Origin of the sequence: Micromonospora reichwaldensis, from assembly GCF_031845925.1 — a bacterium.
Classification (GTDB): domain Bacteria; phylum Actinomycetota; class Actinomycetes; order Mycobacteriales; family Micromonosporaceae; genus Micromonospora; species Micromonospora reichwaldensis.
This window is the reverse complement of record NZ_JAVRFL010000010.1, coordinates 1-57671: the sequence shown is the minus strand read 5'-3', so window position 1 is coordinate 57671 and position 57671 is coordinate 1. Positions and strand designations below refer to the sequence as shown.

Sequence of the window (57671 nt, the reverse complement as noted above, 5' to 3'; positions counted from 1 at the left end):
GACGTCCGGACGGTCCCCGGGGCGGCCTGCCCGGCGACGTCGACGGGCGGTACGGCGGCCGGGGCGGCCTCGTCCTCCGCCCGCGTGGCGGCGGACCAGACGTCCCGTTCCGGTGCCGGCTGAGAATCATGCCCGCTACGGGTGGCCTCGCGCCACACGTGGTCGTCCCCACCTGCCGGACCCGGGGTGGCCGCCGGCCCGGCGGGGGCGTCGGCGGAGGGCTCGGGCGGGGTGAACGCGCGCAGCAGGCTGGCCACACCGGCGGCCAGGTCGCCCGCGCCGGTGGCGAGGCGCTCGGCGAACTCGGGACTCGGATCGCGCAGGGCGGCGATGCCCCGGCAGACCGGGCAGACGCAGCATTCGGCCGCGCCGGTGGCGAAACCGCCCGCGGGCGGCCCAGCCGACGCACCCGGGCTGTCGCTGTGACCGAGGACACTCGACACGATCCCACCGAGCGGACCCCACTGGCCGCCCTTCGAGCCGGCCGCGGCCAGCCGGGCGGCGGCCAGCGCCGTGGCGACCAGACGTTCGGCCTCTTCCCGGGCCGAACCCGGATCCGTTGCACCCATGGTCGGCTCCCCTACCCTGCCGCCGGACGCGTCACTGCGCCGCACCGGATGCTTCTACCCGGCGCTTGAGCTGCTTCAACGCGGTATCCATGATCATTTTTTCGGCCTTGCGGCGGAACATGCCGAGCATCCCGACGGAGAGCTCGACCTCCAGGGTGTAGGTCACCGTCGTGCTGCCGTCCTCGTTGCCGTCCAGGTCGTACGAGCCGCGCTGGAACTTCTGCATCTTCGAGGGCGCCACCAGGTGCCACTCGATCCGGGAGAGGTCCTCGGCGTACTCGTAGGCCAGCACGTACTCGTCGGCCATCACGCCGGCGTCGATGGTGAACCGGACCTGGCTGGCGTAGCCGTCCTCGTACTCCTCGATCACCTCGACCCGCCGCATCGCCTCGGTCCACTCCGGGTAGCTCGGGAAGTCGCAGATGACCGCCGCCACCCGCTCCGGTGACGCGCCGACGACGATCGACTGGGTGGAGGTGTCCGCCATGCAGGGAGGCTACCCGGCACCGGCGGCGCCCACGCCGCGCCGCCCCCGGCACGCCGGATCGAGGCGTCCGGCGGCGACCCGCGGGCAGCCTGGGCGACCTGCCTTTACGCCCCGGCCGCCGGGGCGGGTAGGTTTCGACGGAGCCGACCCGTGGTGGCGGCCCGCCCGGCCAGTGTGAGCACGAGGGAGTGCAGGTGCGCGAGTTCTCCGTCCCGCCGATCGTCACCGTCGGCGACGCGGCCAACCTCACCGACCCGGTCTGGGACAACGCCGAGGTCGCCCCGGACGCGGTCCAGTTCGTCCGCCCCACCGGCGCGGGAGGCGCCTGGGTCGACGTCACCTGCCGGCAGTTCCGCGACGAGGTCGTCGCGACGGCCCGGGGCCTGGTCGCCGCCGGCGTCCAGCCCGGCGACCGCGTCGGCCTGATGAGCCGCACCCGCTACGAGTGGACCCTGCTGGACTACGCGATCTGGGCGGCCGGCGCGGTCACCGTGCCGATCTACGAGACCTCCAGCGCCGACCAGACCGCCTGGATCCTGTCCGACTCCGGCGCGGTGGCCTGCGTGGTCGAGAGCAGCGCGCACGCCACCCTGGTCGCCGGCGTCCAGGACCGGCTGCCCGAGCTGCGTCACGTCTGGCAGATCGACCTCGACGCCGTGGCCGAACTGGTCCGGGCCGGCGAGGCGGTCGACCCGACGGAGATCGACCGGCGGCGGGCCGCCGTCCGCGCCGACGACCTCGCCACCGTCATCTACACCAGCGGCACCACCGGCCGCCCCAAGGGCTGCGTGCTGACCCACCGCAACATGTACGCCGACATCGCCAACGCCGTGCCGGTACTGCCCAACCTGTTCCGGCCGGGCGCCTCGACCCTGCTCTTCCTCCCGCTGGCGCACGCCTTCGCCCGGCTCATCCAGATCGGCGTGGTGCAGGCGCGGGCCACGATGCGGCACTGCGCGGACACCAAGAACCTGGTCGGCGAGTTGCAGGAGTTCCGCCCCACCTTCGTGCTCTCGGTGCCCCGGGTGTTCGAGAAGGTCTACAACGGCGCCAAGCAGAAGGCCGAGGCCGACGGCAAGGGCAGGATCTTCGCCCGCGCGGAGCAGGTCGCCATCGCGTACAGCGAGGCGCTGGAGACCCCCGGCGGCCCCGGCCTGGCGCTGCGCGTGCAGCACGCGCTCTTCGACAAGCTGGTCTACCGCAAGCTGCGGGCGGCGCTCGGCGGCCGGTGCCGCGACGCCATCTCCGGCGGCGCCCCGCTCGGCGCGCGGCTCGGCCACTTCTTCCGCGGCATCGGCGTGAACGTGTGCGAGGGCTACGGCCTGACCGAGACCTCCCCCGCCGCCGCCGCGAACCTGCCCGACGCCACCCGGATCGGCTCGGTCGGCCGACCGCTGCCGGGGGTCACCATCCGGATCGACGACGACGGCGAGATCCTGATCGCCGGCGATCTGATCTTCAAGGGCTACTGGCGCAACGAGGCGGCCACCGCCGAGGCGCTCAGCGCGGACGGCTGGTTCCGCACCGGCGACCTGGGCCAGCTCGACGACGACGGCTTCCTGAGCATCACCGGCCGGAAGAAGGAGATCATCGTGACGGCCGGCGGCAAGAACGTCGCCCCGGCCGTGCTGGAGGACCAGGTCCGGGCCCACCCCCTGATCAGCCAGTGCGTGGTGGTCGGCGACCGGGCGCCGTTCATCGCCGCGCTGGTCACGATCGACGAGGAGGCGCTGCCGCGCTGGCTCGCCTCGGCCGGCCTGCCCGAGGACACCCCCGTCGAGAAGCTGCGCGACCACGACGGGCTGCGCGCCGAGATCCAGGGCGCCGTCGACGCCGCGAACCAGGCGGTCTCCAAGGCCGAGGCGATCAAGGTGTTCCGGATCCTGCCGCGCGACTTCACCGAGGCGACGGGCGAGCTGACCCCGTCGCTGAAGGTCAAGCGCCAGGTGGTGCACAAGTCGTACGCGGCGGAGATCGCCGACATCTACCGGGCCTGACTACGATCCGTCACGTGCCCGCCTCGACGTCCCCCCGGCCCCAGCCGCATCCCCTCGCCGCCGCCGCGCGCGTGGTCATGCTGGCGCTCGTCGCCGTCCTGACCCTGTACGCCACGCACGACCCCGGCCAGCTCTGGTGGATCGCGCTGCTGGCGGTCGCCGGGCTGCCCGCCCTGCTCGCGCCCGAACACCGGCCCGTCGGCCCGCTCAGCCGGGTGGCCGAGGTGCTGGTGCTGGGGCTGGCCGCGAGCCAGGTCGCCGCCGTGGCCACCGTCGGCGGGGACGTCGGCGGGCTGGGCGCCTCGGCGGTGCTGCCCTATCTGGCGGTCCCCGTGACCGTCACCGCGCTGCGCCGCCGGTTCCGCGAGGGCGTCGCTCTGCTGGCCGTCGCGGCGGCCACCCTGCTGGTGGCGGGCGCCCTCACCGAGACCGACGGCCAGCGGCAGATCGGCGAACTCGGCTACCTGGTGATCTGCGCCCAGTGGCTGATCCTGGCCGGGCTCGGCCTCGCCGCCGCCAGCGGCCTGCACCGGGTCATGCAGGTCCGCAACGAGGGCAAGCCGCAGCCGTACGCCGAGGCGACCCGGCTGCTCACCCAGCTGCGTACCGTCGCCCGGCAGCTGCCCGGGGCCACCCTGGACCCGGGCGGCATCTCCGAGCACCTGCTGGAGGAGCTGCGCACCGTGGCCCGGGCGGACCGGGCGGCGGTCCTGTCGGCCAGCGGCGGCGGCCGGCTGGTGGTGCTCGCCCAGGTGGGCGTGGAACGGGTCGACTGGGAGACGACGCTGGACGCGGACTCGGCCATCGCCGACGCGTGGGCCAGCCAGCAGCCGCACACCGCCGCCCGCTCGCAGGCCCGGTCGCACCGCGGCGGCGACGTGTCCGCCCTGATCGTGCCGCTGGTGGCCGGGGTGCGCACCGTCGGGCTGGTGGTGCTGGAGGCGGACGCGGCGCAGGCGTACCCACCCGGCGTGGTGTCCCGGGTGACCGGGCTGACCCGCCCGGCCGCGCTGCGGCTGGAGGCGGCGCTGCTCTTCGACGAGGTCCGCTCGCTGGCCACCAACGAGGAACGGCAGCGGCTGGCCCGGGAGATCCACGACGGGGTGGCGCAGGAACTGGTGATGGTCGGCTACGGCATCGACAACGCCCTGGCGTACGTCGACGAGGACCCGCAGGAGACCGCCGAGGCGCTGCGCACGCTGCGCGGCGAGGTGACCCGGGTGATCACCGAGCTGCGGCTGAGCCTCTTCGAGCTGCGCAGCGAGGTGGACCGGCACGGCGGCCTGGCCGCCGCGATCGCCGAGTACGCCCGCACGGTCGGCGCCTCCGGCGGGCTGCGCGTGCACCTGTCCCTGGACGAGTCCACCGCGCGGCTGCCCGCCGCCACCGAGGCCGAGTTGCTGCGCATCGCCCAGGAGGCGGTCACCAACGCGCGCAAGCACGCGGGCGCGTCGAATCTCTGGGTCACCTGCGAGGTCGACCCCCCGTACGCGCAAATCGAAGTGTCGGATGACGGTCAGGGGATCGCTGACCAGCGGTCCGACGGGCACTACGGTCTTGCGATCATGGCCGAGAGGGCGGAACGTATCCGGGGCCGGTTGGAGATCAGGCCGCGGCAACCGAGCGGCACGACCGTGGCGGTGGTGCTCGGCTCCTCGCCCCGGCGCGATAACGTGCGCGGTAGCGCAGCGGCAGTAGAAGGGGAGTAACCCGAGGATGACCACAAGTCCGACACCGGCCACCCGTACCAAGGTCCTCCTTGTCGACGATCACGACCTGATCCGCAAGGGCCTGCGGCACGCGTTCGAGCGCGACCGGCAGTTCGAGGTCGTCGGGGAGGCCGCCACGGCGGCGGAAGGGGTGCGCCAGGCGGGTGCGCTGCAGCCGGACGTGGTGATCATGGACCTGCGGCTGCCCGACGGCAGCGGCCTGGAGGCCACCCGGGCGCTGCGCAAGTCGAGCGCCTCGATGGGCATCGTCGTGCTCACCATGTACGCCGGCGACGACCAGCTCTTCGGTGCCCTGGAGGCAGGCGCCAGCGCCTTCGTGCCCAAAACCGCGCCGGCGGACGAGGTGGTCGCCGCCGCCCGGCACGCCGCCTCCTCCCCCAGCGCCTTCACGGCCGCCGACCTGGCCGAGGCGATGAAGCGCCGGCTGGCCCCGTCCGGGCCGCAGCTCTCCCCGCGCGAGGGGCAGGTGCTGCGGCTGCTCGCCGACGGGATGAGCGTGGCGGGCATCGCCAAGCAGCTCTTCGTCAGCGAGTCCACCGCCAAGACCCACATCTCGAAGCTCTACGAGAAGCTGGGCGCGGCGAACCGGGCCCAGGCGCTGATGACCGCGCTGCGGCTCGGTCTGCTCGAGGCGCCGGACGCCCCGAAGTTCTGACCCGCTCCCGCCGGGAGCCCGACGACGTACCACCGACGGGTCCGCGACCGCCCACGGGCGGCGCGGACCCGTCGTCGTCGCATCGCGCGGCGGCGTCGAAGGGTTCGCGGCGCGCTATGGTCTCCCGGGCGACAAGCCGGCAGAATACCGGCGCGGGCAACGGTGTCCCGCACGCCGACAAGAGGGGTGAACGCATGCAGCGGCCGGACTGGGCACCCGACGAGATCGACATCGAACGCCCCAGCGTGGCCCGCATGTACGACTACTACCTGGGCGGCTCGCATAACTTCGCGGTCGACCGGGCGGCGGCCCAGGCGATGGTGGCGGCGGTGCCGGAGGCGCCGCTGATGGCACAGGCGAACCGGGCGTTCCTCCGCCGGGCGGTGCAGTTCCTCCTCGACGCCGGCGTCCGGCAGTTCCTGGACGTCGGCTCGGGCATCCCGACCGTCGGCAACGTGCACGAGATCGCCCAGCGCGACGCCCCCGACGCCCGGGTGGTCTACGTCGACGTGGACCCGGTGGCGGTGGCCCACAGCCGGGAGATCCTGGAGGGCAACGACCGTGCCGTGGTGGTGCAGGAGGACCTGCGCCGTCCCGAGCGCATCGTCGCCCACCCCGACGTCCGCCGGCTGCTCGACTTCGACCAGCCGATCGCCGTGATGATCGTGGCGGTGCTGCACTTCGTGCCCGACGACGACCGGCCGGCCGAGCTGCTGCGGACGCTGCGCGAGGCGCTGGCGCCGGGCAGCTACCTGGTGCTCTCGCAGGCCAGCGCCGACGGCCGTGGCGACGACGAGCGGGCCGACGCCGAACGGGTCTACCGGCGGACCGACAATCCGCTGTGGATCCGCAGCCGCGGCGAACTCACCGCCCTCTTCGACGGCTTCGAGCTGGTCGACCCCGGCGTGGTCTGGGTGCCGCAGTGGCGCCCGGATTCCCCCGACAGCGCCGAGGACGCCGAGCGGGCGGCCTTCATCGGCGGCGTCGGGCGACTCGGTGGCTGAGCCGCCCGGGGCGACCACCGTCGCCCCGACCGGCACCACCGTGCGGCACCCGTCCCGCCCGGGGACCTTCGCCCGGGCGTGGGCCAAGGCCGTCTCCGGCACCAGTTACCTGCCGATGACCCAGGCCCAGCTGGAGGCGCTGCTGCAACGCCTCACCGAGGAACTCGCGGCGGCGCTGCTGGCCGAGCCGATCGACCTGCGGGTCGGCCACCGGGTGGGCACCGAACTGGTCGCCGCCCACATCGCCTCGGCCGAGGCGCTGGGTCGTACGGTCGAGGTCGTCCAACTCCGGCTGGCCCGCGACCTGGGCCTGGTCGAGGAGGAGGTCGAGGACCGGCTGGCCCGGCTGCTGGCCGCCGTGACCACCGGTTACGCCCGCGCCATGCGGGACCGGACGCTGGACGAGCAGGAGACGATCCGCCGGGCCGCGATGACCGCCCGGGCGGAGGCCGAGCGGGCGTTGCGCCGCAGCGAGGCGCGCTTCCGCCACCAGGCCACCCACGACCCGCTGACCGACCTGCCCAACCGCACGCTGTTGACGGAGCGCCTCAGCGCGGCCATCGACTCGCCCGCCGGGGGCTCGGCGCGCCTCGGCGTCTGCTTCCTCGACCTCGACCGCTTCAAGGTGGTCAACGACTCGCACGGGCACCAGGTGGGCGACGGGCTGCTGGTGGCCGTGGCGGACCGGCTCCGCCTGGCCCTCGACGGGCACCTGGTCGCCCGGCTCGGCGGGGACGAGTTCGTCGTCCTGGTCGAGGGCACCACCGGCACCGACGACGCCGTCGCCGTCGCCGAGGCCGCCCTCGCGGCGGTACGCGAGCCGGTGCTGGTGGACGGGCACGAGCTGTGCGTCTCGGCGAGCATCGGCATCGTCGAGCGGGAGGTCGCCGGCACCTCCCCCGGTGACCTGATGCGGGCGGCCGACAGCACGCTGCACTGGGCGAAGTCTGCCGGTGGTGCCCGCTGGGCGCTCTACGACGCCGACCGGGACCGCCAGGACCTGGCCCGGTACGCGCTCTCCGCGGCCATCCCCGCGGCGCTGGAGCGGGGCGAGTTCTACCTCGACTTCCAGCCGCTGACCTCGCTGCGCGACGGCCGGGTCCTCGGGATGGAGGCCCTGGTGCGCTGGCGGCACCCGGAGCTGGGCGTCCTGCGGCCCGACAGCTTCATCGGGCTGGCCGAGGAGACCGGGCTGATCGTCCCCCTGGGCGGGTGGGTGCTGGCCGAGGCGTGCCGCCAGGCCGAGAGCTGGGCCGTCGGCACCGGGCCCGCCCCGTTCGTCAGCGTCAACCTGGCCGTGCGGCAGGTGCGCCGTGCCGGCCTGGTCCAGGAGGTACGCGCGCTGCTGCGGCATACCGGGCTGTCGCCGGAGCGGCTCCAGTTGGAGATCACCGAGAGCACCATGATGAGCACCGCCGAGGAGCCGGTCCGGGCCCTGCGGGTGCTCGCCGACCTCGGCGTCCGGATCGCCATCGACGACTTCGGCACCGGCTACTGCAACCTGGCGTACCTGCGGGACCTGCCGGTGACCGAGCTGAAGGTGGCCGGGGAGTTCGTGGCCGGGCTGCGGGCGCCGGAGGCCCAAGCCGACGAGCGGATCCTCGCCTCGCTCGTCTCGCTGGCGCACGCGCTGGACCTGACCGTCACCGCCGAGGGCGTGGAGACCGCCGGGCAGGCGGAGCGGCTGCGGGCGATCGACTGCGACGCCGGCCAGGGCTGGCACTTCGGCCGCCCGGACTCCGCCGAGCGCGTCCTGGCCCGCCTGCGCTGAGACCGCAGCGCCGTCAGCCGGCGAGCAGGGCGGCCATCCGCTGCGCCTGCGCCTCCCAGCGCCACTCCCGCTCCACCCACGCGCGACCGGCCGCGCCGAACTGGCGGGCCAGGTCCCGGTCGGCGAGCAGCGTGGCCACCCGGTCGGCGAGCTGGGCGACGTCGCGGCCACGGACCACGAAACCGGTCTCGCCCTCGCGGACCGCGTCCGGCGCGCCGCCGGAGTCGCCGGCGACCACCGGCAGACCGGTCGCGGAGGCCTCCAGATAGACGATCCCGAGCCCCTCGACGTCCAGGCCCCGGTTGCGGGTGCGGCAGGGCATGGCGTAGACGTCGCCGGCGGCGTAGTGGGCCGGCAGCTCGGCCGACGGCACCGAGCCGGTGAAGACCACGTCCCGATCGACGCCCGTCTGGCGGGCCAGCTTCTCCAACGTGGCCCGGTAGGGACCGCCCCCGACCACGAGCAGCGCGGCGTCGGGCACCCGGCGGCGGATCTCGGGCATCGCCCGGATCAGCATGTCCTGCCCCTTGCGCGGCACCAGCCGGGACACGCAGACCACCACCGGGCGGTCGGCCAGCCCGAGCCGGAGCCGGACCGGTTCGCCGTCGACCGACGGGTGGTAGGCGTCCACGTCCACCCCGGGGGCGAGCCGGTGCAGCTCGGTCACCCCGTGCAGCGCCCGCTCCAGCCGCATCCGGGTGTACTCGCCCAGGTAGGTCGTCACGTCGACGCCGCGCCCGATGCGCCGCAACGCGGCCCGGGCGGCCGGCAACGCCGCCCAGCCGACCTCGTGCCCGTGGGTCAGCGCCACCGCCCGGCGGATGCCCGTCCGGCGGCGCAGGCCCGCGGCGAGCAGCCCGAGGGGGGCCGCCGCGCCGAACCACACCGTGTCGCAGTCGTACGCGCGCGCCAGGCGGGCGGCCCGGCGTGCCACGAGCGGCGTGGGCAGCAGCACCCGGGTGCGGTCCCGGACCACCTCGAACGGCTGGTCGGCGTCGAACTTCTCCGCGCCCCGCCACGTCGAGGCGTAGACGACCACCGACCCGGCGGGCTGGCGCACCGCGAGGTTGTGCACGAAGGACTGGATCCCGCCGGGGCGCGGCGGGAAGTCGTTGGTGATCAGCAGCGTACGGCTCATCGGCCGGCCTCCCTGGCGTGGGCGCGGGCGGCGGCCATCCGCTCGACCGTGGACGGGTGCGTGGCGGAGTAGAGGTACTCCCAGCGTGGCGGATCGGGGTCGGCGAGGTTGATGCCGGCGAGCCGCCGCTGCATCGCCTCGAAGGCGGCCGGGTCGCCGGTCAACGCGAGCGCGTGCGCGTCGGCGCGCGCCTCCACCCGCCGCGACATCAGCGCCTGCGCCGGCGCGGAGACCAGCCCGGCCACCGTCACCAGGGCCACCAGCAGGGGGAACGCGCGCGGCTGGGCGACCGAGTCGACGCCGGCCAGCCGCAGCAGCGGGCCGGCGGAGCCGAGCAGGTAGAGCGCGACCACCGCGGCGGCGGCGCCCAGCGCCCCGGTCAGCGTGCCGACCGCGACGTCCCGGTCCTTGGCGTGCCCCAGCTCGTGGGCCACCACGGCGGTCACCTCGGCCGGCGTCGCCTCGCGCAGCAGCGTGTCGTAGACCACCACCCGCCGGGTCGGCCCGAGCCCGGAGACGTACGCGTTGACCGCCCGGGTGCGGCGCGAGGCGTCGGCGACCAGCACGTCGCGCACCGGGACCCCGTCCCGGGCCGCCAGCTGCGTCAGCTGGGTGCGCAGCGGGCCCTGCTCCATCGGGGTGAACCTGTTGAAGACCGGCTCCACGAGCACCGGCAGCACGAAGGAGAGCAGCACCACCAGGGTCGCCGCGCCGGCCGCGCCGAACGCCCACCACCAGCGCGGCGACAGCCGGACGACGGTGTAGAAGCCGAGCAGCGCCACCGCTCCGATGACGGCGCTGACCGCGTACGACTTGAGCAGGTCGACGGTCCAGCCGCTCCAGCCGTTGGTGCTCAACCCGTAGCGGGTGAGCACACCCTGCCGCCAGGCGGCGAACGGGAGGGTCACCAGGTCGGCGACGAGCACCACGGCGAGCCCGCCGAGGACTGCCTGGGCGGCCCAGTGGTCGCCGAACGGGCGCCCGGCCAGCTCGACGAGCCGGCTGCCCAGCGGGGTCAGGCCGAGCAGCAGGGCCACCAGCAGGCCGGTCGCGATCGCGATCCAGCCGGCGGGGCGCAGCGCGGAGCGGAACTCCCGGCTGCGGGCCACCTGCTCGGCGGGGAGGTCGCCCAGCGCGGCGAGCTGGTCGGCCCGGGGGGCCGGCGGCCGGTGCCAGGGGATCAGCAGCGCCGCCGCGACGAGGAGGGCGAGGGTCAGCCCGGCGAGGGTGAGCAGCGCCCAGCCGCGCGGGGTCACCGCCGCCGTCCTGGCGCCGCGTCGTCGCGAGCAGTGCGCATCCGTACCCGCGTCATGCCGCCGCTCCCTCCGCCGTGACCGCCCATCCTATTGCCCGCCGCGCCGCCGCCCGCGCGGCCCGGCACCCGCGGTCCCGGCGGCCGATCCACCCCCCTGGCGTCATCATTTGCCATCATGGCGCCACCCGAAGCCAACATGGCTTGCCATGACGTCATCCTGATGCCATAGTGACGTCATGGATCTGACGTCGTATGTCGACAACCTCCGGCAGGAACTGGCCGGCGTCGCCGAACTCGGCGGCGACGAGGCCCGCGCACTCGCCGAGCGACTGGCGGGGCCGCTCGACTCGGCGCTCCGGCTGGCGCTCCTGGACGCGCTGACCGCGGCGGCGGCCGAGATCACCCGCGACCTGGCCCCCGGGTCGGTCGAGCTGCGCCTGCGCGGGCGGGAGCCGAGCTTCGTCGTGACGCCACCACCGGCCGGCCCGGAGTCGCCGGGCGAGGCCGCGGCCCCCGAGCCGGCCGTCCCGCCGGCGGCGGACGCCGAGGAGGGCGCCACCTCGCGGATCAGCTTCCGCCTCTCCGAACACCTCAAGAGCCGTATCGAGGAGGCGGCCGCCCGCGACGGCCTCTCGGTCAACGCCTGGCTGGTCCGGGCGGCCACGGCCGCCGTGGCGTCCAGCGGGGCGGGCCGGCAGCCGCAGCGACGCGCCCCGTTCACCGGGGAGCGCTACACCGGCTGGGCCCGCTGAGCCGCCCGCCGGTCCGCCACACGCCTCCGACCATCCGTCCCGGTCCGGGACGTCCACCCGCCAGAAGGGACTGCGCCGTGCCCACATTCGACACCCCGACCCCGATCTCGGCCACCGTCGACCTCGTCGTCGGTGACGTTCAGGTCACCGCCACCGACCGCACCGACACCCACGTCGAGGTCCGCCCGAGCAACGCCGCCACCGAAGCCGACGTACGGGCCGCCGAACAGACCCGGGTGGAGTACGCCGACGGCCGGCTCGTCGTCAGGTCGCCCCGGCAGCGCGGGTTCGGGCTGTTCGGCAAGCCCGGCTCGGTCGACGTGACGATCGGGTTGCCCACCCGCTCGCACCTGCACGGCGACGCCTCCGTGGCGGCGTTCCGCGGCAGCGGCCGGCTCGGCAGCTGCCGGGTCCGGATCGCGACCGGCGACATCCAGCTGGAGCAGACCGCCGACGTCGACCTCGACACCTCCGCCGGCGGCGTCCGCGTCGGGCAGGTGGCCGGTGCGGCCCGGATCAGCACCGGATCAGGGCGGATCCAGGTGCAGCAGGTCGACGGCGACGCCGTGGTCAGGAACTCCAACGGCGACAGCTGGCTCGGCACGGTCACCGGCGAGGTGCGGGTGAAGGCCGCCAACGGCGAGACCACCGTGGACCGCGCGCACGGCCCGGTCACCGTCACGGCCGCCAACGGCGACATCCGGATCGGCGAGGTCTCGGCGGGCACGGTGTCGGTCCGCACCGCGACCGGCGGGCTCGACATCGGCGTCCGCTCCGGCACCGCCGCCCTGCTCGACCTGCACACCCAGTTCGGCCGCGTGGACAACCAGCTGGAGGCGTACGAACCGCCCGCCGAGCCCGAGGGCGCCGTGCGGGTGACCGCCCGGACCTCCTTCGGCGACATCGTGATCCGCCGTTGCTGACCGCCCCCGTCCCCCCGCCCCGGCCCGACGGCCGGCCAGCCCTCGACCGGCCCGACGGCCGGCGTCAAGGAGAAGACATGCCACCCAGTTCGGCCCCGGCCGCCATCACGGTCACCGCCCTGCGGAAGTCCTTCGGCGATCACGTCGTGCTCGACGGGATCGACCTCACCGTCGCCGCAGGGACGATCTTCGCCCTGCTCGGCCCCAACGGCGCCGGCAAGACCACCACCGTGCAGATCCTGTCCACCCTGATCGGCGCCGACTCCGGCCAGGCGCGGGTCGCCGGCCACGACGTCGCCCGGGAGCCCGACGCGGTACGCGCCGCGATCGGCGTGACCGGCCAGTTCTCCGCCGTCGACGGGCTGCTCACCGGCGAGGAGAACCTGCGGCTCATGGCCGACCTGCACCACCTGCCCCGGGCCGATGGGCGGGAGCGCGCCCGGGGCCTGCTCAGGATGTTCGACCTGGTCGAGGCGGCCGGCAAGCCCGCCGGCAGCTACTCCGGCGGGATGCGCCGGCGACTCGACCTGGCGATGGGCCTGGTCGGCCGCCCACGCGTCGTCTTCCTCGACGAGCCCACCACCGGGCTCGACCCGCGCAGCCGGCAGGCCATGTGGCAGATCGTCCGGGACCTGGTGGCGGACGGCGTCACCATCCTCCTCACCACCCAGTACCTGGAGGAGGCGGACCAGCTCGCCGACCGGATCGCCGTGCTCGACCACGGTCGCCTGGTGGCCGAGGGCAGCCCGGCGGAACTCAAGCGGCTCGTCCCCGGCGGGCACGTCAGCCTGCGGTTCGCCGACCGGGCCGCGTTCGACACGGCCGTCCGGGTGCTGCCCGGGCAGTCCCGCGACGCCGCCGAGCTCACCCTGCACGTGCCCGGCGACGGCGGTGTCCGGTCGCTGCGGGACCTGCTCGACCTGTTGGACCGCGAGTCGATCGCCGTGGAGTCGCTGTCGGTGCACACGCCCGATCTCGACGACGTCTTCCTGGCCCTCACCGGCCAGCCCGAGAAGGTGGGGACCCCCCGATGAGCACTGTGACGTACGCCGTCCGCGACTCCGGCACGATGCTGCGCCGCAACCTGCGCCGCTGGGTGCGCTACCCGTCGATGACGGTGCTGCTCGTCGGCATGCCCATCATGCTGCTGCTGTTGTTCGTCTACGTCTTCGGCGGCACCCTCGGCGCCGGGCTGGGCGGTGGTTCGGGCGACCGGGGTGACTACGTCAACTACGTCACGCCGGGGATCCTGCTGATGACCGCCGGCCTGGCGGCCACCGGGACGGCGGTGTCGGTCGCGATGGACATGACCGAGGGCATCATCGCCCGGTTCCGGACCATGGCGATCGCCCGGGCGTCGGTGCTGACCGGGCACGTGCTGGCCAGCCTGGCGCAGAGCATGCTCGGCCTGGCGATGGTCACCGGGGTCGCCCTGCTGATCGGATTCCGGCCCACCACGGGCGCGCTGGCCTGGCTGGCGGCCGCCGGCGTGCTGGTCATGACGGCCTTCGCCTTCATCTGGCTCTCGGTCGCGCTGGGGCTGGTCTCCAAGAGCGTCGAGACGGCGAGCAACCTCCCCATGCCGCTGACCTACCTGCCCTTCATCGGCAGCGGGTTCGTGCCCACCGACTCGATGCCCGACGGGCTGCGGCAGTTCGCCGAGTATCAGCCCTTCACCCCCATCATCGAGACCCTGCGCGGCCTGTTGACCGGCGGGCCGGTGGGGACGAACGCCGCCCTCGCGGCGGCCTGGTGCGCCGCCATCGCGCTGGTCGGCTATCTCTGGTCGAAGAAGCTGTTCAACCGGGACCCGTCCCGCTGACCGTCGCCCCCGACGCCCGTTTCCCGAGCCACCGGCCGGGGGAACGGGCGTCGTCGGGGGCACCGGCCGCGGCCCGTCACGCGACACGGCGGCGTCGGGTGCGCCGTCCGGCCGGCCCGGGGGCGGGCAGGACCTCCACCTCGAACCCGGCCCGGGCGAACACCTCGATCGCCCGGGCCTCCGCGCCGTCCAGCCCGGCGGCCGGGGACGAGTCGTCGAGCAGGGCGGTCACCAGGCAGTCGGCGCAGCCGGTCTCCCGGATGGCGCACCCCGCGCAGTCGATGAGCATCTCGCCTCCTGATGCGCTGCGGTGACCGGGCGCGGCGTCACTGTCGCCGCCCGAGCACCGTCGGTCACCACGACGGTAGGCGGGGGGTACGACAGAAAAGGGACAACCGGTCGCGGACGGCCCGAAAGCGATCAAGCACCCCGATCAGGAACGGGCCAGGCGGCGCAGCAGCGAGTCGGCGCCGAGCGGGTACGCCCCGTGCCGGCGTACGCCGTCGGCGACCTCCCGGTCGGAGGAGACCACGACCACCGGCCGTCCCGGCGGCTCGGCGCGGACCAGGCGCCGGATCAGCTCGTCGGCGGTCTCCCCCTTGCGGGAGAAGAGCACCCGTACGCCGCGCGGCGCCGGCGGTAGCCCGTGCATCCGTTCGGCGCCGTCGAAGACCACCGTGACCTCGTCGCCGGTCTGCGCGGCGATCCCGCCCAGGCCGGTGATCAGCCGCTTGCGCTGCTGTTCCAGGGACATCTCGCCGAAGCCGCGCTTGGTCACGTTGTAGCCGTCGACGACGAGGTGCGCCCGGGGCAGGGCGAGCAGCTGGTCGAGGCGGGCCGGGTCGTCGGTGTCCCGGGCGCGCGTCGCGGCGCCGGCCGCCGGGGCGGCGGTCTGGTCGGCGAAGGCGTCGGCGACGAAGTCCGCGGGCAGCTTGTCGACCGGGTCGAGCGCCAGCTCGCGGCGCAGCCCGACGGCGGCCTGCCCGATGGTCTCCAGCAGCAGCCAGAGCCGGGCGTCGTCGACCGAGCGGGCCTCCTTGGCGCTGGCCCGGGCGACCCCCGCCGCCGCCTCGGCCTCGGCCAGCCGGGCCCGGACCCGGCGCAGCTCGGCGTCGGCGTCCGCCGTCGCGCGGGCGGCCCGCCCCCGCTCGGTGGCGAGCAGCTCGGTGGCCTTGCGCTCGCGGGCCTGCGTCTCGCGCAGCGAACGGGTCAGCTGCCGACTCTCCTCGCGCAGCTGGCCGAGCTCCTCGCGGACCCGGGCCAGCTCGTCGCGGAGCTTCTCCGCCTCGACCCGGGCCACCGCCCGGTCGTGCTCGGCGCGGGTGGCCCGCTGCTCGGCCTCGCGGACCAGCTCGGCGACCACCGCGCTGTCGGCCTCGGCGCGGACCGCCGCGCCGCTGGCCTCGATCAGCTCCCGCCAGCCCCGGGGGCGGGCCAGGTAGGCCAGCGCGGCCACCTCGACCGGGTCGGCGGCGGCCGGCGCGGTGCCCTCCAGCACGGCGGCGCCCAGGTCGCCGGTGTCGGCGAGGACCCGGGCGGTGATCCGTTGGCGGAACAGCGGGTCCGCGGTGAGCTGGGCGGCGATGGCCGGGGCGCCGAGCCGGGCCCGGCGGTTGGGGGCGAACTTGGCGACCCGGCGCAGCGGGACCGGCACCTCGTCGGCGGGCAGCCCCGGCAGCACCGTCGCGGTGAGCGCCACGATGCGCTGCCGGACCGGCTCCGGCAACACGGGCTCCGGCTCGGGCGCCGCCGCCTCAGGCTCGGACGCCTCGGACTCGGGCGCCGAAGCCTCGGCGGTCGTGGCGCCGGGCGGGGTGGTCCCGGCGGGGGCACCCTCACCGGGGTCGCGCGCAGCGTCGACCGGATCCTCCTGCCGGAGGTGGTCGTCGTGCGGCTCGGTGAGGGGCATGTGGCAAGTCTCCCACCGCGACCGGGCCCACCGCCCGGTGAGTGAGCCGATCTCTCATCCTAGACCGGTGGTGACGTCTGGTGCCGTTGGGACGGGAGTGTCGGACCGGACCGTTAGCGTGCCGCCGATGGCACAGACCGAGTACGTCCAGGAGCCGCTGGCCGGTTTCGACCCCGGTGCGGGCGGGGTCGACCCGGCGCTGCCGCTGTACGCGACGACGTTCGTGGTGGTCGACCTGGAGACCACCGGCGGCGCGCCGGACGGCGGCGGGATCACCGAGATCGGCGCGGTCAAGGTGCGCGGCGGCGAGGAGCTGGGGGTGCTGGCCACCCTGGTCAACCCCGGCGTGCCCATCCCCCCGTTCATCACCGTGCTCACCGGCATCACCCAGGCGATGCTGGTGCCGGCTCCGCCGATCGAGCAGGTGCTGCCGAGCTTCCTGGAGTTCATCACCGACGCCGTGCTTGTCGCCCACAACGCCCCCTACGACGTGGGCTTCCTCAAGGCGGCGTGCGCGAAGCACGGCTACCGCTGGCCCAACCCGCGGGTGCTCGACACCGCCGCGCTGGCCCGCCGGGTGCTCACCCGCGACGAGGTGCCCAACCGCAAGCTCGGCACCCTCGCGGCCTACTTCCGCACCGCCACCCAGCCGACCCACCGGGCCCTCGACGACGCCAAGGCCACCGTCGACGTGCTGCACGGGCTGATCGCCCGGCTGGGCGGGCACCGGGTCGACACCGTCGGCGACGCCATCGAGTTCGCCCGGGCGGTCACCCCCACCCAGCGGCGCAAGCGGCACCTGGCCGAGGGCCTGCCCAAGGCGCCGGGGGTCTACATCTTCCGGGCCGCCGACGACCGGCCGCTCTACGTCGGCACCTCCGGCGACATCGCCACCCGGGTGCGCAGCTACTTCACGGCGGCGGAGAAGCGGGCCCGGATCTCCGAGATGCTCGCCGCCGCGGAGCGGGTGGAGGCGGTGGAGTGCTCCCACTCGTTGGAGGCGGAGGTCCGGGAGCTGCGGCTGATCGGGGCGCACGCCCCGCCGTACAACCGGCGGTCGAAGTTCCCGGAGCGGGTGCTCTGGCTGAAGCTGACCGACGGGCCCTACCCGCGACTGTCGGTGGTCCGGGCCATCTCCCCCGGCGACGCCGCCTACCTCGGGCCGTTCAGCTCCCGTCGGGCGGCCGAGCTGGCCGCCGCCGGCTTCCACGACGCCGTGCCGCTGCGCCAGTGCACCCACCGGCTCTCGCTGCGCACGGTCACGCCGGCCTGCGCGCTGGCCGAGCTGGGCCGCTGCCCGGCGCCCTGCGAGCACCGAATCTCCCCGGAGGAGTACGACGCCCGCGCGGTCGCGCCGTTCCGCACCGCCACCGCCAGCGACCCGCAGCGGGTGGTCGACGCCCTGCTCGCCCGGATCGACACGCTCTCGGACGCCCAGCGCTACGAGGAGGCGGCGGTGGCCCGGTCCCGGCTGGCGGCGGTGCTGCGGGCGACCGTGCGGATGCAACGGCTGACGGCGCTGACCGGAATCGCCGAGCTGGCCGCCGCGCGTCCGGCGGCCCGCGGCGGCTGGGAGCTGGCGCTGGTGCGGCACGGCCGGCTGGCCGGGGCGGGGGTCTCACCCCCCGGCGTCCACCCCCGACCGACGATCGCCTCGATCCGGGCGACCGCCGAGACCGTCCCGCCCGGCCACGGCCCGGTCCCGCGCGCCTCGGCCGAGGAGACCGAACGCATCCTGTCCTGGTTGGAGCGTCCGGAGACCAGGCTGGTGGAGATGTCGTCCGGCTGGGCGTCCCCGGTGGCCGGTGCGGCCCGCTTCCGCGACCTGCTGCGCAAGGCCGAGAACGCCGCGTCCCACCAAAGCTCGACCGAACGCCCATGACCAAGTGACCGATCGGACTACCTCCACTCCCTTAGGCTGTTAGAGAAGTGCAGTCCTGCCCGTTTCGTGGGCCTGCTCCCGGTTGCCGGGTTTCGGCGGCCGTGGAGCCGGGGTGAGGAGGTGTCCCACGTGGACGTCGACGCCGGACACGGCGCCGCCCTGGGGGGCGCCCTTCCGACCCAGGCGGGCGAGCTGCCGCTGGCCCGCCGGCTGCGCTCGCTGCTGAGCTGGCCCACCGCCGACACCGACCCGGTCAGCCACCTCGTCCGGACCCACCGGACGATCCATCCCGGCACCGAGCCCTCCGTGCTGCGCCGGGCCTACACCATCGCGGAGAACATGCACCGCGGGCAGTTCCGCAAGAGCGGCGAGCCCTACATCACGCACCCGCTGGCGGTGGCCCAGATCTGCGCCGAGATCGGCATGGACGCCATCACCCTGGTCGCCGCGCTGCTGCACGACACCGTGGAGGACACCCGCTACACCCTCCAGGCGCTCGCCGAGGACTTCGGGCCGGAGGTGGCGCACCTGGTCGACGGGGTGACCAAGTTCGACAAGGCCTTCTACGGCAAGGCCGCCGAGGCCGAGACGATCCGCAAGATGATCATCGCGGCCGGCAAGGACGTCCGGGTCCTGATCATCAAGTTGGCCGACCGGCTGCACAACATGCGCACCCTGGGCGTCCGGTCCGCGGCGTCCCGGGAGCGGATCGCCCGCAAGACGCAGGAGGTGCTGGTCCCGCTCTGCGACCGGCTCGGCATCCAGACGCTCAAGCGCGAGCTCGACGACGTGGTGCTGCTGCACCTGGAGCCCGACGAGCACGCCCGGATCGCCCGGCACGTGCACGACCGACCCGGCTGGGACGCGTACCTCGACGAGGTGGTCACGTGCGCGAAGTCGGCCCTGCGCCGCAGCCGGGTGGACGCGGCGGTGACCCCCCGCTCCCGGCACCTCTACTCGATCTGGAAAGACACCGTGGCCGGCGGCCACAGCGCCCCCTTCGACCTGCCCCGCATCGTGATCGTGGTGGACGGCCCGCCGACCGACTGCTACGCGGCGCTCGGCGCGGTCCACGGCGTGTGGCGGCCGGTCCCCGGCCGGTTCAAGGACTTCATCGCCTCCCCCAAGAACAACCTCTACCGCTCGCTGCACACCACCGTCTGCGGGCCCAGGAACCGCACCGTGGAGGTGCTGATCCGCACCGTGGAGATGCACCGCTCGGCGGAGTACGGGGTCGCCGCCGACTTCCGTTTCCCGCGCTCCGGCGGCGGCACGGCCCGGGCGGAGCAGCTCGACTGGCTGCGCCGGGTGCTCGACTGGGAGCAGGACGCGGCCGACCCGGCCCAGTTCCTCGAATCGCTGCGCTGCGACCTCGCCGAGGCGCAGATCCAGGTCTTCGCCGACGGGCGCCAGGTCGTGCTGCCCGCCGGGGCGACCCCGGTGGACCTCGCGTACGAGTTGGGCACCGAGCGGGGCGACCACTGCCTCGCGGCGCGGATCAACGGCCGGCTGGCCCCGCTCTCCTCCGAACTGGACGAGGGCGACGTGGTGGAGATCTTCACCGAGACCGACGCGGCGAACGGCTTCGACGCCGACGCCGCCCCGCGTGGCCCCCGCCGGGAGTGGCTCGGCTTCGTCAAGTCGCCGCAGGCGCAGATGCAGATCAGCCGGTGGTTCGCCGATCACACCGAGCCCGGCATCTCCATCACCGACAAGGTCCGCCTCGGCCGGGCCACCATCGGGCTGGCCCTGCGCAAGCACGACCGGGGCCTCGCGAGCGACCTGCCGCTGCTGCGGCTGTCGGAGGAGTTGGGCTACCCCGACCTGGAGACGCTGCTGGTCGCGGTCTTCGACCGGGTGATCGAACCGGACACGGTCGTACGCCAGCTCATCGACCTGGTGGACCACCGGCAGTGACCGCCCCGGGCCCGGGTGGTCCGAACGCTCCTCGCGGCCACTAGCCTGGACGCATGATCCCCCGCTCGCGCGCCACCGGTCGAGCCGTCGCCTACCAGGTCTTCTACCGGCTGCCCCTGCCGGTACGCCGCCGCCTGGTCCGGCTGGCCGTGCCGAAGTACATCGTCGGCGCGGTCACCCTGGTCCGGGACAGCGAGGCGGAGGGCGCGGGCCGGCTGCTGCTGCTGCGTCAGCCGCCCGGCAGGGGCTGGGGCCTGCCGGCCGGCCTGTTGCAGAAGGGGGAGGCGCCGGTGGTGGGCGCCGCCCGTGAGCTGCACGAGGAGTCCGGGATCCGGCTGTCGCCCCGGCAACTGAGCCCCGCCGTGCCGAACGCCGTGGTGCACGCCAAGGGCTGGGTGGACGTCGTGTTCACCGCCGAGGTGCCGGCGTCGAGCACCGAGTTGAAGGTCGACGGCGCCGAGGTCTACGAGGCCGCCTGGCACCCGCTGGACGACCTGCCCAAGCTGACCTGGCCGACGGCCCGGCTGCTCGCGTACTACGACATCGGGCCGCTGGCCGGGCAGTTCCCGCCACCGGTGCCCGACAAGAAGCCGTGACCGTCGGCCGGGCGGAGGTCTGCGCGGTGGTGCTCGCCGCCGGCGAGGGCACCCGGCTGCGGCCGCTGACCGAGCGGCTGCCCAAGGCCCTCTGCCCGGTCGGCAACGTGCCGCTGCTCGACCGGGCGCTGCACCGGCTGGCCGGGCTCGGCCTGGTCGGGCCCGGCCGGGTCGCCGTCAACGCCTGCTACCTCGGCGACCAGGTCGTCGAGCACGTCGGGGACCGCGCCCACCTCTCGGTCGAACCGGGCGACCCGCTCGGCACCGCCGGTGGCGTGGCGAACCTGCGGGACTGGATCGCCGGGCGCGGGGTGCTGGTCGGCAACGCCGACGCCTATCTCGCCGACCCCGCCCGTCCCCCGGGCCCCGACATCGCCGCGCTGCTGCACGACTGGGACGGCGACTCCGTACGCCTGCTCGGCCAGCCCGCCCCTGACCCGGCGGCACCGGGCACCTTCGACGGCCACGTCTTCACCGGCTTCTCGCTGCTGCCGTGGCGACTGGTGCGGGAGCTGCCGGTCGGGTTCGGCGACCTCGTCCGGGCGCTCTGGCGGCCGGCGGAGGCGGCCGGCGCGCTGACCGTCGTGCCGTACCCCGGCACCTTCTACGACACCGGCACCCCGGCCGACTACCTGGCGGCCAACCTGCACGCGGCCGGCGGCGGCAACCTGGTGGACCCGACGGCCACGGTGACGGGCCGCTGCCGCTCGGCGGTGGTCGGCGCGGGCGCCGTCGTGCACGGCGACGTGGAGCGGGCGGTCGTCTGGCCCGGCGCCACCGTCGGGCCCGGCGAGCACCTGCGCGACGCGGTACGCGCCGGCACCGCCCTCACCGTCCCCGGCACACCGCCGTCCCCGGGCCGGGGAAGCCTCTAGCATGGGCGACGACGCCGACGAACGGAGAAATGCCCCGTGATCACCGCGATCGTGCTGATCGACTGCGCCACCGACTCGATCCCCGAGGTGGCCGAGAACCTGGCCAACCTGCCCGGCGTCAGCGAGGTCTACTCGGTGGCGGGCCACGTCGACCTGATCGCGATGGTCCGGGTCCGGGAGTTCGAGCAGATCGCGCAGGTGATCGCCGGCAGCATCTCCAAGGTGCCCGGGGTGCTCAACACCGAGTCGCACATCGCCTTCCGGGCGTACTCCCAGCACGATCTGGAGGAGGCCTTCGCGATCGGCCTCGCGAACGCCGACTGACGCCCAGCCCGGCGGGCGGCCCGCCCGGAGGCGGACCGCCCGTCGTGGTGAGGCGACGTCAGCTACCCGCGGGAGCCGGCGTCTCGATGGTGCCGCCCGGAGCCGGCGACTCGGTGGTGGTGCCGCCCGGAGCCGGGGTCTCGGTGGTGCCACCCGGAGCCGGCGTCGTGCCGCCCGGGCTCGGGGTGCCGCTGGCGCTGGTCTGCGGCACCGGGATGCCCAGCTGCTCCGCCAGCTGCACCAGCGCGTCGTAGTGCGCCTGCAGCGTCGGCAGGGCGGTCTGGGCCAGCTGGACCACCGACTGCTCGGAGCCCTGCGAGATCTCCGTCTGGGTGGCCTGGATGGCCTGGACGTGGCCGGCCAGCTCGCTGGTCACCCAGAGCCGGTCGAACTCCTCGCCGCTGGCGTTGTTCAGCTGGTCGATGACGGACTGCTGATCCGCGGTGGGCTCACTCGGCAACTCCACGCCCAGCTGCGACGCGGTCTGCTGCACCGTCTGGTCGAGCTGGGTGTGGTCCGTCTTGAGCCGGGCGCCCAGGTCCTTGACCCCCTGGCTCTGACCCTTCTGCTGGGCCAGGTCACCCGCGGTGATCTCGAACAGATTCACCTGGTGCACGGCCTGCAGGTACTGGGTGTCCTGCTGTGACGGCTGCACCGCGGCCTGTGCCGCCGCGGCCGGCGCGATCCCCACCAGCACCAGCGCGGCCAGCAGGCCGAGGCGTTTGATACCCAACATGCTTCCCCCCCTTGAGACGTTGGATCGCACGGATACCCGGCTGACCGGGGTTATTCCTGCGATCCACCGTCGGGGAGGCGACCGACCGACACGCCCGTGTCGGAGCGTCGGGGGTCGGAAACGGACGTGGCGCCCGCCGGAGGACTCCGGTGGGCGCCACGTCGAGGTGTCGCGGGGTCAGCGGCGGCTCTCGCCGCTGCCGATCTCCTCCCGCTCCGGTCGGGGCTCGACCGGCGGGTGCCCCGGCGAGACCGGCGCCTCGGCCGGCTTCTCGATCGGGTAGAAGAAGCCCCGGATGGCCGGGCCGAGGGCGCCGAGCCGGTTCATCTTCTTCGGCACGACCCAGCCGGCGTACGGCAGCGCGCCGTGGCCGTCGCCGTGCCCGTCGGCCGCCGCGAGCGGCTGGTGCACCTCTTCGAACCGGCCGTCCGGCAGGCGCCGGATGATGCCGGTCTCGACACCGTGGGCGAGCACCTCCCGGTCGTGCTGCTGGAGACCCAGGCAGATCCGGTAGGTGACGTAGTACGCCAGCGGCGGCAGCACCAGCAGGCCGATGCGGCCGGCCCAGGTCATCGCGTTCAGGCTGATCTGGAACTTGTCGGCGATGACGTCGTTGGCGCCGGAGAGGGTCAGCACGACGAAGAACGCCAGCGCCATGGCGCCCAGGCCGGTCCGGGCCGGCACGTCCCGGGGACGCTGGAGCAGGTTGTGGCTCCTGGTGTCCTTGAGGCGCCGGGCCTCCAGGAACGGGTAGAGCGTCGACAGGCCGACCAGGATGCCCGGCAGCACGACCGTCGGCCAGAACAGCGGCGGGATCACGTACCCGTCGCCGATCGGGATGTTGATCTCCCAGGCGGGCATCAGGCGGGTCGAGCCGTCGAGGAACATGACGTACCAGTCGGGCTGGCTGGCGGCCGAGACCACCCACGCCTCGTACGGGCCGAACAGCCAGATCGGGTTGATCTGGAACAGGCCGCCCATCAGCGCGATCACGCCGAAGACGACCATGAAGAAGCCGCCCTGCTTGATCGCGTAGCGGGGGAACATCCGCTCGCCGACCACGTTGCCGTTGGTCCGCCCGGGACCGGGCCACTGGGTGTGCTTCTGCTTGAAGACCAGGCCCAGGTGGGCGCCGATCAGCGCCAGCAGCAGGCCCGGGACGAGCAGCACGTGGGCGATGTAGAACCGGCTGATGATGATCGTACCCGGGAACTCCCCGCCGAAGACCGACGAGGTGACCCACGAGCCGACCACCGGGATGGAGAGCATGATCGCCGAGGCGATCCGCAGGCCGGTGCCGGAGAGACCGTCGTCCGGCAGCGAGTAGCCGGTGAAGCCGGCGAGGAAGCCGACCCAGAACAGCAGCGAGCCGATGATCCAGTTGGTCTCGCGCGGCTTGCGGAACGCGCCGGTGAAGAAGACCCGGAGCATGTGCACCACGATGGCGGCCATGAACAGCAGCGCCGACCAGTGGTGCATCTGCCGCATGATCAGGCCACCGCGGACGTCGAACGAGATGTCCAGGCTGGAGGCGTACGCGGCCGACATCGGCGTGCCCCGCAGCGGGGCGTAGCTGCCGTTGTAGACGACCTCGGTCATCGCCGGCTCGTAGAAGAAGGTCAGGAAGACGCCGGTCAGCAGCAGGACGACGAACGAGAAGAGCGCGATCTCGCCGAGCAGGAACGACCAGTGGTCCGGGAAGACCTTGTTCAGCAGCCGGCGCAGCGGGGTGGCCACCTGGAAGCGGTCGTCCACTCCCCGGGCGACGTTCCCCGGCACTGCTGCCTTGTCAAACTTGCGCCGCTTCACGGCCGCTCCCAGAAGTCGGGCCCGACGGTCTCGGTGTAGTCGGACTTGGCCACGAAGTAGCCCTCGGAGTCCACCTCGATCGGCAGCTGCGGCAGCCGTCGGCTGGCCGGGCCGAAGATGGGCCGGGCGTTGTCGGTGATCAGGAACTGCGACTGGTGGCACGGGCAGAGCAGGCGGTTGGTCTGCTGCTCGTACAGGCTCGCCGGGCAGCCGGCGTGCGTGCAGATCTTCGAGTAGGCGGCGTAGTTGCCCCACATGTAGTCGCCGTGCCCGACCCGCTCGTTGGCCCGGCGCGACTCCTGCGCGTCGGAGTCCCGCAGGTGGATCAGCAGGGTCGGCGAGTCCGCGTGCAGGTTGCTCACGCCGTGGTCGATGCCGGGGAAGACGGTGATCTGGCCGCCCGTGCTGATGTCCGCCGGGCGGACCGGCCGGCCGTCCTCGCGGACCAGCCGGATCTTCTGGCCGCCCTCGGCCGGGGCGAACCCGGTCGTGAACATCTGGTTGTTCTTGTGCGGCTGGGAGATCAGGCCGCCGACCAGGGGCGCCGCGGCGACCGCGCCGACCGGTGCGAGACCGGCCAGCAGCGAGATGCCGAGCAGCGGCCGGCGCTTCACGCCCAGCTCGTCGGCCATGTAGAGCATGGTCTGGCCGGTGATGATCCGGTCGTCGGAGGCGACGGCACCCTCGTGCCGGTCCTGGATCGAGACCTCCTTCGGCAGCAGCTTCTTGCCCCAGGTCAGGATGCCGAAGCCGATGCCGAGCAGGGCCACGCCGAGCGTGACGCCGAGCAGCGGCGTGTACCACTTGTCGCCGCCGCTGCCCGGGGAGTACTCCCACGGCCACCAGATGTAGATCACCAGGAACGCGGTCGCCGCCAGGCCGGTCAGCAGGAAGAACGACGCGACCGTACGGGTCAGCCGCCGCTCGGCCTTGCTGCCCGGCGCCACCTGCGGCTCGTAGTGGACGATCTCGATGTCGTCCCGGCGCGCGCCCTCGCGGACGATGTCGAACTGGCTGAGCCCGGGGGTGTTCACGTCGAGCGGCTCCCGGCCCTGCTGGGCCTGGTGCTCGGTGTGCGTGGTCATGCCGTCACCTCGCTACGGGCGGTGCCGCACTGCGGCACCACGGCACTGAATCGGATGAGCCGCCCGGTCACGACTTGCCCGCAATCCACAGGCTCGCGAAGACGAGCGCGACGATGCCCACCAGGAAGATCGCCAGGCCCTCGGTGGACGGCCCGTACCGACCGAGGTTGAAGCCGCCCGGGTCCTGGTCGTGCTTCAGGGTCTCCTGGATGTAGGCGATGAGGTCCGCCTTCTGGTCCGGGGAGATCTGGTTGTCGCCGAAGACCGGCATGTTCTGCGGGCCGCTCAGCATGGCGGCGTAGATCTGCCGGTCGGTGGCCGGGCGCAGGCTCGGCGCGTACTTGCCGGAGGACAGGGCGCCGCCGCCGCCGCCGAAGGCGTGGCACTGCGCGCAGTTGATCCGGAACAGCTCGCCGCCGGCGGCGACGTTCCCGTCGGCGTGCAGGTTGTCACCGTCGGGCACCACCGGGCCGCCGCCGAGTTCCTGGACGTACTGCGCGAGCTGCCGGGTCTCCTCGTCGGTGAAGAGCTCCGGCTTGCGCTGGGCCTGGGCCTCCTGCCGGGCCATCGGCATGCGGCCGGAGCCGACCTGGAACTCGACCGAGGCCGCGCCGACGCCGATCAGGCTCGGCCCGCGCCCCTCGACGCCCTGCGCGTTGCGACCGTGACAGGTCACACAGCTCACGTCGAACAGCGCCTTGCCCTCCGCGGCGGCACCGGTGAGCGGGGTGTCCTGCGCCTGCACGCCGGGGGCGAAGACGGTGTAGGCGCCGCCGGCCAGCATCAGCGCGGCGAACAGCCGGACCGCGGCACCCAGCCGGCGGCGGCCCCTGCTGCGCGCGGCGGGCCGCTCGCGCAGCCGCGCGAGCAGACCGCGTCGGCGGTCGTTGTCAGAAGTCATGACCTGTGTCCTTAACCGGTTGGACCTTGTCTCAGGGGACGGAGCAGCGGCGCGGTTCGTGACGCGCCAAGATCACTGAAGCCAGTAGATCATGGCGTAGAGCCCGATCCACACGACGTCGACGAAGTGCCAGTAGTAGGACACGACGATCGCCGACGTGGCCTGCGCCGGTGTGAACCGGCCCATGGTGGTGCGGATCATGAAGATGACGAAGGCGACCAGACCGCCGGCCACGTGCAGTCCGTGGAAGCCGGTGGTCAGGTAGAACATCGACCCGTAACCGTCTTCGTTGATCTTGATGCCCGCGTGCACCAGCTCCCGGTACTCGTTGAGCTGGCCGAGGACGAAGATCAGGCCCATCACGAAGGTGATCGTGAACCAGCGCCGCAGCGCGTGCACGTCACCCTTCTCCGCGGCGAAGACACCGAGCTGGCAGGTCACCGACGACAACACCAGGATCACCGTGAAGGTGGTCGCGTAGGGGATGTTGAGGTGCGTGGTGTGTTCCGCCCACTGCTCCGGCGCCGCCGCGCGGATGGAGAAGTACATCGCGAACAGCGCCGCGAAGAACATGAGTTCGCTGGAGAGCCACACGATCGTCCCGACGCTGACCATGTTGGGTCGGGTCAGGGAGTGGATCCGGCTCTTGTCAATGGCTGGGGCCGCAGTCACGCGGTCATTATTGCCCTTGACCGGGGCCGCCGATCAGCGGGGGGCCAAACCCGTGGCATCCACAGCCCGATCGGGGCAGTCCGGTTCGCCTGACCTAGGCTGAAAAGCGTGCTGCACGCCGATCCGATCTCCGCCGCAGCCGCCGTCGCCGCGCCGGCGGCGAGCGCGGCCACCCCGCCACCGTTCACCGTGACCTCGGTGTTCACCGAGACCCGGCTGGACAGCTGGCTCGCCGTCGGCCTGGTGCTGGCCGCCGGCGTCTACCTCTACGGGGTGCACCGGCTGCGGGTCCGGGGCGACCGGTGGCCGGTCGCCCGGACGGTCTTCTTCCTCGGCCCCGGCCTCGGCGGCATCGCGGCGGTCACCGTCAGCGGCCTGCACGCGTACGACACGGCACTGCTGTCGGTGCACATGGTCCAGCACATGGTGCTCTCCATGATCTCGCCGATCTTCCTCGCGCTGGGCGCGCCGGTGACGCTGGCCCTGCGCACCCTGCCGCCGCGACCGCGCAAGCGGCTGCTGGCGGTCGTGCACAGCCGGATCGCCCGGATCTACAGCTTCCCCCTGGTGGCGTTCACCATCTTCGTGGTGAACCCGTTCGCGCTCTACTTCACCGACCTGTACCGCTACACCCTCGAACACGTGTGGGCGCACGAGGTCGTGCACGCGCACTTCATCATGACCGGCTGCGTGTTCTTCTGGCCGCTGCTCGGGCTCGACCCGCTGCCGGGCCGCTGGCCGTACCCGGCCCGGGCGCTGCTGATGCTGCTCTCCGTGCCGTTCCACACCGTGCTCGGCCTCACCATCATGCAGAGCAGCACGCTCTTCGGGGGCGACTGGTACCCGTCGCTCGGGCTCACCTGGTCGGACCCGTGGCAGGACCAGGTGGTCGCCGGCGGCATCCTCTGGGCCGGCGGCGAGTTCGTCAGCGTGACCATGCTGGCCGTGCTGGTCGTGCAGTGGATGCGCCACGCCGAGCGGGAGGCCCGCCGCGTCGACCGCGACCTGGACCGCCAGGAGGCCCGTCAGCGCGCCGCGGAGTCCACGGCCTGAGCCGGGCCGGCCGGTACGCCCCGACGCCGCCGCCGGGCGGACGTCGCACACCTCACACCGACCGGTACGATCAGCGGGCGGCCACGAGGTAGGAGCCAGTCCGACCGACGAGCGCGCAGCGAACGAATCATCAAGCTCAGTGTGATGGTGCCGCACGACGGCACGGAGCGAAGCGGAGTGCCGGCATGAGCGATCGTCTTTGCACCGTCCTGCTCTACAGCGACGACCCGGAGGTCCGCGACCGGATGCGGCTCGCCGTCGGGCCGCGCCCCGCGCCTGGCCTGCGGGTCGAGTTCGTCGAGGCGTCCGACTACGCCGAGTGCGTCCGGCTCGTCGACGACTATGAGATCGACCTGCTGGTGCTCGACGGCGAGGCGAGCCCGGGCGGCGGCATCGGCATCGCCCGGCAGATCAAGGACGACCGGGCCGACGCCCCCCCGACCTGCGTGGTGATCGCCCGCGCCGCCGACCGGTGGCTCGCGGCGTACGCCGAGGTCGACGCCACCCTGGTGCACCCGCTCGACCCGGTGACCACCGGCACCACGGTGGCCGAGCTGCTGCGGACGCACGCACCCGCCTGACGTCCCGCTCCGGCCCGCCACGGCGCCGGGCCGACCGGTGCCGGTTCCATCCCACCCGCATCTCGCACGCTCGGGAGGCCCGCCTTGGGCGATCGGACCTGGCCGCACCTGCTCAACGCGCTGCTGCGCGGCGAGGAACTCGCCACCGCCGACACCGCCTGGGCGATGGGCGAGATCATGGCCGGCTCGGCCGCCCCGGCGCAGATGGCGGGCTTCGTCGTCGCGCTGCGCGCCAAGGGTGAGACCTCGGCCGAGCTGGCCGGTCTGGTGGAGGCGATGCTCGGCCGGGCGGTCCCGGTCGAGCTGCCCGACGAGCTGCGCGCGACAGCCCTCGACGTGGTCGGCACCGGCGGTGACCTCGCGCACACCGTCAACATCTCGACCATGGCCTCGCTGGTGGTGGCCGGCGCCGGTGTCCGCGTGGTCAAGCACGGCAACCGGGCGGCCTCCTCCTCCTGCGGCACCGCCGACGTGCTGGAGTTCCTCGGCGTGCCGCTCGACCTGGGCCCCGAGGGGGTGGCCCGGTGCGTCGCCGAGGCCGGCATGGGCTTCTGCTTCGCGGCCCGGTTCCACCCGGGGATGCGGCACACCGGCCCGGTACGCCGGGAGCTGGGCGTGCCCACGGTGTTCAACTTCCTCGGCCCGCTGACCAACCCGGCGCGGCCCCGCGCCGGAGCGGTCGGCTGCTTCGACGCCCGGATGGCCCCGGTGATGGCCGGCGTCTTCGCCGCCCGGGGCGACTCCGTGCTGGTGATGCGCGGCGAGGACGGGCTGGACGAGTTCACCACCGCCGCGCCGACCCGCGTCTGGGCGGCCCAGGGCGGCGTCGTCAGGGAGTCGCTGCTGGACGCCGCCGACCTCGGCGTACCCCGGGCCACCCTGGCCGACCTGCGCGGCGGTGACGCCGCCTTCAACGCGGACGTGGTCCGTCGGCTGCTGGCCGGCGAGACCGGCCCGGTACGCGACGCGGTCCTGGTCAACGCGGCGGCGGCGCTGGCCACGCAGGGCCCGCTCGACGGCGACCTCACCGGGGCCCTGCGGGCCGGGCTCGACCGGGCCGCCGAGTCCGTCGACTCCGGGGCCGCCGCCCGCGTCCTCGACCGCTGGATCGAGGTCGCGCGCTCCCTCTGAGCCCCGGGCCTCGCCGAAGGTTGTCGGACCCTCGTGGGAAACTACAGCTGAGTAGTTCCCACATCCGTCCTGCGCCGTCGAGCGCGGCGATCCCCGTCGGGCGTGTGCGACACACCCCCGCGGGACCGGAGCGAGAGGAGACGCCCGTGTCGGAGCGCGAGCTCTACTGCGACACCTGTGAGGGCGTCGAGCCGTTCGAGGCGCCGCCGTGCGCCGACGGCCACGGCGCCGACTGCCCCGAACTGGTCTGCACGGGCTGCGGCGCGGCCGTGCTCGTCACCACCTTCACGTTCCGCCTGGCGCGTCCGAGCGGCCGGCACCGCCCGGCGAGCCGACGCCGCGCCGCCTGAGACCGCCGCCGCTGAGCGGGCGTCGGGCCCCGCGCGGTGACCGCTCAGCGCCGCTGCCGCACACGTCCCGCGCCCGCGCCACCCGTACCACGCCGAAGGCCCGCCTCCCCGGGGAGGCGGGCCTTCGTGACGTTCGCTGGTGACCGACCGATCAGTGCTCGGCGGTGCGCCGGGTGCCGCTGTAGTACTCGAACAGCAGGCCGCAGACGGAGAACGTGACCGCCACCATGCCGAGGCCGAGCAGCCAGAACTGCCAGAACGCGAGGCCGAAGCCGGCCATCCCGACGGCGATCGCCAGGCCGAACGGCCAGTAGCTGCCCGGGCTGAAGAAGCCGATCTCACCCGCGCCGTCGGCGATCTCGCCGTCCGGCCGGTCCTCCGGCCGAAGGTCGATCCGGCGGGAGACGAACCAGAAGAAGCCGCCGCACATCGTGCAGAGCAAGAAGCTCAGCAGCAGGGCGACCGTGCCGACCCACTCGACCTGGCCGCCGGAGTCGGCGGCGGTCCACCCGCCGTAGAGGACGGTGGCGAAGAGCAGGAACCCGGCGATGACCAGGAAGATGCGCCACTCGGTCTTCATGCCCGATCCCTCAGCTTCCCGCGCCGGCCGGCGCGTCGTCCGGGTTGAAGTTGGCCTCGGTGCGACGGGTCTCGAACGGCTTCGTGGTCTTCGCGTACGGGTCCTCGCCGATCGCCGTCAGCGCCTCCTGCGTGGACCTGCCGTCCCGCTTGGCCGCCAGGAACTGCTCGTACTTCTCCGGGGAGACGACCCGCAGCTCGAAGTTCATGAAGGCGTGGTAGCTGCCGCAGAGTTCCGCGCAGCGGCCGACGTAGGCGCCCTCGGACTCCAGCTTCGAGACCTCGAAGACGTTGCGGATCTTGCCCGGCATGACGTCGCGCTTGAACAGCAGCTCCGGCACCCAGAACGAGTGGATGACGTCGCGGCTGGTCTCCTCGAACCGGATGGACCGGTCGGTCGGCAGCACCAGGATCGGGATGACCTCGCTGGTGCCGAGCACGGAGGCGACCGTGTTGGCGTCCTGGCCCTGACCGTCGCGGTAGTTGAACTGCCAGTTCCACTTGAACGCGACCACCTCGACCGTGACGTCGGGGTTCTTGGTCGTCCGCACCACGTCGGTCTGCACGACCGCCGTGTAGTAGAACAGCACGGAGACGATCAGGATCGGCGCGATGGTGTAGAGGAACTCCATCGGCATGTTGTAACGGGTCTGCACCGGCAGCTCGTTGCCCCGCTTGCGGTAGCGCACGACACACCAGAAGATCAGGCCCCACACGAAGACGCCGACCGCGAGCGCCGCGATGCACGAGGCGATCCACAGGTCGTACATCCGGTGCGACTCGGGCGTGATGCCGCCCTGCGGCCAGCCGAAGCCGCCGAACGCCGCGCCGACGTCGCAGCCCGTGAGCAGGACCAGCAGCGCCGCTCCGCCGAGACCGAGCCCGGCGATCCGACCGGCACCACGTCCCCGGCGCCCACCGGCTCCTGGGGAAGCGCTGTGCCGTACGGCCGACGGCCGTACCTCCGAACTCCTTGCGACCACCTGGTCCTGCCTCCCTAGCGCGCCGCGGTGTCTTGTCCCTGCCCTCCGCCTGCGGAGCGACAGCACCAGCGGCAAAGGCGTCACCGACGGTCGCAGATTACTCGACCATGACGGGCTGGACCGTGTTGGGGTCGCTGTCGGCCCCCATCGGGGGGATCTTGGGCATACCGGCGCGATACGTTGGCGTGCGTGAGCGCATCCCCGGTCTACCTGGACGCGGCCACCGCCGCGCCGCTGCATCCGGTCGCCCGGCAGGCGCTGCTGGCCGCCCTCGACGACGGCTGGGCCGACCCCGGCCGGCTCTACACCCAGGCCCGCCGCGCCCGTCAACTCCTCGACGCCGCCCGCGAGGCCTGCGCGCAGACGCTCGGCGTCCGCGCCGACGAGCTGTCCTTCACCCCCAGCGGTACGACGGCCGCGCACTCCGCCGTGCTGGGGGGCCTGACCGGCCGGCGTCGGGTGGGCGCCGGCCTGGTGCACTCCGCGATCGAGCACTCGGCGGTGCTGCACGCCGCCGAGAAGCACGTCGCGGCGGGCGGCACGGCCACGTCCGTACCGGTGGACCGGCTCGGCCGGCTCGACCTGGACCGCTGGGCCGCGGCGGTCCGGGCCCCGGGGGTGGCGCTGGCCGCGTTGATCGCCGCCAGCCACGAGGTCGGCACGCTCCAGCCCGTGGCCGGGGCCGCGCGGGAGTGCGCCGAGGCCGGGGTGCCGCTGTACGTGGACGCCGCCCAGGTGGTGGGCCGGGCCCCGGTGCCGGCGGGCTGGTCGGTACTGACCGCCAGCGCGCACAAGTGGGGCGGGCCGCCCGGGGTGGGGCTGCTGGTCGTGCGCAAGGGCACCCGCTGGGAGTCGCCCTGGCCGGCCGACGAGCGGGAGGCCGGGCGTACGCCGGGCACGCTCAACCTGCCGGCGGTGGTGGCGGCGGCGGCGGGCCTGCGCGCGGCGGCGGCCGACGCGGCGGGCGAGGCGGCCCGGCTGGCGCCGCTGGTGGCCCGGATCCGGGACCGGGTGGCGGCGGAGGTGCCCGACGTGGAGGTGGTGGGTGATCCCGACCACCGCCTGCCGCACCTGGTGACCTTCTCCTGCCTCTATGTCGACGGCGAGGCCCTGCTGCACGCGCTCGACCGGCGCGGGTTCGCCGTCTCCTCGGGCTCCTCGTGCACCTCGTCGACGCTGCGGCCCTCGCACGTGCTGGAGGCGATGGGGGTGCTCTCGCACGGCAACGTACGGGTCTCGCTGCACCGGGAGACGACGGAGGCCGACGTCGAGAGGTTCCTCGCCGAACTGCCCGGCGTCGTGGCGGGGCTGCGCACCGAGGCCGGGGTGGTGGGGCTGTGACGGCGCCGGCGGAGATCCTCGACTGCCGCGGTCAGCGCTGCCCGCTGCCGGTGATCGCGGCGGCCCGGCGGCTGCCCGAGCTGCCCGTCGGCACGGTGGTGCGGGTGCTCGCCGACGACCCGGCCGCGGCGGTGGACATCCCGGCCTGGTGCCGGATGCGCGGCCACGAGTTCCTCGGCACGATCACCGGCCCGGACGGCCCCGCCTTCGACGTCCGCCGCCGCCACTGACCCTGATGGCGCGGGGGCCAGACCGCACCACGCCGCCGTTCCCGCCGATGCCGGCGGGCCGCCGGGGGTGTTCCTCACCAGTCCCGGCGGCCCGACGACGCGACCAGCGCCGGTGTCACCTCACGGCACGAGGTGCGGGCGCACGTCCTCGGCGGCGACGTCGCCGTACGACTCGGCCAGGCGCTTGACGAACAGGTCGCGGCGGACCTCGTACTCCTGCGTGCCGACGGTCTCCAGCACCAGCGTGGCGAGCAGGGAGCCGACCTGGGCGGCCCGTTCCAGCCCGAGCCCCCAGGAGAGGGCGGTGAAGAAGCCGGCCCGGAAGCCGTCGCCGACGCCGGTCGGGTCGACCGCCTGGGTCTCCCGCGCGATCGGCACGTGGATCGGGTCGAAGTCCCGCCCGGCGATCTCCACCCCGTCCTTGCCCAGCGTCGTGACCCGCACCTTGACGCGGTCGAGCAGCTGCGCGTCGGTCAGCCCGGCCTTGCTCTGCAGCAGCGACTTCTCGTAGTCGTTGGTCATCAGGTACTCGGCGCCCTCGATCAGCCCGACGACGTCCTCGCCGTCCATGCGGGCGAGCTGCTGGGACGGGTCGGCGGCGAACCGGTAGCCGCGCTCCCGGCACTCGGCGGAGTGCCGCAGCATCGCCTCCGGGTCGTTCGCGCCGACCAGGACCAGGTCCAGCCCGTCGAGGCGGCGGGCCACCGGCGCCAGCTCGATGTTGCGTGCCTCGCTCATCGCCCCGGCGTAGAACGAGGCGATCTGGCACATGTCGGTGTCCGTGGTGCAGACGAACCGGGCGGTGTGCGCCACCTCGCTGATGTGCACCGAGTCGCAGTCGACGCCGTGGCGCTCCAGCCAGGAGCGGTAGTCGGCGAAGTCCGCGCCGACCGCGCCGACCAGGACCGGGCGCAGGCCGAGCTGCCCCATGCCGAAGGCGATGTTGGCCGCCACCCCGCCACGCCGCAGCACCAGGTCGTCCACCAGGAAGGAGAGCGAGACCTTGTGCAACTGATCGGCGATGAACTGGTCGGCGAAGCGACCGGGGAAGCTCATCAGATGGTCGGTGGCGATCGAGCCGGTCACGGCGATCTTCATGTCAACCCTCGGGGTCGGGAGCAGGGCGCCGGTCAGCCTACCGGCCCGGCCCTCTCAGGATGACCGGTCGGTCGGCCCCGGGTCACCTTCCCGACGGCTCGTTCCCGACCGGAAGACGACGGCGGGGCCGCCCCGGAGGACGGCCCCGCCGTGGTCAGCGGAGGTCTGGCTCAGCTGAACGAGTCACCGCAGGCGCAGGAGTTGCCCGCGTTGGGGTTGTCGATGGTGAAGCCCTGGGCGTCGATGCGGTCGGCGAAGTCGATGGTGGCGCCGGCCAGGTAGGGGGCGCTCATCCGGTCGACGACGACCTCGACACCGTCGAAGTCGGTGACGACGTCACCGTCGAGCGACCGCTCGTCGAAGAAGAGCTGGTACCGCAGGCCGGAGCAGCCACCCGGCTGCACGGCGACCCGGAGCCGCAGGTCGTCGCGGCCCTCCTGCTCGATCAGGGCCTTGACCTTCTGCGCCGCGACGTCGGTGAGGACGACGGACGTGGGGGCCTTGGCCTCGGTCGACTCGGTCTGCGCTGGCGTGGTCACGTGAAATCTCCCTGCGCGGTTGGGTCCGGACGCACTGGCCAACATCTCCTGTCGCCCAGCCATTCCCGGTGTGGTCCAGATCCGATGGTACGCCGCCGCGGCCGGCCCCACCCGTCCGGCGTGACCAGGGCCGCCGTCCGGCGTGCCCCCGCAGGGGGCGTGGTCAGCGGCTCCACTGCCGGGCGAGCCGGGTGCCGAGCGCCCGCAGCCCCTCGGCCGGGCGCTCCATCGCGGCGGCCAGCCCGCCGCGTTCCTCGCCCCCGAAGTGCTCCACCAGGCTGTACGCGTCGGTCACCCCGGCCGCCCCGGCCTCCCGCCGCCCGGTGCTCACCCGGCCCGCGACCACCACGCAGGGCACGCCCCGGTCCCGGGCGGCGCCGGCCACCCCGGCCACCACCTTGCCGCGCAGCGACTGGTGGTCGAACGAGCCCTCCCCGGTGATCACCAGGTCGACCTCGTCGAGGGTGACGTCCAGCCCGATCGCCCGGGTGACCAGGCCGATGCCCGACTCGCAGTGCCCGCCCAACGCCAGGACGGCCGCGCCCAGCCCGCCGGCCGCGCCGCCGCCGGGCAGCGCGCCCAGCCGTTCGGGACAGCCGGGCAGGTCCCGCTCCAGCACGGCGGCGAAGCGCTCCAGCGCGGCGTCGAGCAGCAGCACGTCGGCCCGGTCGGCGCCCTTCTGCGGGCCGAACACGCTGCTGGCGCCGTGCAGCCCGAGCAGCGGGTTGTCGACGTCGGTGGCGGCCACCAGGCGGGCGTCGCGCAGCCGGGGCGCGCCGTCGAGGGCGTCCGTCGCGCCGAGCGCGCCCCCGCCGTACGGCAGTGCCTGGCCGGTGGCGTCCAGCGGGGTCACGCCGAGCGCGGTGAGCATGCCCGCGCCGCCGTCGTTGGTGCCGGAGCCGCCCAGCCCGATCACGACCGTCCGGGCGCCGGCCTCCACGGCGGCGGCCACCAGCACCCCCAGCCCGTACGACGAGGTGGTCTTCGGGTCCCGCTCGGCCGCGTCGAGCAGGTGCAGCCCGCACGCCTGGGCGCTCTCCAGCCAGGCGGTCGCACCGCCGTCGGTGAGCAGGATCTCACCGGTCGTCGGGCGGCCCAGCGGGTCGACGGTCGGCACCGGGAGCCGGCGCCCGCCGAGGGCGTCGGAGAGCACGTCGATGAAGCCCGGCCCACCGTCCGACAGGGGCCGCACGAGCAGGTCGTCGCCGGGCGCGACCTCCCGCCAGCCGGTGGCCACGGCGTCGGCGACCTGCGGGGCCGGCAGGGTGCCGGCGAACTTGTCCGGACAGAGCAGCACGCGCATGTCGAGCAGTGTGGCAGCACACACCGCTGGAGGCTGCGCCGAGGCCGCACTGTGGGACCATGGGGCACGTGACTTCGACCTGGGTGGAACCCTCCAACACCGCGACGGCACTGCTGCTGCTCGGCCGGGGCAGCGACCCCGCCACGGAGCGCGGCGTCGAGTGTCCGGGTGACCTGCCGGCGCCCAGCGACCCGGACCTGGTGGCCCGGGCGACGGCGGCGAAGGCGGCGCTGGGCAGCAAGGTCTTCGTGCTGGGCCACCACTACCAGCGCGACGAGGTGATCCAGTTCGCCGACGTGACCGGCGACTCGTTCAAGCTGGCCCGCGAGGCGGCGGCCCGGCCCGACGCGGAGTACATCGTCTTCTGCGGCGTGCACTTCATGGCCGAGAGCGCCGACATCCTCACCTCGGACGCGCAGAAGGTCATCCTGCCCGACCTGGCCGCCGGCTGCTCGATGGCGGACATGGCGGTGCTGTCGCAGGTCGAGACCGCCTGGGACGTGCTCACCGAACTGGGCGTCGCGGCGGAGACCGTCCCGGTGACGTACATGAACTCCTCGGCGGACATCAAGGGCTTCGTCGGCCGCAACGGCGGTGTGGTCTGCACCTCGTCGAACGCGAAGCGGGCGTTGGAGTGGGCGTACGAGCAGGGGTCGAAGGTCTTCTTCTTCCCCGACCAGCACCTGGGTCGCAACACGGCGGTGCTGGAGATGGGCTTCTCGCTGGACGACTGCGTCCTCTACGACCCGCACAAGCCCAACGGCGGGCTCACCCCCGAGCAGCTGCGTGACGCGCGGATGATCCTGTGGCGCGGGCACTGCTCGGTGCACGGCCGCTTCACGCTGGACAGCGTGAACGACGTGCGGGAGCGGGTGCCGGGGGTGAACGTGCTGGTCCACCCGGAGTGCCGGCACGAGGTGGTCACCGCCGCCGACTTCGTCGGTTCGACGGAATACATCATCAAGGCCATCGAGGCGGCCCCGGCCGGCTCGGCCTGGGCGGTCGGCACCGAGCTGAACCTGGTCCGCCGGCTCGCGCTGGCCCACCCGGACAAGCAGATCATGTTCCTGGACAAGGCCGTCTGCTACTGCTCGACCATGAACCGGATCGACCTGCCCCACCTGGTCTGGGCGCTGGAGGAGCTGGTGGCCGGCCGGCTGGTCAACCAGATCACGGTCGACCCGGACACCGCGCATCACGCCCGGGTGGCGTTGGAGAGGATGCTGGCCCTGCCCGCGGCCGACACCCCGCCGCCCGCAGCGAGCTGATCACCGTCCGTAGCGACATTGGCACGGAAATGGGTCCGATCACCGATTAGTACCCTCAGGGACGATGTGACCGGGTCCATGATCGTCACCGAGCGCTATGCTGCCGGTGCGACGACTCACGCGGGCCGTTTCGACATGGCCGCATTCCGGGTAGCGATGACTATCGCGTGCCCCACCATCAACACGGCAGCACCGACGCGCTGGAGGTTGCGTTGACCGACGACGTCCTGGTCGTACACGGAGGTACCCCGCTCGAAGGGCGGATCCGCGTGCGCGGCGCGAAGAACCTGGTCTCGAAGGCGATGGTCGCCGCGCTGCTGGGTGACAGCCCGAGCCGACTGTTCGACGTACCGAAGATCCGCGACGTCGAGGTGGTCCGGGGGCTGCTCGGCCTGCACGGGGTCAAGGTCACCGACGGCGGGGAGGACGGCGAGCTCGTCTTCGACCCGGCGAACGTGGAGAGCGCCAGCACGGACCAGATCAACGTGCACGCGGGCTCCAGCCGGATCCCGATCCTCTTCTGCGGGCCGCTGCTGCACCGCCTCGGCCACGCCTTCATCCCCGACCTCGGGGGCTGCCACATCGGGCCGCGCCCGATCGACTTCCACCTCCAGGCGCTGCGCGAGTTCGGCGCGACGGTCGAGAAGACCCCGGAGGGACTGCACCTGTCGGCGCCGAACGGGCTGCACGGCACCAAGTTCGCCCTGCCGTACCCGAGCGTCGGCGCGACCGAGCAGGTGCTGCTGACGGCCGTGATGGCCGAGGGCGTCACCGAGCTGCGCAACGCCGCGGTGGAGCCGGAGATCATCGACCTGATCTGCATCCTGCAGAAGATGGGCGCGATCATCAAGGTGCACACCGACCGGGTCATCGAGATCCAGGGTGTGCCGAAGCTGCACGGCTACACGCACCGGCCGATCCCGGACCGGATCGAGGCGGCGAGCTGGGCGGCGGCGGCGCTGGCCACCCGCGGCCACGTCGAGGTGCTCGGCGCGCAGCAGGCCGACATGATGACCTTCCTGAACATCTTCCGTTCCGTCGGCGGCGAGTACGAGGTCACCGACGCCCGGCCGCCGAAGCTGGGCGACCCGGGCCAGGAGGGCGGGATCCGGTTCTGGCACCCGGGCGGCGAGCTGCACGCCGTGGCGCTGGAGACCGACGTGCACCCGGGCTTCATGACCGACTGGCAGCAGCCGCTGGTGGTGGCGCTCACCCAGGCCCGGGGCCTGTCCATCGTCCACGAGACGGTCTACGAGCAGCGGCTGGGCTACACCGAGGCGCTCAACTCGATGGGCGCCAACATCCAGGTCTACCGGGACTGCCTGGGCGGCACGCCGTGCCGCTTCGGCCGGCGCAACTTCAAGCACTCGGCGGTGATCGCGGGGCCGAGCAAGCTGCACGCCGCCGACCTGGTCATCCCCGACCTGCGGGCCGGTTTCAGTCACCTGATCGCCGCGCTGGCCGCCGAGGGCACCTCCCGGGTCTACGGCGTGGACCTGATCAACCGGGGCTACGAGGACTTCGAGGCGAAGCTGGCCGACCTGGGCGCGCACGTCGAGCGCCCGTAACGTCGACCACTCCCGTACGCGCCCGGTGCACCGCGATGTGCACCGGGCGCCGTCGTTTGGCTACCCTTTCCGCGTGCCGTCGCTGTTTCGCCGCAAGTCCTCCGACCTCGTCGACGAGGCCGTCACCCCGGTGACCCCCGACGAGGAGTCCACGCTTGCCCAGCCCCGGGGCTACACCCCGAGCAAGAAGGAGCTGGGCAAGGCCACCCCGAAGCGGCCGACCGCCGGCCGCCGGCCGGCCGCGGCCACCAAGCCGTTGACCAAGGAGGAGCAGCGGGAGCGCAAGCGCCAGCTGCGCGCCGAGGCGGCGGAGGAGTTCCGCCGTGAGGGCGGCCCCCGCGACCGCGGCCCGGAGCGGCTGCTGGCCCGCAACGTGGTCGACTCCCGGCGTACGGTCGGCACCTGGTTCTTCGGTGGGGCGCTGATCGTGCTGATCGGCTCGAACGCCGCGATGCCGCCGGTCGTCCGCCTGGTCTCCAACATCCTCTGGGGCGCGCTCGCCCTGGGTGTGGTGGTCGACTCGCTCCTGATCTCGCGCAAGATCCGCAAGCTGGTCGGGGAGCGTTTCCCGAACACCGGGCAGCGGATGGGCTCGCTCTACCTCTACGCCATCATGCGGTCGATCACGTTCCGCCGGATGCGCGCCCCCGCGCCCCGGGTGAACATCGGCGACCCGGTCTGAGCCTGCCGCACCGACGGCCCCTACCGCAGCGCGGCACGGGGCCGTCGCCGTCACTGGCCCTGTGGCGGCGTCAGCGGCTCCGGTAGAGCCGGGCCACCACGTCCTCGATGTCCGGCTCGACGATCGAGACGTCCCGCAGCGCGCCCAGCCCGGCCAGGGCCGCCACCACCTCGGCCACCCCCGCCGACTCCAACGCGAAGACCAGCCGGTGCCCGTCGGCCTCCTGCCGGTGCAGCGGCGCGCCGGGCAGCACCGGCGGCGCGGCCAGCGGGGCGTCCAGGTCGGCGACGAGCAGCCGACGCGACCCGTACCGCTCGTGCAGCGCGGCGATCGACCCGTCGTGCACCACCCGCCCGTGGTCGACCACCACCAGGCGCCGGCAGAGCCGCTCGATGTCGGCCAGGTCGTGCGTGGTGAGCACCAGCGTGGTGTCCCCGGCCCGGCCCAGCTCGCCGAGGAAGCCGCGGACCGCCTGCTTGCTGACCACGTCGAGCCCGATGGTGGGCTCGTCGAGGAACAGCACCTCGGGGCCGTGCAGCAGCGCGGCGGTCAGCTCGCCGCGCATCCGCTGCCCGAGGGAGAGCTGCCGGACCGGGGTGTCGAGGAAGGCGTCCAGGTCGAGCAGGCTCCGGCAGCGGCGCAGCCGGGCGGCGTGCGCGGCGGCCGGCACCCGGTAGACGTGCCGCAGCAGCGCGAACGAGTCGCCCAGCGGCAGGTCCCACCAGAGCTGCGAACGCTGGCCGAAGACCACGCCGACGCGCAGCGCGAGCCGGGTCCGCTCGGCCACCGGGCGCAGGCCGCACACGCGTACCTCGCCGGCGGAGGGCGTCAGCACGCCCGTGAACATCTTGAGCGTCGTCGACTTGCCGGCGCCGTTGGGCCCGATGTAGCCGAGCATCTCGCCCCGGGCCACCCGCAGGTCGATCCCGTCCACGGCGGTGACCCGCCGCTTCTCCCGCCGCAGCCGGCCGGTGCGCACCCGGACCGTGAACTCCTTGCGCAGCCCGTCGGCCACGATCACGTCGTCGCTCATGACCCCGTACTCCGGTAGTGGCGGACCCCGGTGCGCCAGGCCGCCGCCGCACCGACGGCCGCGACCAGCGCGACGGCCGGCGCGGTCCAGCCCACCCACGCCGGCAGGCCGAGCGGGTCGGCGCGGCCGAGCAGCGCCAGCGCCGGGTGGTAGCTGACGAAGGCGAAGCCCAGGCCGTACGCGAACACCGCGCGGAACCAGCCCTCGAAGACGGTGACCGGGTACGAGGTGAAGTCCCGCCCGCCGTAGGTGACCGAGTTGGCCAGCTCACCCGAGTCGACCCACCAGAACGAGACGGTGGCGGTGGCCACGAAGACCGACCCGAAGAAGACCACCCCGGCCAGCGGGGCGAGGACCACCAGCAGCGCCCGCGCCGGGGTCCACTCGACGCCGGCGGAGCCGACGGCGACGACCAGCACGGCGAGCCCGAAGACCGCCCGGGACACCTTGCGCAGCGGCAGGTCCATCAGCAGCAGTTGGGGCAGGGCGCCGAGCGGGCGGACCAGCACGGCGTCGAAGAGCCCGGTGCGCACGTACCGGGGCAGCCGCTCGATGTTGCCCACCAGCAGGTCGGCGACGGCGAACGCGCACGTCGAGAGGCCGACGACCACCAGCGTCTCGCGCAGCGTGAAGCCGCCCAGCTCCCGGGTGACCCCGAAGATCACCAGCACGGTCAGCACGTCGAAGACGGTGGACCCGACGTTGCCGACCACGTCGATGACGAACGAGGTCCGGTACGCCGTCTGCGCGCGTGCCTGCGCGCCGAGCAGCGCCCGGTACGCGGCCAGCGCCCCGCCCGACGTCTCAGCCACCCTGCACCACCAGGCGGCGTTCCGCGCGCCGCTGCACCAGCCGGCAGGCGGCCAGGATCAGCACCGCCCAGGCGAGCTGGAGGCCGACCAGCCCGACCTGCGTGCCGGTCGGGTCGCGCTCGACCAGCACGTCGAGCGGGGTCTGGAGCAGGCTCGGGAAGGGGGTGCCCAGCCAGAGGACGAGCTGGAGCCACTCCGGCAGGAAGCGCAGCGGGAAGTAGAGCCCGGCGAGCACGCCCGAGGCGAGGGTCCAGAGGATCACCGGCCCCCGGACGTCGTGCAACCAGTACGCGGTCGCGTTGACCAGGAACCGGCAGCCGAAGCAGAGGACCACGGCGACGACGGCGGAGAACGCGAAGATCGGCAGGGTGGCCCAGCGGCGGGGCACGTGGACCTCGAAGAAGAGCGGCCCGACCAGCACCGGCGGCAGGAACCGGACCAGCGCGGCGTGGCCGGCGCGGCCCAGGTCGGCGGCGAGATGGCTGGTCACGGGGTGCACCGGCCGCAGCAGGTCGCTGGCGACGTCGCCGGTGCGGATCCGGTCGGCCAGCTCGGTCCAGCCCCAGAGCAGGACGACCGCCAGCAGGCCCTGGCCCACCCAGACGAAGGTGGCGAGCTGCCCCCGGTCGTACCCGGCCACCGTGCCGGCCGCGCCGACCGCCGCGAGCAGGACGTAGCACCGCAGGAAGCCGAAGACCGTGTTGGTCACGACGCCCGCCACCGACGCCTGCCGGTACGTGGCGTAACGTCGGAAGCCTGATCCGGTTATAGCCTTAAATGTCCGGAACCATAGGATAACGTTTGAGGCGGTGGGCGGTGCCACAGTGGCGGTGAGCGAGCCCACGCCGCTACCCTCCTTCCGCAGCCACGCCGTACCGGAGGGGCGACTCTACCGGCACGTGGAGCGCCCAGCGCGACAATTTCCAACGAGGTGACATCGCCGTGAGCGAGCGGACGCGGACCGGCCACCGGGGCGCCGCCGTGAGCGGACGGACGCCAACCGGGCACCCGGGCGCGCCCGCTCCCCGGCGGCCGGCTCCGGGCGTTCCGCCTACCCTCCGTGGCGACAGGGCAACCGGATGAGCCGCTACTACGACCACTGGCACGACTCCGCCGAACCGGCCTGGATGATCGAGCCCACCACCGAGTGGCACCCGCAGTTCCCCGGCCAGCGCTACGCGGGCGACATCGGCGTCGAACACGCGCCGTCCGCGCCCCGGGGCCGCTCCGCCGTGGGCCGGGCCGAGGTGCCCCCGCTCGCGCCCACCCGGCCGGACGGGACCTACATCGGCCGGTCGTGGGACGACCTGCCCGACGGACGGCCCGGTCGGCAGGACGCGTGGAACGGCCAACCGGACGGCCTCGACGCGCGTCGGCACGGCGACGAGTCGTACCGCCGCCCGCCCGCCGAGCCGCGCCGGCCGGACGACCGGCAGTGGCCGCCCCGACAGGAATCGCCGCACCGCAACGACCGGGGTCAGTTCGACGCCCCCGGCCGGCCCGTCGACTCCCCCCGACAGCGCGACCACGCCGGTCCCGACCGCTACGACAGCCGCACCCCCCGGTACGAGCCGGCCGGGCGGGACCGTCCCGTCTCCCCCGCCGGCCGGCCCGAGCCGGGCTGGCTCCCGGAGCCCGACGAGGACGCGCCGCCCCGCCGCCCCGCGGCGTACGAGCGCCCGGACACCGGCTACGACCGCCGGCCGGACCCGGGCCACGACCACCGACCCGGGCGCGTTCACGACCGTCCCGCCGCGTCCGGCCACGACCGCCGGGCGGAGACCGTCGACGACCGTCAGGCGGACGGGGACGGGCGCCGCTACCAGTGGGCGACCCCGGCCCCGGAGCCCCGCCCCTCCGACGGCCAGCGGGAGCGTCCGGTCGACGGGCACCGGGAGCGCCCTTCCGATGCGCAGCGGGAGCGTCCCTTCGACGGGCAGCATGACCGTCTTTCCGACGGCCAGCGTGAGCGTCCTTTTGATGGGCAGCGGGAGCGTCCTTCCGATGGGCAGTGGGGGCGTTCGGCCGCCGCGCAGCCGGAGCGCTCCGCCGACTCGCAGTGGGACCGCGGCCCCGGCGGACGGGGCCGCGAGGCCGGCGTACCCGCCGACGGGTGGCCGCGCCCCGACCGGGCCCCCGCCGGGCAGCAGGCGCCTCCGGACGGCCAGCGGCGGCAGGAACCGGACGAGCGCTGGCGGGCGCACGAGGCGGCGCGTGCCGAGACGTACCCGGAGCGGGGTCCGCGCGGGGTTACCCGGCCCGACACCCCTCGTCAGGCCGAGGCGTACCGGGGGCACCCGCAGCAGGACGGCGGCCTGCCCTGGCCACCGCCCGGCCCCCTGCGGCCCGGTGCCGACCGGGACGCGGCGCGGCGCGCCGAACCCCGCCCCGAGCACCGGCGACCGGCCGACCGCCCCCAGGACGCCGCGACCCCGCCGCTCCCGCCCGGATACGACCAACGGCCGCAATCCCCCACCTACGGCGCCCCGACGACGACCGGGCCGCAGGCCCCCGGACCGGCGGGCTTCCGGGCCCCGGCCAGGGACGTCCCGCCGCCGGGCCGCCCCGTCTCCCCCGCGCCGGCCCGCGACCTGCCACGCTCCGACCGGCCCGACCCGACCGCGCCGGTCCACGGTCGGCCGGTGTCGCCTGCCGGTCCCCTGTCCGGGCCTGTCTCGCCTGCCGGTCCGGTCACCGGACCGACGTCACCCGCCGGGCCCCTCTCCGGGCGGACGTCGCCGGCGGGTCCCGCCCCGGTCCCGGTGTCGCCGGCAGGCCCGGACGTCCGCCACCCGGTCTCGCCGGCAGGCCCCGACGTCCGCCACCCGGTGTCACCCGCGGGTCCGGAGTTCCGCCGCCCGGTCTCGCCGGCAGGGCCGACCGTCGGCCACCCGGTGTCACCGGCAGGCCCGACCGTCAACCGCCCGGTGTCGCCCGCGGGTCCGGAGTTCCGCCACCCGGTGTCACCGGCAGGTCCGACCATCAGCCGCCCGGTCTCGCCGGCAGGCCCGGTGGATCAGGTGGTCGGGCGGCCGGTGCCGCCAGCGGGTCCGGACACCGGCCGCACGCCCCGACCGGCCCCGGAGGACGACGCCACGCCGACCTCGGCGCCTCCCGCCGCCCGACCGCGGCTGGAGTTCCTGCCGGCACCGGAGGCGACCGCCAGCAGGGTGTCCGGTCCGGCCCCGGTGACGACCGCCGACACGGCCGGTCCGGCCCGTCAGGCGACAGCCAGCACGGTGCCCGGTCCGGCCCCGGCACAACCAGGACCTGCCCGGCCGGACGCACCGACGCCGCACCCCGGCACCGGGCACGGCGAAGCCCGGTCCGTGACCCAGCCCCCGGCCCCCACGCCGTCCGGGCAGTCGTCGGCCACCCGTCCGACCGCACCGCACCGCTCGCCGGAAGACCCGGGAGCCGCAGGCACGGCCAGGCAGGACGTCCCGGCACCGCAGGCGCCCATCGCGCCCGACAGGCCCAGGCGGTACGTCCCGCCACCGCCGAGCGGCCCGCCCACACCGGCCGCCCCGCCGCCTGCCCAGGCGCCCACCCCGAGCGGACCGGACGCCTGGTTCCGACCGTCCCGGCCGGTGGCACCTGCCCCGGCCACGCCGGACGGGGATCGGACCGCCGCCCAGGCTGACCCGTCCCCGACCGCCACGCCTCCCCCGACCGCCACGCCTCCCATGGGCGGCACGGAGACTCCGAGCGACACGGCGGCGCAGAGCGGCGTGTCGGCGCAGAACGGCGTGTCGGCGCAGAACGAAGTGTCGGCGCAGAACGAAGTGTCGGCGCAGAACGAAGTGTCGGTGCAGAGCGACACGGCGGCGCCGGGCGGCGTGTCGACTCCGAGCAGCACGGCGACACGGAGCGGCGTGCCGATCTCGAGTAGCACGGCCGCATCGAGTGGCGGGGCGGCATCCAGCAAGGCTCCGGCCCCGAGCGGTACGGCACCAAGCGGCACGGCTGCAAGCGGCACGGCGGCTGCAAGCGGCGTGGCGACTCCCCCCAGCGCGTCGGGCGTAGACGCCGTGCCGAACCGGGGCCTCGACGGGTCGGTCCCGAATCCTCCCGACGGCGGTGCCGCCTCGCCCGAACTTGCCACCTCGTCGTCGGGGAGATCCACGTCACCGTCTCACGACCACCCCGAGCCGCCGATCGAGGTCGCCCCGGCGGGGTCGGCCCCGGTCTCGCCGGCCATCCCGCGGGCATCCGGCCCACGGGTCGTACCGTCCCCAGCGCCGGCACCGCCCGCGTCCTCCCTTGCCGAGCAGGTGTCCGGTCCGCCCGCCGGGCTGGCATCGCCCGCGTCCTCCCTTTCCGAGCAGGTGTCCGGTCCGCCCGCCGGGCTGGCATCGCCCGCGCCCACCCTTCCCGCACCGGTACACGGTTCGCCCGCGGGGCCGGCGCCTTCCTCGCCCGACCCGGTGTCCGGTCCGCCGACAGGCCCGACCCCCGCGCCTGCCCCGACGTCCTCCGCGTCTGCCGTCCCGACGCCGCAGACCGTGCAGGAACCGACGCAGGCGGACCCGACGCCGGTCGCCGTCCCGCCGGAGCAGCCGGTCTCCGCACCGTCCACGCCGCCCGTCTCCGCACCGTCCACGCCGCCCGTCTCCGTACCGTCCGCGCCGCCGGTGCAGAACAACTCCGCAGCGCCCGTCTCCGCGCCTCCCGGGCAGACCAACTCCGCGTCGCCCGCGCCGCGCCCGGGCTCCGCAGCTCCTGCCCGGCCCGTGTCGGCACCACCGTCCGGCCCGCAGGTTGCAGCGCCGGTCGTACGGCCGATGCCGGAGGCACCGACGGCAGCAGCCCAGGCACAGCCGGCCGGGCCCGGTCCCGTTGCGGCGAACGGAACCGCCCCGAAGACAGCGGCACAGTACGAATCAGCGCCGCCGCCCTACCCGAATGCGGCGGACACAGCGGCCCCGCACGTGGACGGGCACGCCACCACTCCCACGCTCGAACCGGTCGAGCGGGTGCCGAACGCGCCGGCTACGCCCACCGGTGGAACACCATGGTTGTCACCGAAGGCTTTTGACACCCGTGGTGTTCCACCCACCGCGGCCGATCCGCGTCCCGTGTCCGCTCCGCCCGTCGGCGCTGCGACACCGGTGTCCACACCGCCGGTCTCCCGCGTCGCCGGCCCTCCGGCCGAGCCGGCGGAGGTGTCCCGGGCGGGTTCTGTCGTCGGGCCGACGGCCGGGACGAGCGGGTCGGTCCCGGCCGCACCGGCCCCACCCATCGCCGCGCCACCGGCGCAGCCCAGCGACGTGCCGGCGGCCCAGCTGGTCCCTCCGTCACCAGCCCGGCCCAGCGCCGTGCCAGCGGCCCAGCAGGTCTCCGCGCCGCCGGCCCAGCAGGTCTCCCCGTCACCAGCCCAGCCCACCGCCGCGCCGCCGGTACCGACTGTTTCCGGGCCGCCTGTCCCGTCAGGTCCGTACGCGCCTGCGCAGGACACGTCCGCCACTGCCGCGCCACAGGCCGACGCGGTGCCGGTCCCGCCGGGCGGGCCGGTCTCCGCTCCGCCCGCCGCGTCGGTGCCGCCCCCGCCCGTCGTCCCTGCCGCGTCGTCGCAGGCACCGCAGCCTGTCTCCGCACCCGCCGCAGACCTCGTGCCGGCCCCGCCCGTTTCCGCGCCGCCGACAGCCTCGGCACCGCCCACGGACGCCTCGCCGGTACCGCCCGCCTCCGAGCCGTCGACGCAGTCGATGTCCGCGCCGCCTGTCGCCGCTTCGCCCGGCGCCGCGCCCTCCATCGCCACGCCGCCCGCCGCCGCACCGCTCGGTGTGCAGGTGCCATCGACGAGCGCGGAACGGACCTCCGCGTCCCGCACCGCCGAGCCAGCCATCGCCGCAACGAACACCACCGAACCCCGCGCCGTCGAACCGAGCCCCGCCGGACCACTGGCCACCGAACCGCGCACCACCGAGCCACGGACCACCGAGCCGCGGGCCACCGAACCGCGCACCGCCGAGCCGCGGGCCACCGAACCGCGCACCGCCGAGCCACAGACCACCCAACCGAACACGACCGAGCCACAGACCACCGAACCGGGCACCGCCGCACCACGGACCGCCCAACCGAGCACCGCCGCACCACGCACCAGCGAACCGCGCACCACCGGACCACCGGCCGACGGGCCACGGGACGCCGAAGTGGGCAGCGGCGGAACACGGGCCGCCGGGATGTCCGTCGGGACGCGGGACGCCGGGATGTCCGTCGGAACACGGGCCGCCGGGATGTCCGTCGGGTCGCGGGACGCCGGGCACCAGAGCGCGGCGCAGGGCGATCCGGAGCAGGTGCTGGCGAGCTACCGGTGGCGGCTCGATCCGGCCACCCTGCGGGAGGTCGTGGAGGAGCCGGACGAGTTCCGGACGATCCGGCGGCGGCTGACCGAGAAGCTGGGCGCGGCCGTGGACAACAAGTCGCGCGCCCGGCTACTCAGCCTGCGGGCGGTGGTGTCCCGGATCCTCGGCGAGCTGGACGACGCCCTGGCGGACGGTCGGCTCGCGCTCACCTACGCCGAGGCCACCGGGGAGCTGCGGCGTACGGCGGTGGCCCAGGCCCGGCTGGCGCACGTGTTGCGCTGGCGCGGCGAGTTCGTCGAGGCCGACCGGCTCTTCGCCGAGGCGAACTCCACGGAGCTGCCACAGCGGCTGCGCGCGGTGCTGCACGAGCACGCCGGGCGGTCCTGCTACGACCAGGGTCGGCTGATGGAGGCCTGTCACCACTTCGAGCGGGCCCTGGACCTGCGTGGCACCGAGGACCCCGAGTTGCAGGCCCGGATCCGGCTGAGCCTGGACGCGGTGGCGGAGCGGGTCGCGGAGACGGGCTTCGGGCCGTACCCGCGCAGCCGCGAGGAGGTGCTGGAGCGTGACCGGCCCCCGATGCCGGCCCGCGACGGCGATCTGTGGGGTTTCTCCGACCCGGACGGCGACCTGGTCGTCGCGGCCGAGTACGCGGAGGCGCAGCCGTTCCGCGACGGGCTGGCCTGGGTGCGGCGCCCCGAGACCGAGCGGTGGTCGCTCATCGACCGCGCCGGCGCCACGGTGCTCGAACCGTCGTACCCGGTGGTCCGCTCGTTCTCCGACGGGCTGGCCTGGGTGTCCGACGGCGGCGACGCCGGCTGGGTGGCGATCGACGCCACCGGCGAGGTGGTCGTGCCGCACGGTTTCGCGGACGTACGCCCGTTCCAGCGCGGCGTGGCCGTGGTCCGCCGCGACGGCTGGGGCGCGGTCGACCGCAACGGCCGGATCGTGGTGCCCACGCGGCACCACGGGTTCGCCACCGTCCTGGCCGACGGCCGGTACGTCGACGGCTTCACCGAGGAGGGGCTGGCCGTGGTGGAGGTGGCCGGCCGGCGCGGCGTGGTGAACCGGGCCGGGAAGGTGCTGGTGGCGCCCAGCTATCCGGCGCTGGTCGTCCATCCGGTCGCGTTCCTGGTCGGCGACGGCACGGGCCGCTGGGGGGCGCTCGACCGGCGGGGCGAACCGCTCATCGAGCCGGTGCACCGCGACCGCGACGAGGTCGTCGCCGAGATCGAGCGGCTGCTCGTCGACACCAGCCCCGTGCTCTGAGCGACACGGCGGCCCGCCACGAGGGGTGGGCATGATCCGAACGGGCTAGGGTCGACTCATGGAATTCCGTCACCTGGGCCGTTCCGGCCTGATGGTCAGCGAGATCTCGTACGGCAACTGGATCACCCACGGCTCGCAGGTCGAGGAGGACGCGGCGTTCGCCTGCGTCCGGGCCGCCCTGGACGCCGGCATCACCACCTTCGACACGGCCGACGTGTACGCGGGCACCCGCGCCGAGGACGTGCTGGGCCGCGCGCTGGAGGGCGAGCGGCGCGAGGGGCTGGAGATCTTCACCAAGGTGTACTGGCCCACGGGGCCGGGCCGCAACGACCGGGGCCTGTCCCGCAAGCACATCATGGAGTCGATCAACGGCTCGCTGCGCCGGCTGCGCACCGACTACGTGGACCTCTACCAGGCCCACCGGTACGACCACAGCACGCCGCTGGAGGAGACGATGGAGGCGTTCGCCGACGTCGTGCACTCCGGCAAGGCGCTCTACATCGGCGTCTCCGAGTGGAAGGCGTCGGAGATCCGCGCGGCCCACCAGCTCGCCCGTGAGCTGCGCATCCCGCTGGTCTCCAACCAGCCGCAGTACTCGATGCTCTGGCGGGTCATCGAGTCCGAGGTCGTCCCCACCAGCGAGGAGCTGGGCATCGGGCAGATCGTCTGGTCGCCGATCGCGCAGGGCGTGCTCTCGGGCAAGTACCTGCCGGGCCAGCCGCCGCCGGCCGGCTCCCGGGCCACCGACGAGAAGTCGGGCGCGGGCTTCATCTCCCGGTTCATGACCGACGAGGTCCTGACCCGGGTGCAGCGGCTCAAGCCGCTGGCCGAGCAGGCCGGGCTGAGCATGGCGCAGCTCGCCGTCGCCTGGGTGTTGCAGAACCCGAACGTCTCCTCGGCGATCGTCGGCGCCTCCCGCCCGGAGCAGGTGCACGACAACGTCAAGGCGGCCGGCGTGAAGCTCGACGCCGAGCTGCTCAAGGCGATCGACGAGATCGTCGACCCGATCGTCGAGCGCGACCCGGCCCGCACGGAGTCTCCCGCCGAGCGCCCGTGACGCGTCCCGGCCCGGGCCGGCCCCGCACCACGGGCCGCCCGGGCCGGACCGCGCCACCACCGCCACCACGGGCCGCCCGGGGCGCGGGTCAGCCCTGCCAGAAGCGGATCAGGTCCAGGCCGAGGGCGTAGAGCCACGGGGGCAGGCCGAGGAAGTCGCCGACGGCGAAGACCGCGTCGAAGAACCAGCCGCCGATCCGCGGGTTCCACAGCAGCGCGAACAGCAGGATGAAGCCGAACGGGGCGAACAGGTCGTACATCCTGCGCCACTGCGGGTTCAGCCACGGCTGGATCATGTTGCCGCCGTCCAGGCCGGGCACCGGGAGCAGGTTGAGCACGCTCGCGGTGAGCTGGAGGAACGCCAGCAGCGCCACGGCCGCCCAGAACTCGACCGGCCCGCCGCCGGCCACCCCGAGGCGTACGGCGAGCACCAGCACCAGCGTGAACAGCACGTTGGTGGCCGGGCCGGCCAGGCTGACCAGGGTGTGCCGCAGCCGCCCCGGGATGGCGTGCCGGTCCACCCACACCGCCCCGCCGGGCAGGCCGATGCCGCCGAGCAGCACGACCACCACGGGCAGCGCGATCGACAGCAGCGGATGGCTGTACTTCAGCGGGTTGAGCGTCAGGTAGCCCCGGTGGGCGACGCTGCGGTCGCCGGCCCGGTAGGCGACGACGGCGTGGGCGTACTCGTGCAGGCAGAGCGAGACCAGCCAGCCGGACACGACGAAGAGGAACACGTCGAGCCGGACGTTGCCGAACCCGTTCCAGGTGAGCACCCCGCTGGTCACGAAGAGCGCGACCAGGGCGAGGAAGACGGGGCTGGGCCGGAACGCCGCCCGGGGCACGCCGAGCACCAACGGCTCGCCCCCCGGGCGGTCGCCGGCCATCACTCCGCCGGAGGCAGCAGGCTCATGCGGTAGTCCACCCGGTCGTCCTCCACGAGTGTGACCGAGGTGACGCCGGACGCCGCGAGCTCCCGCCAGGCCTGACCGATCCAGGACTCGGCGTCCGCCTGGCTGCTGAACGACTCCGCCGGCCCCTCGACCGACTCACCGTTCGCGCCCTCGTACCGCCAGCTCCACGCCATGCCGCGTCTCCCCTCGCCGCTGATGTCCCGTGGGACGAACCTCCGCCAGCGTAGTCGGCCGGGCGCGGGGCGGCCCGACATCCGTACGCCGGGCGGGCGGCGCAGGGTTTCCCGGCCCCTGTCCGGGTATGGGCCTCCTGACGCGCGACGGGGCGGTCGCCGACCGCCGACGGGCCTGGAGGAGGCGACGATGGACGAACCGCTGCACGACAAGGACACCGAGGCGCTGCGGGCGATGGCGGTGCGCGGCGGCATCGTGGGGGCCGCGCACATGGAGCGGGAGGATCTGCTGGACGCCCTCGTCGCCCGCCCGGGGGAGGGCGCCTGGCAGGAGGACCCGAAGCCGGCGGCGGTCAACCCCAACGACTTCCAGTACCAGACACCCCGGTAGTCCGCCGCCGCCCCGCCGGGCGGCCAGCCGCGCTCCGCCGCCCCGCCGGGCGGCCAGCCACGCTCCGCCGGGCCGGTACGGTGTCGCGGTGCTTACTCGGGGATTGGTGCTCAGCGACCGGTACCGGCTGGACGACCGGGTGGCGATCGGCGGCATGGGCGCGGTCTGGCGGTGCACGGACCTGATGCTGGAACGTGCGGTGGCGGTCAAGGCGCTACTGCCGGCGTTGAGCGCGGATCCCGAGTTCACGGCCCGGTTCCGGGCGGAGGCGCGGATGCTGGCGGCGCTGCGCCACCCGGGCGTGGTCGCCGTGCACGACGTCGGCCGGTCCGTCCTCGACGACGGCAGCCAGGTCGACTACCTGGTGATGGAGTACGTCGACGGCCAGCCGCTGAGCTCCTGGCTGCGGCGGGCGGGGTCGCTCGACCCGGCGTCGACCATGTCGGTGGTGGCGCAGGCCGCCGACGCGCTGCACACCGCCCACCTCGCCGGCATCGTGCACCGGGACGTCAAGCCGGGCAACCTGCTGGTGAAGGGCGACGGCCGGGTGGTGCTGGTCGACTTCGGCATCGCCCGCTCCGGCACCACGGCGGGCATCACCGCCGCCAACGTGATGCTCGGTACCGCCTCGTACATGTCGCCGGAGCAGGCCGCGAACCAGCCGGTCTCCCCGGCGACGGACGTCTACGCGCTCGGCGCGGTGGCGTACTTCTGCCTGACCGGCCAGCCGCCGTTCGACGGGGACAACCCGCTCCAGGTGGCGTTGCGGCACCTCCAGGAGGAGCCGCCGCCGCTGCCGCCCGGCATCCCGGCGGCGGTGGCCGCGCTGGTGCGGCGGGCGATGGCGAAGCGCCCCGGCGACCGGTTCGGAGACGCGGCGGCGATGGCCGACGCCGCGGCCGAGGCCCGCGACGCGACCCTGGCCGTGGTGCCGACGTCCGCCCGTCCGCCGTGGGCCGTCGCCGGCCCGACCTCGGCGGCGCCCTCCGCCGCGCGACCGGACCAGGGCGGTACCCCGGCGGCCGGTGACGCCGTCGCGCCGGCCCCCGCAGGGCCGGTCGCCCCGCCGGATCCGTGGGCGCCACTGCCGCCCGTCGCTGCCCGGCCGCACCCGGGACCGGCGACGGGCAGCGACGCCTGGGGACCGGTCCCGCCCACCCGGGAGGACCCGGTCGAGCCGCAGCCGGCACGGCGGCGCCGGGCCGCGCTGCTCGGCTCGGCGGCCACCGGGCTCGTGGTGCTGGTCGGGGTGGCCGCGCTCGCCCTGGCCCCCGACGACGGCCCGGTCGGCGGAGACGTCCCGGCGGCGCTGACCGGCGAGTCCGCGGCGGCGGGCCCGTCCGGCGCGGCGGCCGACGACGGTACGGGCCGGTTGCGCGTCGAGCCCACGCCGGGTGTCACCCGCGCGACGGCGTCGTCGGCGTCCCGCAGTCCGTCGGCGTCGCCGCCCGGGCGCTCCCCGGTCCCGACGGCGGGCAGCGGCGAGCCGACCGCGACCGCTCCCGGCGGACCCGGCCCCGGACCGACGACCGGCCAGCCGGCGAAGCCGAACCCGTACACGCCGGTCGAGGCGTGCGGCAGCGGGTACAGGGTGATCGACTCGGCCCCGCTGACCGCCTCGGGCAGCCGGAAGGGCAGGGTCTACCTGCTCTACCACGCCGGCAGCGGCAACAACTGCGTGGTCACGATGAAGGAGACCGCGGTGGGCACGGCGACGGCCGCCTCGGCGTGGCTGGAGGTGCGGGGCCGGGCCCGCAGCACCGACAGCGGGTCGTTCTCGTACTACGCGGGGCCGGTGCGGGCCAGGGCCGCCGGGGTGTGCGTGAAGTGGGGCGGGTCCACCGGCGGGGCCAGCTACGGCAGCGGTTTCGAGCACTGCGACTGAGCGCGGCCCGGGGTGCCCCTGCCCGCGGCGGTGACCGGCCGCCTCGCCGCGGGGTCCGGGCCGGTCGTACCCCGCACCTCCGGGGGGCCGCACCCGGGCGCTGGCTCTAAAGTACGGGCATGTCCGTTGACGGGTGGAACACGGTCCTGGTGCTCGGCGGTATCCGGTCCGGAAAGTCCGAGTTCGCCGAGTCCCTGGTCGCCGACGCGCCGACGGTCCGCTACGTGGCCACGGCCGCCGACGCGCCCGCCGACGACGCGGAGTGGGCGGCCCGGCTGGCGGCGCACCGCGAACGCCGACCGGAGACCTGGACCACCGAGGAGACCGCGGCCGACCCGCGCCGCCTCGCGGACGTGCTCGCCTCCGCCGGGCCCAACGAGACGCTGCTCGTCGACGACCTCGGCGGCTGGGTGACCGTGCTGCTCGACCCGGCGCACCAGCCGGCGGACGACACCGCCACCATCGCCGAACTGGCGGCGGCGGTGCGCTCCTGCGCGGCCCGGCTGGTGCTGGTCAGCCCCGAGGTCGGGCTCTCCCTGGTGCCCACCACCCCGCTCGGGCGGGCCTTCACCGACGCGCTGGGCGCGGCCAACCGCGCGGTCGCCGACGCCTGCGACGCGGTCGTCCTCGTGGTCGCCGGCCAGGCCGCCTGGCTCAAGCCGGGCGCCCCGCACCCGGCCACCGTGCCCGCACAGGCCGGGCCCATGCAGGCCGGGTCCGCGCAGGCCGGGTCCGCGCAGCACGAGTCCGCACAGCCCGGCCCCGCACAGGCCGGGTCCGCGCAGGCCGGCCGGGCGCAGACTGGCGCCCCGGGCGTTCCTGGCGGCGCTGGCGCTTCGGTGGCCGCGTCGGAGCCCTCCCCGGACGTGTTCACCCCCACGCCGCCGGCCGCCCCGGAGGCGGTGCCCGGCGCCGAGCCGACCGGCACCGCCTGGGCCGCTCCGACCATGGCGCTGCCGATGGTCGCCACGGGCCTGGTCATCCAGCCCGGCATGGAACTGCCCATGCCCGACGAGTACGCCGGCCCGCAGGCGATCGAGCGGCTCGCCACCCTGGACGTGCCCGGGTCGGGGCTGGGCGTGCTGGAGCGGGCGGTCGGGTTCGCCGCCGCCACCCAGGGCACCGTCACCCCGGCCCCGTGGGGCCGGGTGCGGGTGCTGCTGCTGCACGGCGACCACCTCGGCGACGCCGCCGCCGGCACCGTGGAGGGCGAGTCGGCGCGCCGGGCCCGGCAGGCCCGCGCCGGGCAGGGGGCGCTGGCCCGGCTGGCCGCCGAGAGCGGCGCCGAGCTCCAGGTGGTGGAGGTCCCGACGTCCGCGCCGATGGAGACCGAGCCCACGCTGACCGGCGAGCAGGTCGAGGTCGCCCTGCGCTACGGCTGGCGGCTCGCCGAGGAGGCCGCCGACGCGGGCGTACGACTGCTGGTGCTCGGGGCGTGCGGCGCCGGCACCGAGGCCGCGGCGGCGGCGGTGCTGGTGGCGACGGCGGGTGCCGAGGCGCCGGCGGTGCTCCGGCGGGTGGTCACCGACTCGGACGAGATCGACGACCCGGCCTGGATGCGGCGGTGCGCGGCGGTACGGGACGCGCTGCACCGCACCCGGAACTCGCCGCGCAGCGCCAAGGACGTGCTGGCCGAACTGGGCGGCGGGGACGTCGCCGTGGCCACCGGCGTGCTGCTGGGCGCCACCGCCCGCCGGCTGCCGGTCATGCTCGACGGTCCGGTCGGGGTGGCCGCCGCCATGGTCACCCGCGACCTGGCCGGGCAGGCCCGGCACTGGTGCCTGCTGGCCGACCACGGCGGGCACCCCGCCGTGCAACTCGGCGCCGACGTGCTCGGCCTGACCCCGCTGCTCGACCTGCGGCTCGACCTGGGTGAGGGCGCGAACGCGCTGGCCGCGCTGCCGCTGCTGCGCTCGGTGCTGGCGCTGGCCGCCGCGCTGCCGGCCCACCCGTCGCTCGGCGGCGGCGAGGACGACGAGCCGGACACCGTGCCGGACACCGACGAGCCCGACTTCCGCGAGCCCGAGCCCGCCGGACCGGGGCCGACCAGCACCGAGCCCGACTTCCGCGAGCCCGAGCCCGCCGGACCCGGGCCGACCAGCACCGAGGCCGACCTCCGCGAGCCCGGCGGCGCCGGGCCGGACACGGAAGCGGTGGACCCGTCCGGCCGGCGTGCCGGCTGAGTCGCGGCTCGCCGACGGGGCGCGGCTGGCGCTGACCACCTTCACCACCCTGCCGGTACGCGCCGGCCGCGTCGACCGGTCGGTGGCAGGCACGGCGATGGCGCTCGCCCCGGCGGTCGGCGCGCTGCTCGGCGTCGTCCTCGGCGGGATCCTGCTGCTCCCCGGTGCGCTCGCGCCCCCGCTGGTGGCGGCGGCGGTGACCGTCGGAGCCGGGGCGCTGCTCACCCGGGGGCTGCACCTCGACGGGCTGGCCGACACCGTGGACGCGCTGGGGTCGTACCGGCGCGGGGACGCCGCGCTGGAGATCATGAAGAAGCCGGACGTGGGCCCGTTCGGGGTGGTCGCGCTGGTGGTCGTACTCCTGGTGCAGACAGCCGCCCTCGCGGAGCTGGCGGGACGGTCGTGGCCGGCGGCGCTCGCGGCGGTGGTCACGGCGACCGCCGCCGGCCGGCTCGGGGTGGCGGTGGCCTGCCGGCGCGGGGTGCCGGCCGCCCGCCCGGAGGGGCTCGGCGCGCTGGTCGCGGGCACCGTCGGGCCGGTCGCCCTGGCAGCCGGGGCGGTCGCCGTCGCGCTGCCGGCCGTCGCGGCCGTGCCGGGCCGCCCGTGGCAGGGGCCACTCGCCGTCGCCGTGGCCCTCGCCGTCGCGGTGGGGCTGCTGCGACACGTGGTACGCCGGCTCGGCGGCGTCACCGGCGACGTGCTCGGCGCGACCGTGGAGGTGGTCACCACGCTGGTCTACCTGGGAGTGGTGCTGTCCGGCTGAACGGGGCGCACCGCGCCGGGTAGCGTTCTCCCACGACAGCACCGGCGCGGCCAACCGGGGGACGACATGCTCATCACGGACGACTTCCTGCCCGTACCGGTTCCGGAGTCGCTGAGCGCGACCTACCTGGTGCCCATGACGGGGCTGCCGAAGGTGAGCGCGAAGACGGCGGTGGCGCGGCTCACCGGCCGGCTGGCGGAGCCGGTGCACGGGCTGGCGCGGCACATGCTCGACAGCCCGCTGATGAGCGTCGACACCCGGCCGATCGCCGAGTTCCCCGAGCTGCCGCCGGACCTGCTCACCGCGTTCGGCGCCACCGAGGCGCAGTTGGCCCGGCTGGCCGCCGCGAGCCACCTGGTCGTGGTGCAGGCCGAGTACCGGCCCGGCTGGCCGCCGGCCCACGAGTGGGCGGCCCGGGCGGTGGCCGCCGCCGTCGCCGAGTCCGTCGACGGCGACGTGGTGGACGTGTTCGGCCTCCAGTTCCTCGACCCGGCGACGGCGCTGCGCTCGCTCCCCGACGACCAGGGGCGGATCCGGCTGGTCGACTGGGTGCTGGTGCCCTACTCCTCCGACGCCGAGGGGCTCTGGTTCACCACGAAGGGGCTGCGCCGCTTCGGGCTGCTGGAGTTGCAGACCCAGGGCGTGCCGGACCACCTGACCCGGGCCTGGGGCGCGGTGATGACCGGGGCCGCCCGGCGGCTGCTGCGGGACTGGACCGACGGGCTCTCCGGGGAGGAGGTGCCGGCGTTCGTGCAGCTGCCGGTGCTGGCCACGGTGACCGGGCACGACATCGCGGTGGCGTACGGCAATCCGGAACAGCACGGCGCGACGGCGCCGGTGCTGCTGCGCCTGGAGCTGGACCCGGCCACCGACCCCGACGCCGACTCGTTCCTCAGCCTGCGCCCGCCCGCCGGGCACCCGGGGCCGGACGGCCGCTACTACGCCGCCGCCTGCGCCACCCTCTTCGCCGGCATCCAGCCGGACGTGCGTTACGCCCGGGCGGGCGACGCGATGAGCAGGGCGGTCGCCACCGCCCGGGCCGGGCTGGGCGACATCCGGGCCCGGTTCCTCGCCGGCCAGCTCCCGCCGGAGACGCAGCTCGTGGTCAAGTACGGCCTGCCCGGCGACGACGGCCCCGAGCTCGTCTGGGCCGGGGTGACCTCGTGGGACACCCCGGAGCGGATCGTGGCCGCCAGCGCCTGCGACGCCAACACCGACCCGACCGTGCGCATCGGCTCCCCGGTCGTCGTGGAGGCCACCGACGTCGTCGACTGGGCCGTCCTGGACGGCACCGGCGTCATCGAGGGCGGCTGGACCCAGGCCGTCCTCGACGCCGGCGAACGCCCCCACCCCCCACTCTGACCCCCTC

The 57671-nt window shown here is 74.6% G+C and carries 50 protein-coding genes and 2 pseudogenes (1 of these 52 running past the window's edge); 30 read left to right on the top strand and 22 right to left on the bottom strand.

The features are described 5' to 3' along the window. Both RM555_RS10495 and RM555_RS10490 read right to left on the bottom strand, forming a co-directional pair. A protein-coding gene (locus tag RM555_RS10495; RefSeq protein WP_311411563.1) for a hypothetical protein crosses the window boundary here: on the bottom strand, positions 1 to 569 show its 5' portion. The gene continues 76 nt to the left of window position 1, outside the view; 569 of the gene's 645 nt are visible here — the first part of the coding sequence; its start codon is at positions 567 to 569; the stop codon falls past the left edge of the window. A gap of 31 nt (positions 570 to 600) precedes the next feature. Further along, a complete protein-coding gene (locus RM555_RS10490) occupies positions 601 to 1056 on the bottom strand; it encodes an SRPBCC family protein (RefSeq protein WP_311411562.1) in 456 nt (151 codons plus the stop codon). Positions 1057 to 1250: 194 nt separating this feature from the next. Between RM555_RS10490 and RM555_RS10485 the strand changes: the two genes are divergently transcribed. The 5 genes from RM555_RS10485 to RM555_RS10465 all read left to right on the top strand — a co-directional run bounded on the left by RM555_RS10485 (position 1251) and on the right by RM555_RS10465 (position 8213). Continuing rightward, positions 1251 to 3053 (top strand): AMP-dependent synthetase/ligase, encoded by a 1803-nt coding sequence (locus tag RM555_RS10485; RefSeq protein ID WP_311411561.1) that lies wholly within the window; start codon positions 1251 to 1253, stop codon positions 3051 to 3053. A gap of 14 nt (positions 3054 to 3067) precedes the next feature. Further along, positions 3068 to 4762, top strand: coding sequence for a sensor histidine kinase (locus tag RM555_RS10480; protein ID WP_311411560.1), 1695 nt, complete (start codon positions 3068 to 3070; stop codon positions 4760 to 4762). Positions 4763 to 4769: 7 nt separating this feature from the next. Further along, complete coding sequence (locus RM555_RS10475; protein WP_007072219.1) at positions 4770 to 5438, top strand: response regulator transcription factor; 669 nt, start codon at positions 4770 to 4772, stop codon at positions 5436 to 5438. 194 nt (positions 5439 to 5632) lie between these two features. After that, complete coding sequence (locus RM555_RS10470) at positions 5633 to 6442, top strand: SAM-dependent methyltransferase (protein WP_311411559.1); 810 nt, start codon at positions 5633 to 5635, stop codon at positions 6440 to 6442. Between the two features lie 115 nt (positions 6443 to 6557). Beyond that, positions 6558 to 8213, top strand: coding sequence for a putative bifunctional diguanylate cyclase/phosphodiesterase (locus tag RM555_RS10465; RefSeq protein ID WP_311411660.1), 1656 nt, complete (start codon positions 6558 to 6560; stop codon positions 8211 to 8213). A 13-nt stretch (positions 8214 to 8226) separates the two neighbouring features. On the opposite strand, the gene RM555_RS10460 is transcribed toward RM555_RS10465, so the two are convergent. Both RM555_RS10460 and RM555_RS10455 read right to left on the bottom strand, forming a co-directional pair. Beyond that, complete coding sequence (locus RM555_RS10460) at positions 8227 to 9351, bottom strand: glycosyltransferase family 4 protein (RefSeq protein ID WP_311411558.1); 1125 nt, start codon at positions 9349 to 9351, stop codon at positions 8227 to 8229. Then, positions 9348 to 10607, bottom strand: a complete 1260-nt coding sequence (locus RM555_RS10455; protein ID WP_311411557.1) for a M48 family metallopeptidase — start codon at positions 10605 to 10607, stop codon at positions 9348 to 9350. Before RM555_RS10455 ends, RM555_RS10460 begins: the two co-directional genes overlap by 4 nt. Positions 10608 to 10842: 235 nt before the next feature. Here RM555_RS10455 and RM555_RS10450 point away from each other — a divergent pair, with 235 nt between their 5' ends. The 4 genes from RM555_RS10450 (at position 10843) to RM555_RS10435 (ending at position 14103) form a co-directional block, all read left to right on the top strand. Further along, positions 10843 to 11358, top strand: a complete 516-nt coding sequence (locus tag RM555_RS10450; RefSeq protein WP_311411556.1) for a hypothetical protein — start codon at positions 10843 to 10845, stop codon at positions 11356 to 11358. Positions 11359 to 11435: 77 nt separating this feature from the next. Then, positions 11436 to 12281: a DUF4097 family beta strand repeat-containing protein gene (locus RM555_RS10445; protein ID WP_311411555.1), complete on the top strand. Its 846-nt coding sequence runs from the start codon at positions 11436 to 11438 to the stop codon at positions 12279 to 12281. A 77-nt stretch (positions 12282 to 12358) separates the two neighbouring features. Continuing rightward, on the top strand, positions 12359 to 13315 hold the full coding sequence (locus RM555_RS10440; RefSeq protein WP_311411554.1) for an ATP-binding cassette domain-containing protein: 957 nt from the start codon (positions 12359 to 12361) through the stop codon (positions 13313 to 13315). Beyond that, positions 13312 to 14103, top strand: coding sequence for an ABC transporter permease (locus RM555_RS10435; RefSeq protein WP_311411553.1), 792 nt, complete (start codon positions 13312 to 13314; stop codon positions 14101 to 14103). The genes RM555_RS10440 and RM555_RS10435 overlap by 4 nt, the downstream gene beginning before the upstream one ends. 76 nt (positions 14104 to 14179) lie before the next feature. Here the strand turns inward: RM555_RS10435 and RM555_RS10430 are convergent, their stop codons facing one another. Further along, entirely contained in the window at positions 14180 to 14392 is a 213-nt protein-coding gene (locus RM555_RS10430; protein ID WP_311411552.1) for a hypothetical protein, read from the bottom strand. Between the two features lie 144 nt (positions 14393 to 14536). Beyond that, positions 14537 to 16012, bottom strand: a complete 1476-nt coding sequence (locus RM555_RS10425) for an NYN domain-containing protein (RefSeq protein ID WP_311411551.1) — start codon at positions 16010 to 16012, stop codon at positions 14537 to 14539. A 127-nt stretch (positions 16013 to 16139) separates the two neighbouring features. On the opposite strand from RM555_RS10425, the gene RM555_RS10420 reads away from it, so the two are divergent. The 5 genes from RM555_RS10420 (at position 16140) to RM555_RS10400 (ending at position 21606) form a co-directional block, all read left to right on the top strand. Then, positions 16140 to 17894, top strand: a complete 1755-nt coding sequence (locus RM555_RS10420) for a DEDD exonuclease domain-containing protein (protein WP_311411550.1) — start codon at positions 16140 to 16142, stop codon at positions 17892 to 17894. Between the two features lie 129 nt (positions 17895 to 18023). Continuing rightward, complete coding sequence (locus RM555_RS10415) at positions 18024 to 19811, top strand: RelA/SpoT family protein (protein ID WP_311411549.1); 1788 nt, start codon at positions 18024 to 18026, stop codon at positions 19809 to 19811. 53 nt (positions 19812 to 19864) lie between these two features. Continuing rightward, the gene (locus RM555_RS10410) at positions 19865 to 20407 is read left to right on the top strand and encodes an NUDIX domain-containing protein (RefSeq protein WP_132236153.1); all 543 of its coding nucleotides are present in this window, start codon (positions 19865 to 19867) and stop codon (positions 20405 to 20407) included. Continuing rightward, a complete protein-coding gene (locus tag RM555_RS10405; RefSeq protein WP_311411548.1) occupies positions 20404 to 21282 on the top strand; it encodes a nucleotidyltransferase family protein in 879 nt (292 codons plus the stop codon). Before RM555_RS10410 ends, RM555_RS10405 begins: the two co-directional genes overlap by 4 nt. 36 nt (positions 21283 to 21318) lie before the next feature. Beyond that, positions 21319 to 21606, top strand: a complete 288-nt coding sequence (locus RM555_RS10400; RefSeq protein ID WP_088999172.1) for an Lrp/AsnC family transcriptional regulator — start codon at positions 21319 to 21321, stop codon at positions 21604 to 21606. 58 nt (positions 21607 to 21664) lie between these two features. Here the strand turns inward: RM555_RS10400 and RM555_RS10395 are convergent, their stop codons facing one another. The 5 genes from RM555_RS10395 to ctaE form a co-directional block, all read right to left on the bottom strand. Continuing rightward, complete coding sequence (locus RM555_RS10395) at positions 21665 to 22342, bottom strand: DUF4142 domain-containing protein (RefSeq protein WP_132236151.1); 678 nt, start codon at positions 22340 to 22342, stop codon at positions 21665 to 21667. 177 nt (positions 22343 to 22519) lie between these two features. Beyond that, a complete protein-coding gene (gene qcrB, locus RM555_RS10390; protein ID WP_311411547.1) occupies positions 22520 to 24151 on the bottom strand; it encodes a cytochrome bc1 complex cytochrome b subunit in 1632 nt (543 codons plus the stop codon). Continuing rightward, the gene (gene qcrA, locus RM555_RS10385) at positions 24148 to 25236 is read right to left on the bottom strand and encodes a cytochrome bc1 complex Rieske iron-sulfur subunit (RefSeq protein WP_311411546.1); all 1089 of its coding nucleotides are present in this window, start codon (positions 25234 to 25236) and stop codon (positions 24148 to 24150) included. Before qcrA ends, qcrB begins: the two co-directional genes overlap by 4 nt. Positions 25237 to 25303: 67 nt before the next feature. Then, positions 25304 to 26137, bottom strand: a complete 834-nt coding sequence (gene qcrC / locus RM555_RS10380; protein WP_132236145.1) for a cytochrome bc1 complex diheme cytochrome c subunit — start codon at positions 26135 to 26137, stop codon at positions 25304 to 25306. 72 nt (positions 26138 to 26209) lie between these two features. After that, positions 26210 to 26809 carry an aa3-type cytochrome oxidase subunit III gene (gene ctaE, locus RM555_RS10375; RefSeq protein WP_132236143.1) on the bottom strand — a complete coding sequence of 200 codons (600 nt, stop codon included), beginning with the start codon at positions 26807 to 26809 and terminating at the stop codon, positions 26210 to 26212. A gap of 108 nt (positions 26810 to 26917) precedes the next feature. Between ctaE and RM555_RS10370 the strand changes: the two genes are divergently transcribed. The 4 genes from RM555_RS10370 (at position 26918) to RM555_RS10355 (ending at position 29924) form a co-directional block, all read left to right on the top strand. Then, a complete protein-coding gene (locus RM555_RS10370) occupies positions 26918 to 27862 on the top strand; it encodes a cytochrome c oxidase assembly protein (protein ID WP_311411545.1) in 945 nt (314 codons plus the stop codon). 185 nt (positions 27863 to 28047) lie between these two features. Continuing rightward, positions 28048 to 28443, top strand: a complete 396-nt coding sequence (locus RM555_RS10365; RefSeq protein WP_132236139.1) for a response regulator — start codon at positions 28048 to 28050, stop codon at positions 28441 to 28443. An 84-nt stretch (positions 28444 to 28527) separates the two neighbouring features. Next, on the top strand, positions 28528 to 29574 hold the full coding sequence (gene trpD / locus RM555_RS10360) for an anthranilate phosphoribosyltransferase (protein ID WP_311411544.1): 1047 nt from the start codon (positions 28528 to 28530) through the stop codon (positions 29572 to 29574). A 146-nt stretch (positions 29575 to 29720) separates the two neighbouring features. After that, positions 29721 to 29924, top strand: coding sequence for a hypothetical protein (locus RM555_RS10355; protein ID WP_151454495.1), 204 nt, complete (start codon positions 29721 to 29723; stop codon positions 29922 to 29924). A 151-nt stretch (positions 29925 to 30075) separates the two neighbouring features. Here RM555_RS10355 and RM555_RS10350 read toward each other — a convergent pair whose 3' ends face one another. Further along, entirely contained in the window at positions 30076 to 30504 is a 429-nt protein-coding gene (locus RM555_RS10350; protein WP_311411543.1) for a cytochrome c oxidase subunit 4, read from the bottom strand. A 10-nt stretch (positions 30505 to 30514) separates the two neighbouring features. Then, the gene (gene ctaC, locus RM555_RS10345) at positions 30515 to 31486 is read right to left on the bottom strand and encodes an aa3-type cytochrome oxidase subunit II (protein WP_132236131.1); all 972 of its coding nucleotides are present in this window, start codon (positions 31484 to 31486) and stop codon (positions 30515 to 30517) included. Positions 31487 to 31675: 189 nt separating this feature from the next. Between ctaC and RM555_RS10340 the strand changes: the two genes are divergently transcribed. Together RM555_RS10340 and RM555_RS10335 are read left to right on the top strand one after the other, a co-directional pair. Continuing rightward, on the top strand, positions 31676 to 32827 hold the full coding sequence (locus RM555_RS10340; protein WP_311411542.1) for a cysteine desulfurase family protein: 1152 nt from the start codon (positions 31676 to 31678) through the stop codon (positions 32825 to 32827). Then, the gene (locus RM555_RS10335) at positions 32824 to 33057 is read left to right on the top strand and encodes a sulfurtransferase TusA family protein (protein WP_132236127.1); all 234 of its coding nucleotides are present in this window, start codon (positions 32824 to 32826) and stop codon (positions 33055 to 33057) included. Before RM555_RS10340 ends, RM555_RS10335 begins: the two co-directional genes overlap by 4 nt. Before the next feature lie 120 nt (positions 33058 to 33177). Here RM555_RS10335 and RM555_RS10330 read toward each other — a convergent pair whose 3' ends face one another. The 3 genes from RM555_RS10330 to RM555_RS10320 form a co-directional block, all read right to left on the bottom strand. Beyond that, complete coding sequence (locus RM555_RS10330) at positions 33178 to 34155, bottom strand: carbohydrate kinase family protein (protein WP_151456659.1); 978 nt, start codon at positions 34153 to 34155, stop codon at positions 33178 to 33180. A 170-nt stretch (positions 34156 to 34325) separates the two neighbouring features. Next, positions 34326 to 34694, bottom strand: a complete 369-nt coding sequence (gene erpA, locus RM555_RS10325; protein ID WP_091104634.1) for an iron-sulfur cluster insertion protein ErpA — start codon at positions 34692 to 34694, stop codon at positions 34326 to 34328. Between the two features lie 163 nt (positions 34695 to 34857). Next, positions 34858 to 35997 (bottom strand): glycerate kinase family protein, encoded by a 1140-nt coding sequence (locus RM555_RS10320; protein ID WP_311411659.1) that lies wholly within the window; start codon positions 35995 to 35997, stop codon positions 34858 to 34860. Positions 35998 to 36065: 68 nt separating this feature from the next. Between RM555_RS10320 and nadA the strand changes: the two genes are divergently transcribed. The 3 genes from nadA (at position 36066) to RM555_RS10305 (ending at position 39515) form a co-directional block, all read left to right on the top strand. Next, the gene (nadA, locus tag RM555_RS10315) at positions 36066 to 37265 is read left to right on the top strand and encodes a quinolinate synthase NadA (RefSeq protein ID WP_311411541.1); all 1200 of its coding nucleotides are present in this window, start codon (positions 36066 to 36068) and stop codon (positions 37263 to 37265) included. Positions 37266 to 37477: 212 nt separating this feature from the next. Continuing rightward, positions 37478 to 38833 (top strand): UDP-N-acetylglucosamine 1-carboxyvinyltransferase, encoded by a 1356-nt coding sequence (gene murA / locus RM555_RS10310; RefSeq protein WP_132236481.1) that lies wholly within the window; start codon positions 37478 to 37480, stop codon positions 38831 to 38833. Between the two features lie 73 nt (positions 38834 to 38906). Beyond that, positions 38907 to 39515, top strand: a complete 609-nt coding sequence (locus RM555_RS10305) for a DUF3043 domain-containing protein (protein ID WP_151456662.1) — start codon at positions 38907 to 38909, stop codon at positions 39513 to 39515. Between the two features lie 70 nt (positions 39516 to 39585). Here RM555_RS10305 and RM555_RS10300 read toward each other — a convergent pair whose 3' ends face one another. The 4 genes from RM555_RS10300 to RM555_RS31150 form a co-directional block, all read right to left on the bottom strand. Further along, positions 39586 to 40548 (bottom strand): ABC transporter ATP-binding protein, encoded by a 963-nt coding sequence (locus RM555_RS10300; protein ID WP_311411540.1) that lies wholly within the window; start codon positions 40546 to 40548, stop codon positions 39586 to 39588. Continuing rightward, entirely contained in the window at positions 40545 to 41360 is an 816-nt protein-coding gene (locus tag RM555_RS10295; protein WP_311411539.1) for an ABC transporter permease, read from the bottom strand. The genes RM555_RS10300 and RM555_RS10295 overlap by 4 nt, the downstream gene beginning before the upstream one ends. Then, the gene (locus tag RM555_RS10290) at positions 41353 to 42204 is read right to left on the bottom strand and encodes an ABC transporter permease (RefSeq protein ID WP_311411538.1); all 852 of its coding nucleotides are present in this window, start codon (positions 42202 to 42204) and stop codon (positions 41353 to 41355) included. The genes RM555_RS10295 and RM555_RS10290 overlap by 8 nt, the downstream gene beginning before the upstream one ends. A gap of 4053 nt (positions 42205 to 46257) precedes the next feature. Beyond that, on the bottom strand, positions 46258 to 47481 hold the full coding sequence (locus RM555_RS31150; RefSeq protein WP_311411537.1) for a hypothetical protein: 1224 nt from the start codon (positions 47479 to 47481) through the stop codon (positions 46258 to 46260). 154 nt (positions 47482 to 47635) lie between these two features. Between RM555_RS31150 and RM555_RS31145 the strand changes: the two are divergent. Continuing rightward, a pseudogene (locus tag RM555_RS31145) lies at positions 47636 to 48937 on the top strand (WG repeat-containing protein); the annotation flags it as partial. A 58-nt stretch (positions 48938 to 48995) separates the two neighbouring features. Next, on the top strand, positions 48996 to 49994 hold the full coding sequence (locus RM555_RS10275) for an aldo/keto reductase family protein (protein WP_311411535.1): 999 nt from the start codon (positions 48996 to 48998) through the stop codon (positions 49992 to 49994). An 88-nt stretch (positions 49995 to 50082) separates the two neighbouring features. On the opposite strand, the gene RM555_RS10270 is transcribed toward RM555_RS10275, so the two are convergent. Further along, a complete protein-coding gene (locus tag RM555_RS10270) occupies positions 50083 to 50880 on the bottom strand; it encodes a site-2 protease family protein (RefSeq protein ID WP_311411534.1) in 798 nt (265 codons plus the stop codon). Then, entirely contained in the window at positions 50880 to 51080 is a 201-nt protein-coding gene (locus RM555_RS10265; RefSeq protein WP_151456671.1) for a hypothetical protein, read from the bottom strand. The genes RM555_RS10270 and RM555_RS10265 overlap by 1 nt, the downstream gene beginning before the upstream one ends. 190 nt (positions 51081 to 51270) lie before the next feature. Between RM555_RS10265 and RM555_RS10260 the strand changes: the two genes are divergently transcribed. From RM555_RS10260 to RM555_RS10240, 5 genes and pseudogenes are all read left to right on the top strand, one after another. Continuing rightward, on the top strand, positions 51271 to 51471 hold the full coding sequence (locus RM555_RS10260; RefSeq protein WP_121400450.1) for a hypothetical protein: 201 nt from the start codon (positions 51271 to 51273) through the stop codon (positions 51469 to 51471). A gap of 88 nt (positions 51472 to 51559) precedes the next feature. Further along, positions 51560 to 52453, top strand: a pseudogene (locus RM555_RS31140) (serine/threonine-protein kinase); the annotation flags it as partial. 1022 nt (positions 52454 to 53475) lie between these two features. Then, positions 53476 to 55539, top strand: a complete 2064-nt coding sequence (locus RM555_RS10250) for a bifunctional adenosylcobinamide kinase/adenosylcobinamide-phosphate guanylyltransferase (protein ID WP_311411532.1) — start codon at positions 53476 to 53478, stop codon at positions 55537 to 55539. Further along, positions 55529 to 56302 carry an adenosylcobinamide-GDP ribazoletransferase gene (gene cobS, locus RM555_RS10245; protein ID WP_311411531.1) on the top strand — a complete coding sequence of 258 codons (774 nt, stop codon included), beginning with the start codon at positions 55529 to 55531 and terminating at the stop codon, positions 56300 to 56302. Before RM555_RS10250 ends, cobS begins: the two co-directional genes overlap by 11 nt. A 66-nt stretch (positions 56303 to 56368) precedes the next feature. Beyond that, positions 56369 to 57664 carry a DUF2314 domain-containing protein gene (locus RM555_RS10240; RefSeq protein WP_311411530.1) on the top strand — a complete coding sequence of 432 codons (1296 nt, stop codon included), beginning with the start codon at positions 56369 to 56371 and terminating at the stop codon, positions 57662 to 57664. The last annotated feature ends 7 nt before the right edge of the window (positions 57665 to 57671 follow it).

Bases quoted from the DNA above. Each gene is read 5' to 3' on its own strand.
- RM555_RS10460 (WP_311411558.1), bottom strand. From the start codon at position 9,351: ATGAGCCGTACGCTGCTGATCACCAACGACTTCCCGCCGCGCCCCGGC.
- RM555_RS10475 (WP_007072219.1), top strand. From the start codon at position 4,770: ATGACCACAAGTCCGACACCGGCCACCCGTACCAAGGTCCTCCTTGTC.
- RM555_RS10450 (WP_311411556.1), top strand. From the start codon at position 10,843: ATGGATCTGACGTCGTATGTCGACAACCTCCGGCAGGAACTGGCCGGC.
- RM555_RS10440 (WP_311411554.1), top strand. From the start codon at position 12,359: ATGCCACCCAGTTCGGCCCCGGCCGCCATCACGGTCACCGCCCTGCGG.
- RM555_RS10465 (WP_311411660.1), top strand. From the start codon at position 6,558: ATGACCCAGGCCCAGCTGGAGGCGCTGCTGCAACGCCTCACCGAGGAA.
- RM555_RS10330 (WP_151456659.1), bottom strand. From the start codon at position 34,155: ATGAAGATCGCCGTGACCGGCTCGATCGCCACCGACCATCTGATGAGC.
- RM555_RS10265 (WP_151456671.1), bottom strand. From the start codon at position 51,080: ATGGCGTGGAGCTGGCGGTACGAGGGCGCGAACGGTGAGTCGGTCGAG.
- RM555_RS10395 (WP_132236151.1), bottom strand. From the start codon at position 22,342: ATGTTGGGTATCAAACGCCTCGGCCTGCTGGCCGCGCTGGTGCTGGTG.
- RM555_RS10490 (WP_311411562.1), bottom strand. From the start codon at position 1,056: ATGGCGGACACCTCCACCCAGTCGATCGTCGTCGGCGCGTCACCGGAG.
- RM555_RS10275 (WP_311411535.1), top strand. From the start codon at position 48,996: ATGGAATTCCGTCACCTGGGCCGTTCCGGCCTGATGGTCAGCGAGATC.
- RM555_RS10410 (WP_132236153.1), top strand. From the start codon at position 19,865: ATGATCCCCCGCTCGCGCGCCACCGGTCGAGCCGTCGCCTACCAGGTC.
- RM555_RS10250 (WP_311411532.1), top strand. From the start codon at position 53,476: ATGTCCGTTGACGGGTGGAACACGGTCCTGGTGCTCGGCGGTATCCGG.
- RM555_RS10470 (WP_311411559.1), top strand. From the start codon at position 5,633: ATGCAGCGGCCGGACTGGGCACCCGACGAGATCGACATCGAACGCCCC.
- RM555_RS10425 (WP_311411551.1), bottom strand. From the start codon at position 16,012: ATGCCCCTCACCGAGCCGCACGACGACCACCTCCGGCAGGAGGATCCG.
- RM555_RS10365 (WP_132236139.1), top strand. From the start codon at position 28,048: ATGAGCGATCGTCTTTGCACCGTCCTGCTCTACAGCGACGACCCGGAG.
- RM555_RS10420 (WP_311411550.1), top strand. From the start codon at position 16,140: ATGGCACAGACCGAGTACGTCCAGGAGCCGCTGGCCGGTTTCGACCCC.
- RM555_RS10320 (WP_311411659.1), bottom strand. From the start codon at position 35,997: ATGCGCGTGCTGCTCTGTCCGGACAAGTTCGCCGGCACCCTGCCGGCC.
- RM555_RS10240 (WP_311411530.1), top strand. From the start codon at position 56,369: ATGCTCATCACGGACGACTTCCTGCCCGTACCGGTTCCGGAGTCGCTG.
- RM555_RS10260 (WP_121400450.1), top strand. From the start codon at position 51,271: ATGGACGAACCGCTGCACGACAAGGACACCGAGGCGCTGCGGGCGATG.
- RM555_RS10430 (WP_311411552.1), bottom strand. From the start codon at position 14,392: ATGCTCATCGACTGCGCGGGGTGCGCCATCCGGGAGACCGGCTGCGCC.
- RM555_RS10300 (WP_311411540.1), bottom strand. From the start codon at position 40,548: ATGAGCGACGACGTGATCGTGGCCGACGGGCTGCGCAAGGAGTTCACG.
- RM555_RS10270 (WP_311411534.1), bottom strand. From the start codon at position 50,880: ATGGCCGGCGACCGCCCGGGGGGCGAGCCGTTGGTGCTCGGCGTGCCC.
- RM555_RS10350 (WP_311411543.1), bottom strand. From the start codon at position 30,504: ATGAAGACCGAGTGGCGCATCTTCCTGGTCATCGCCGGGTTCCTGCTC.
- qcrA (WP_311411546.1), bottom strand. From the start codon at position 25,236: ATGACCACGCACACCGAGCACCAGGCCCAGCAGGGCCGGGAGCCGCTC.
- qcrC (WP_132236145.1), bottom strand. From the start codon at position 26,137: ATGACTTCTGACAACGACCGCCGACGCGGTCTGCTCGCGCGGCTGCGC.
- RM555_RS10435 (WP_311411553.1), top strand. From the start codon at position 13,312: ATGAGCACTGTGACGTACGCCGTCCGCGACTCCGGCACGATGCTGCGC.